The following is a 55984-nucleotide window of genomic DNA, read 5'->3' on the forward strand; positions in this document are numbered from 1 at the left end:
GTCCTGACTGTCCGGCTTGTCTGCCACGGCCAGCCCGTATTGCGCGGCCATCTCGCGGGTGGCGTCCTTCGAGGGCAGGTGACCCAGAGGGAAGCGCAGGAAATCCAACTGCTCTGGCGTGGTCGAAAACAGGAAATAGGATTGGTCCCGGTTCGCGTCCTCGGCGCTATGCAACTCTGGCCCATTGGGACCCATTTTGCGTTGGATATAGTGACCGGTGGCCATGCAGTCGGCCTCAAGATCCTTGGCGGTCTCCAGCAAATCCTTGAATTTGACCCTTTCGTTGCAGCGGATGCAGGGCACCGGAGTAGCACCTGCCAGATAGCTGTCAGCAAACTCGTCGATCACCGCGTCTTTGAAGATGTTCTCGTAATCCAGAACATAGTGGGGAAAGCCGCGTTCCTCGGCCACACGGCGTGCGTCATGGATATCGATCCCGGCACAGCAGGCACCTTTTTTGGCCAGCGCCGCCCCATGATCGTAAAGCTGAAGCGTTACGCCAACCACGTCATAGCCCTGGTCGGCCAGATGGGCCGCCACGACAGAGCTGTCTACGCCACCGGACATGGCAACAACCACCCGCGTTTCCGAGGGCGGTTTGGCAAAGCCAAGCGAATTGAGTTGGGTCTCGGCAGCGAGGGCCATGGTGATTCCAGTGCGGGTTAAGAAAGACCGGCAGAATATAGGAAAATTCTACACACTCTCAAGGGGCGGTTTCACTCAGCATTAAGTAGGGTGGTGTCAGCTTTGTCGCAGCACGAAGAGGGTCATAAAATGTTTTTGCACAAAGTTGAGGGTCCAAGATCCATAACCCTACCGGATGGAACGGTTTTATCGCGCACCGATCTGCCGCCAAAGGATACGACACGCTGGGTCGCATCGCGCAAGGCAATCGTCGTGCGGGGGGTGGTTTATGGGCTGATCACACTGTCAGACGCCAAGAAGCGATACGGCCTCAGTGATGAGGAATTTAACGCATGGGTTACGGCCGTCGCAGAACACGGCACAGACGCTTTAAAGGTGACCGCGTTAAAAAAATATCGACAACCTAAGGATGAAAGGAAATAAACAATTCAACGGTAACGTCAGATTAACCATTTTTGAGCAGGCTCAGTTTGAATTGGTAAATTGACCCGAATTGGAGCAGTAAATGCGTATACTTCTTGTCGAGGATGATCCGACTACGTCCAAAAGCATTGAATTGATGCTGACACACGCAAACCTCAACGTCTATGCAACGGATTTGGGTGAGGAAGGTATCGATCTTGCAAAGCTTTATGACTACGATCTGATCCTGCTGGACTTGAATTTGCCGGACATGAATGGGCATGAAGTCCTGCGTCAATTGCGCATCGCTCGGGTGGAAACACCGATCCTGATCCTGTCAGGCGCAGACGACACGGAAAGCAAAATCAAAGGTTTTGGCTTCGGTGCCGACGATTATATGACCAAGCCCTTCCATCGAGAGGAGTTGGTGGCCCGAATCCATGCCATCATCCGCCGCTCAAAAGGGCATTCGCAATCCATCATCCAGACCGGGCGTGTGGCTGTGAACCTTGATGCCAAAACGGTCGAAGTGGAAGGCAAGGCAGTTCATCTGACCGGTAAGGAATATCAGATGCTTGAGCTGCTGAGCCTACGTAAGGGCACCACGCTGACCAAAGAGATGTTCCTGAACCATCTTTATGGCGGCATGGACGAGCCCGAGCTGAAAATCATCGACGTTTTCATCTGCAAGCTGCGTAAGAAACTCAGCAACGCCACCAGTGGTGAAAATTACATCGAGACAGTTTGGGGCAGGGGCTATGTCCTGCGTGATCCGCAAAGCAACAGTGTTGACGAAACGCGGATGGCGGTTGGGGCCTGATTTGAGCATGGTCGCCCGTGGTCCGGGGCGACCGCTTTCACTCACTGAACAGCACGTCTGGACCTGACCATGACCTCGCCCTATCACTGAAGTTCAAGACTAAGTGACAGGGCGAGGCCATGAGCAAATTGATTCCGGTATCTGACCTGACTGAACAGGCCGCGCGCGCTGAGTTGGCGCAATTGGCCGAACAGTTGGCGCGGGCAAACACGCTGTATTACGGCGAAGACGCCCCCGAGATTTCGGACGCCGAATATGATGCGCTCAAGCGTCGAAATGCTGAAATCGAAACGCGGTTTCCGCAACTAAAGCGCGCCGACAGCCCCTCGGATCAAGTCGGCGCTCGCCCGTCTGACGGTTTTTCGAAAGTCACCCATGCTGTTCGCATGATGTCGCTGGGCAATGCGTTTGACGACGAAGACGTTCAGGATTTTGACCGCTCAATCCGAAAGTACCTCGGGTTGGAAGCATCTAAACCTTTGTCTTACACGGCTGAACCTAAAATTGACGGTCTGTCGCTTTCCTTGCGGTATGAGAAGGGCAAATTGGTTCAGGCGGCCACCCGCGGAGACGGCGAAGTTGGTGAAAATGTCACACCAAATGCCCGGACGATTTCAGATATTCCCCAAACCTTGGAAAATGCGCCCGACATTTTGGAAGTTCGGGGCGAGGTCTACATGTCGCATGAAGACTTCGAAAAGCTGAACGCGCGGCAGGAAGAGGCAGGAGAAAAGCCTTTCGCCAATCCACGAAACGCAGCAGCGGGCTCCTTGCGGCAATTGGATTCGTCCGTCACGCGGGCCCGTCCGTTGCGGTTCTTTGCCTATGCCTGGGGTGAGCTGTCCGAACCGTTGGCAGAAACCCAAATGAAGGCGATCGACCGGTTGCGCGGTCTTGGTTTCGCCACCAATTCCCTGACCCAGCTGTGTGAAACGACAGATCAGATGCTGGCGCATTACCGCGAAATCGAGGCCCAACGATCCACCTTGGGTTATGATATCGACGGCGTCGTCTACAAAGTGAACGATCTGTCCTTGCAGGGGCGTCTGGGGTTTCGCTCCACAACCCCCCGCTGGGCGATTGCGCACAAGTTTCCAGCAGAACTGGCTTGGACCCGACTTGAAGCGATCGACATTCAGGTTGGCCGCACTGGGGCGCTCAGCCCGGTTGCCCGGTTGCACCCGGTCACGGTGGGTGGTGTGGTCGTGTCGAATGCCACTTTGCACAACGAAGATTACATTGCGGGTCGTGACGCCAAAGGTGGTACTATCCGCGACGGCAAGGATATTCGGGTCGGTGATTGGGTGCAGGTATACCGCGCCGGTGATGTGATCCCGAAACTGGCCGATGTCGATATCTCGAAACGACCCGAAGGGGCAGAGCCGTTTCAGTTCCCCAAGACCTGCCCCCAATGCAACAGCGACGCGGTCCGCGAAGAGGGGGACGCAGTGCGCCGCTGTACCGGGGGTGTAATTTGTCCGGCACAGGCGGTTGAAAAGCTGAAGCACTTCGTTTCTCGCAAGGCCTTCGACATCGAAGGTTTGGGCGCCAAGCAGATCGAGATGTTTTACGATGACCCGGATCTGCCAGTCAGAACGCCGGTCGATATTTTCACCCTGCAGACACGCGACGCGGCAAACCTGAACAAACTGGCCAATCGCAAAGGCTGGGGGGCGCAAAGTGCAGGTAACTTGTGGGAGGCCATCGACGAGAAACGCAAAATTCCCTTTGGTCGGCTACTGTTTGCACTGGGCATCCGCCATTTGGGTGAGGCCGCGTCGAACCTGATCGCGACACATTATGGAAACTGGGGTGACTTTGAACGCGCCATTATCTCTGCGGCGGGGTTCGAAGGCCCCGAATGGGACGACTTGTTGGGCGTGGATGGCGTCGGCGAGGTTATGGCCCGCGCCCTCATATCAGCCTTCGCGCAAAAGGCCGAGCGCGCCAGCATTGATGCGCTGGTCGCCCAGCTGGACATACAAGAGGCGAAACGCCCCGACACAGCCGGCAGTCCGGTCGCAGGCAAAACGGTCGTCTTCACGGGCACGCTGGAAAAGATGACTCGCGCTGAGGCCAAGGCCCGCGCCGAGGCATTAGGGGCTAAAGTCTCGGGTTCGGTCAGCAAGAAAACCGACATTCTGGTTGCAGGCCCCGGTGCTGGCTCCAAAGCAAAAAAAGCCGCCGAACTGGGTATTGAAACATTGGATGAGGATGGCTGGTTGCAGCTGATCGGAACCGCATGAGCGGGCGCCCGGAAAGCCTGTTTCCGCTGTTCGCGGGGTTGGAAACATTGGATGGGGTTGGGCCGAAGACAGCTCAGGTCTTGACCCAAGCGGGGACGGAGTCGCCGCGCGATGTGCTGTTCAGCCTGCCATATGCCGTCATTGACCGCCGTCGCCGCGATACGATTCAGGGTGTTGACCTGCCGACCACACTGACAGTTGAAGTGACTGTTGGTACGCACCGGCCCGCCCGCAATAAGGGCGGCGCTTACCGGGTGCATGTCGAGGATAGCCAGGCAGATTTCCAGTTGGTGTTCTTTCACGCGCGCGGTGACTACCTGAAGCGTATTTTGCCGGAAGGTTCACGGCGGGTGATTTCGGGCAAGCTCGAACTGTTCGATGGCATGGCGCAGATGGTCCACCCGGATCATATGGTGCCTGTGGAAGAGGCGCAGGAAATTCCGGATTTTGAACCGGTGTATCATCTGACACAGGGGATCACACAGAAAACGGCCTATAAAGCTGCCCGCAGCGCGTTGGCGCGGGCCCCGGAATTGGCTGAATGGATCGATCCCACCCTGGTGGCTAAGCAAGGGTGGTCAGCCTGGGCCACTGCAATTGCAGCTGCGCATAACCCGCAGGGGGCAGATGATGTGGCGCCTCATGCTCCGGCACGGGAACGTCTGGCCTATGATGAGTTGTTTGCGCATCAATTGACGTTGGCCTTGGCCCGTCAGCGAGAGCGGAAAGCCCGGGGTCTGGTCAGTGTCGGAACGGGGACTTTGCAGGCCAAGGTTTTTGCCAGCCTGCCATATCAACCTACCAAAGCGCAGTTGCGGGCCATTGACGACATCGCTGGCGATATGGCTTCGGACGCGCGTATGAACCGGTTATTGCAGGGCGACGTGGGTGCGGGCAAGACGCTGGTGGCCTTTATGGCCTTGCTCATCGCGGTCGAGGCCAAAGGCCAGGGCGTCATGATGGCGCCTACCGAAATTCTGGCCCGGCAACATCTGGAGGGATTGCGCCCGTTGGCCGAAGAGGCTGGGGTCTTGCTGGAAATCCTCACTGGCCGGGACAAGGGCGCGGAACGACGTGCAAAGCTGGCGGCGCTGAAGAATGGCGAAATTCAAATCCTGGTCGGAACTCACGCGGTTTTTCAAAGCGATGTTGAATTCAGATCGCTCCGGCTGGCGATTGTCGATGAACAGCACCGGTTCGGTGTTCGGCAACGAATGGAGTTGTCGGAAAAAGGGCAGGGCGCGGATGTGCTGGTGATGACTGCCACGCCGATCCCACGCAGCCTGGCCTTGGCGCAATATGGTGATATGGATGTTTCGGTGCTGGACGAAAAACCGCCAGGACGAAAACCTATCAAAACGGCCATCATCAGCACAGATCGTATGGACGATGTCGTTTCGCACCTACGTCGCGCGATTGATGAAGGGCGCCAGTGTTACTGGGTGTGCCCGTTGGTCGACGAATCCGAAGTTTCAGACCTGACGGCGGCCGAAGAGCGTTTCAAACGCTTGCGCGCCATTCTGGGCGAAGGAGTGGTCGGGTTGGTGCATGGCCAGATGCCATCGGTCGATAAAGATGCTGCCATGAAGGCATTTCAGGATGGGCAAACCAAGATACTTGTCGCCACAACCGTGATCGAGGTTGGGGTAAATGTCCCAAACGCCTCGATCATGGTCATAGAGCGCGCTGAGATTTTTGGGCTTGCGCAACTGCACCAGTTGCGCGGACGCGTTGGGCGTGGTGAGGCGGATTCAACCTGCCTGCTGATGTATCAGCCTCCGCTCAGTGAAAGCGGGCGGAAACGATTAGAAGTGCTACGCGAAACCGAAGACGGGTTTCGTATTTCAGAAACTGATCTGCAAATGCGTGGCGCGGGTGATTTGATCGGGACAGCGCAATCCGGGTTGCCGAAATTTCGGATCGCAGACCTGGAACGTCAGGCAGGGTTGATGGCAACGGCGCAGACTGATGCCCGTGCGTTTCTGTCTGCTGATCCCCGTTTGAAATCGGACCGGGGGCAGGCGGCACGTGTTCTGCTGTGGCTTATGAAACAGGATCAGGCAATCCGTTTGATTTCAGTAGGTTAGAAATTTTGTTCCACTACGTTCACAAATGTTCTCAAAAAGTTCTTTACCGACTCATCAAAATATGAGAACAAAAGGTCAACAAAGGATTAAATCTCGACCGGAGGTGAGACCATGCTGACCCAGATCAAGACCGCCCTGAGCCGCTCGCAATCGACGATTTTGCAAGATGCTGTGGGGGCCGTGTCTTTGGTGGTCATGTTGATGGTTGCCCTGCACCTGCCCGGAGCATTCTAAGCCTTTCTGCCTGCGATCTCGTGCCGATCATACCGCGCTGTCATCCCCATTTCAGTCAAGGGTGACCTGCCTGTCCCAATTCCCTTGAGGGGCCTGCCTCGGCCCCGTGCGGCTATCCGGACCCCACGCGAGACACGCACAACCTGCCGCCGCCCTTTCCGCCCGGAAGGTGCGGCGGTTTTTTCTTATAACTGCCCGGTTTTCATGATCTCAAGAAGCGCGGACAGAACGGAATTCACTGCGACCGAAGCCAAGATCATTCCCATGACCCGGCTGATAATCGCAGCACCCGAAGAACGGATGACACGGATTATCGGGTCCGCCAGCAGCATAAGAACAAACGAAATCAGAATAACGGACAGCATGACCAGCGCCGTAATACCCTGATCCGCGGCGCTGTAACGGTTATTGTCGGTGAGAATGACAATCGCCAGCATTGCACCGGGTGACGCCAAGGACGGTACTGCCAACGGGAAAATCGCCGGATTGGGTTTGTTGGCGGAAATCTCCATTTCCTCTTCAGCTTCATGCTGTTCGACGACTTGTTTGCTTTCGCCAAAGATCATTGTCAGCGCAAAAAGGAACAGGATGATACCACCAGCGACCTGAAACGAATTCAGTCCGATATCCAGCGCCTCGATCAGCAATTGGCCGAAAATCAGAAAGAACAGAAGGACACCAGCACTGACCAGCGCGGCGAGCAGGGCAGTTTTGCGACGGGCCGCTGCAGTCAGGCCCGCTGTGACGGCTATGAAAACAGGGATTGTGCCAATCGGGTCAATTACGACCCAGAGTGTAACAAAGTGTTCAAGCAATTTTTCCATCCAATCCCCCCAACATCATGCGGGGTGATTAAACCGGATTGCCCGCAAAAATTCCAATGTTATGCGCAATTTGCCTGTTCAGCTTGCCGCATCGCTTCGGCGGTGGCCTCAAGGGCCAGCAGTATCGATGCGTGGCGGTTCTTATAGTCCCGCGCAGGGATCAGAACTTCGAGCCCATCAAAAGGTGCATCAGGTACGGGCCCGTCTTTCTTCAACATGGCGGCCAATTGATCGCGTGCAGTTTCCACCTGCGCCCGAGTCGCCCCGATGATGGCACTGCCCACGACTGAGGCCGAAGCCTGGCCCAAGGCACAGGCTTTGACGTCCTGCCCGAACTCCGAGATCTTGCCGTCCTGTATTTTCACATCCACGGTCACCGTCGACCCGCACAGGGGTGAGCGTTTTTTCACCGTAGCATCAGGATTCTCAAGCCTGTCCAGATGCGGAATATCCGCAGCCAGCGCCAGAATGCGGCCGGAATAGAGCTTTATCAGGTCATTCTCGCCGGACATGACTTTCCCTCGTTGTCTGTTCCCCATACATAGTGAGCATCTACCGGGATGCAAAAGGTTTTTCTCATGTCTGCCACCGTCGCGTTTGATCCGTCCTCGCTGAAGTTTAATGAGGCCGGGCTGATCCCTGCCATCGCTCAGGATGCAAGCTCGGGTGAGGTGTTGATGATGGCTTGGATGAATATTCAAGCCATTGAGAAGACGTTGGAAACCGGGCGCGTCACATATTGGTCGCGGTCGCGTCAGTCGTTTTGGATCAAGGGCGAAACGTCGGGCCATGTGCAGGAATTGGTGGATTTCCGCTTTGATTGCGACCGCGATTGTTTGCTGGTTCTAGTGCGTCAAACCGGTGCTGCGTGCCATACAAATCGCCGGACCTGTTTCTATACCGCGGTACGAGACGGCGACGAGGTCGAGCTGATGTCACCCATGGAGTAACCGGTTCACAGTCCAACCATCGCCCGGATATCTGCTGGCGACGCCCCCTCGGCCCGGTATTTCGAGATCGCCCGCGCGTCGTCACGCTTGGCCAAACGTTTTCCAACATCGTCGCGGATCAACCGGTGATGAAAGTACTGTGGTGTCGGTAGACCCAGCAACGCTTGCAGCACAACATGAATACGGGTCGCTTCGAACAAGTCCTGGCCGCGTACAACATGGGTAATACCCTGTGCGGCGTCGTCCAAGACCACTGACAAGTGATAAGACGTTCCCATATCGCGTCGCGACAGGACAACGTCGCCGATTGTGTCTGTCAGCTCGCCTAAAGAAAACGGGATGGTGCCCGTCTCTCCATTTGGTCCCGCGCCGGATTCGTGAAATGCGCCGACTTTTGCACCGGGTTGGGCCGAACCCGTAAGCACGCGGCCTGCAGCGGCCATATCCAATCTCAAAGGAATGTCCGTGGGACGTTGTGTGTCTCGACGTTTGCCACGGCACGTCCCAGGGTAGATGATCCCATCAGGCCCGTGCAACGGTGCACCTTCTTGTGGGGCACTGGCCGCAGCGGCGATATCTTTGCGGTTGCAGGTGCAGGGATAAAGCAGGCCCCGCGACCACAAGTCATCCAATGCTCTGTCATATACTGCCAACCGGTCGGACTGACGCATTATGGGTTCAGGCCACCACAGCTCAAGCCACCGCAGGTCATCATAAATTTGTTCTTCCCAGTGGGCGCGCGATCGAGATTGGTCGATATCCTCGATCCGCAGCAGGAATTGACCGTCTTCAGACCCGGCCAGATCATGGGCGAGCATCGCTGAATACGCATGTCCCAGATGCAACGGACCTGTGGGAGATGGCGCAAATCGGGTTTTAAATATCACGCTTTTTCAACGATATATACGTCTGACTTAAGGTCCATTCCTGGTAGGTGAGGACCGTATTCCCGAAACAGCAAACGAGCTGCCCCCATATCAAGCCAATCATTCAAGCGTGAAGTGTAAGAGACGTCCTCAAGCGCATGATCATTAAAGGAAAAGCCAAGCAGGCCACCTTCGGGAAGCGCGCGCATCAGCATATCGAAAACCTCGGGCGGTGCTGCGCCAACCCCAATGACACCGATTGCGGTGATCGCCTTGTAGGCTCCTTGATCCAACGGATCGGGATTGGTGATCTCAAAGGTTGAAAGACTTCTATAGACCCCCTTGGCCAGAGCGCCTTCTAGCATCTTCGGAGTTGGATCAACGCCGTCAATCACTTCGAAACCCGCCGCACGCAAGGCTACACCGGACAATCCGGTGCCACAGCCATAATCCAGGATCGGTGTTTGCGGCTCGGGCAGTCTTGACCATAACGCCTCGGCCACCCGCCCGGGGGTCGCATAGCCATGCGCGCCAACCTCGGCATCATAGGAGGACGCCCATTTTTGATAGTGCGCATGCGTCTCTTGCGGGGTGTCCAGATTATAGACGTCTTTGAGGTACTTATCGCTCATACACGGATACTACGCTGCATGAGCCAACAGCGTCCAGTCAACACTGCTCCAGCCAGTTAGTCCACTCGGCCTTGGCGCGATCGGTATAAGCTTTGTAGCGGTCCTTGCGACCGCGCCGACCGCCTTTTAGCCCGTCGACTGGTCGGAATAAGCCGAAATTGACGTTCATGGGCTGAAAAGTCTTGGCCTCGGCCCCGCCGGTGATGTGGTGGATCAGGGCGCCCATGGCGCTGTCCTGCGGAACCTCGGGCAGGGTCCGGCCCAGAATCTCGGCCGCGGCCAGACGACCGGCCAACAGGCCCATCGCCGCGCTTTCGACATAACCCTCGACCCCGGTGATCTGCCCCGCAAAACGGATATTTGGTTTCGATTTCAACCGCATCTGCGCATCCAAAAGCGTCGGAGAGTTGATAAACGTATTGCGGTGAATACCGCCCAACCGCGCAAAGCTGGCGTTTTCCAGACCGGGGATCATACGGAACACTTCGGTCTGCGCGCCATATTTCATCTTGGTTTGAAAGCCGACGATATTGAACAGCGTGCCAAGGGCATTGTCGCGGCGCAGTTGCACCACCGCATGCGGTTTGACGTCAGGCTGATGAGGATTAGTAAGGCCGACCGGCTTCATCGGGCCGTGGCGCAGCGTTTCGCGACCACGCTCTGACATCACCTCGATCGGAAGGCAGCCGTCGAAATACCCCGCCGTTTCGCCTTCGTGAAACTCAGTTTTGTCAGCGGCCAGCAGAGCGTCGATAAATGCCTCATACTGATCGCGGTCCATTGGGCAGTTCAGATAGGCGGTGCGTTCTTCCTCGGTCTCGCCTTTGTCATAGCGCGATTGCATCCAGGCTTTGCTCATATCGATGCTGTCGGCATAGACAATCGGGGCAATGGCGTCGAAAAATGCCAGGGACTCTGCACCCGTTTCGGTTCGGATGGAGTCACCCAATGTTGCCGAAGTCAAAGGACCAGTGGCAAAGATCCAGTGGCCGTCATCGGGCAGGGCGGTGACTTCTTCCCCTGTAACCTCGATACGCGGATGGGCCTGCAGTTTGGCGGTAACCGCCTCTGCAAAAGGATCGCGGTCTACAGCAAGCGCACCACCCGCGGGCAGCCGGTGCGCGTCCGCCGTTGTCATGATCAGGCCGTTCGCGGCGCGCATTTCCCAATGCAGCAAGCCAACGGCGTTCTGTTCATCATCGTCTGAGCGGAAAGAGTTCGAACACACCATCTCGGCCAGATTGCCTGTTTGGTGCGCAAAGGTGCCAACCTTGGGTCGCATTTCGTGGATCACCACATCTACGCCCATTTCCGCCGCCTGCCAGGCGGCCTCGGACCCGGCCATGCCGCCGCCCACGATATGCAGTTTTTGTGTCATGCGCTGCCACATAGGACAGTGAACCGTGCAACGCAACACAGGCCGCTTAGTTTAAGAATTTAAGGGAATTTTGGGGTCGCCGCTGCGGGAATGTCGACGCCGGTGAGAGAAACCAGCTTGGAGGGACCTTCCGCCCACGGCGACCCAAAAAGTGTATCTAGAGCCATAGCCCTGTCCCAGCATTGCCACAGTGTCGCCCTTTTGGGAAGTGCAAAATTACGAACAATCGTAAAAATTGTTGACAATAATCGCTTTATTGGTGCCAGTTCGGCGGCCTTTTTTCGATAAATGCAGATATGCCTTCTTCGGTATCGCGATGCAGCATATTCTGCGCCATTACGTCTCCGGTATAATCATAGGCCTGCTCCAGAGGCATTTCCAGCTGCTTGTAGAAGGCCTGTTTGCCGATTTTCACAGCCGAACCCAATTTGGCCGCAAGCTGATCGGCAAGCGACACGGTTTCATGCTCCAACAGCATTTCGGGCACGACGCGATTGATCAGACCCAGCTCGGCTGCGGTTTCGGCCGAGATAAAGTCGCCAGTCGTCAGCATCTCGAACGCGCGCTTGCGCGAGATGTTCCGGCTGAGGGCAACCATCGGTGTCGAGCAGAACAAACCGATATTCACACCGTTCACGCCAAACCGCGTACCTTCAGCCGCGACGGCCAGATCGCAGGTGGCAACCAACTGGCATCCCGCAGCGGTGGCGATACCGTGGACCTGTGCGATGACCGGTTGGGGCAGGGACCGGATTGACAGCATCATCTGGGTGCATCTGGCGAACAAGCCTTGGAAATAAGCTTTGCCGCCGTCCTCGGCCTGACGTCCGGCTGTCATCTGTTTCAGATCATGACCCGCACAGAACGCTTTGCCTTTACCGCGCAGGATAACCGCCCGAATCGCGCTGTCATCGCACAGGCTGTCGAACTCGGATTGCAGGGCAGCCAGCATTTCGTCGCTCAGGGCGTTCAGACGATCGGGCGCGTTCATTGTCAGTGTGGCGACTGCACCTGTGTCGTTACGTTCCAAAATTGCCATCTTGCCCTCCGTAGCGATGTTGGGCCAACTCTAGGTCGGCAAGTCGAGGAGGGGAAGCATGTCATTGGCCATGAGCCGGGAAGACCTGATGGAATACCTGCGGCAAATCTTCCCACAGGTACATCGGGATTTCGTCGTGGAAAAGTTGGATGAGGAGTCGATCGAGATGCGATTGGTTGTCGAAGATCGCCATCTGCGCCCTGGCGGTACAGTTTCAGGGCCATCCATGTTCGGGCTGGCGGATGTTAGTGTCTATGCGATGATCTTGGCGCGCAAGGGACGCCAATCCTTGGCCGTTACCACGAACAGCTCCTTAGATTTTCTAAGAAAACCCGAGGGCGGCAAAGATATTATTGCCCGATGTCGACTGCTAAAGCTGGGCCGTAGTCTGGCTGTTGGGGATGTGCTGATGTTTTCAGAAGGGTCGGACAGACCCGTCGCGCGCGCCACGATGACCTATTCATTACCTCCCGAAGGATCGGCCGCGGCGGCCTTCGGATAAAAAAGGCCGGGCGAAGCCCGGCCAGGAAGAGGTCCCATCAAGGGACTGGGGAAAACTCAACCCTGCCAGAATGGGCGGGTGAATTCCTGTCGAGCCTGATATCTTGTCAGACCGACATCCTTAAGAAGCCTGTCATCCAGCTTGGACAGATTGAGCCGGCTACGGCGTTGACGTTCCCATTTCGTGACCGTCGCCGCAAACCGCACGGCCAGCGCGGCGATCAGCGGCAGCCGGGGGCTGTCGTTCAGCAGCAAGAGGGCGGGGTTGTGCATCGAGCGTGTCATCAGGGTATCCTTTCAAATTGTATTGACACAAAGTTAAAGTGTTCGGTATATGTGCTTGATACATTCAGGATTGTGCCAAAATCAAAGGAAGAATTGTAATGGATACAATTTGGCCGGAATCGCTGCCAAAATCCAAGGGGCCGAAATATACTCTGGTCGCTGATACAATCAGAAAAGCGATTGATAACAAGTTGCTGGAGGTCGGGACAAAGCTGCCCCCAGTGCGTGAATTGGCGTATCGGTTACAAATCACGCCGGGCACAGTTGCGCGGGCTTATACGATTCTGACGGATGAGGGATTGTTACACGCCGAGGTCGGACGTGGTACATTTGTCGCCCCGCCCAAATCGCCAATCCTGGATGATGTCTGGGCCCGTCAGCTGCATTTGCAAGACAACAAGTACAATGCCAATGTCAGTCTTTTCAGCCCACGATTGGCGGATGTTGGGCAGGTCTCGCTAATCCGGGAGTGCCTGCAAAAAGTGGCCCAGGCTGATCCGGGCCTGTTTTTGAACTACCCGACCCGCGACGCCTATCAACCCATGCGGCAGGCGGTGGTAGAGTGGCTGTCTGACCTACCTTTGGGTGCATTGTCGCATGACGATATTGTGCTGACGCATGGGGGGCAAAATGGGCTGTGCCTTGTGTTTCAAACAATCCTGCGGGGGCCAAAACCGGTCGTTCTGGTCGAAGACCTTTCCTATGCCGGGTTCCGCCGGGCTGGGGAATTGATGCGCGCTGATGTGGTTGGCGTGAAAATGGATAAGTGGGGCGTAGATCCGTCCGCGATGGAACATGTCCTGCGCCAGACACCAGCACAAGCCATCTGCGTTTCACCAGAGGTACAGAATCCGACCGGCGCGCATACACCGCTTGAACGTCGGAAAGAAATTGTCGACGTGGCCCGGCGCTTTGACCTTCAGATCATCGAGGATGATTGTTATCGCATGGGTGACGCTCGTGAACCCAGCTTTCGTGCTTTGGCACCGGAACGGGGGTGGCATGTATCTTCAATCTCGAAAACTCTGACACCTGCGCTGCGTGTTGGGTTTGCCATTGCCCCGCGTGAGCGGAGCGTCGACCTGCGGCGTTCGGCGGAATACGGGTACTTTGGTTTGGCGCAGCCGTTGGCGGAATTGACCAGGTTGCTGCTGTCTGATCCTCGTACGCTGCAGATTGCAAGGGACGTGCGGGTTCGAATGGGTGAATATGTTCGCGTTGCGGTCAACGCCTTGGGCGGGTTCGATTTGAACTGGGCGCCGGATGTGCCTTTTGTATGGCTGAACCTGCCTTCGGGCTGGCGCGCCGCAGCCTTCAGCCGTGCGGCTGAACGAGAGGGGATACAGCTCCGGTCTGCCGATGAGTTCGCTTTGCGGGACGGACGAGCCCCGAATGCGGTTCGTATCGCCATGAACGGGCATGTGTCCCTGGAGCGGTTTGAGGATGCGATGCACAGGTTGCGGCGTCTGCTGGACAATCCGCCGGAACAGATCAGTGTTTGATCGTTCAATTCAGTGGGGCCGGATCACCAAAGAAACCCGCCAAATCGGATATTTTACCCTCGGCATCCAAACGAACAAAATCGTGACCTGACACAACGATACCGCCATCCGGACCGATCATGTGCCAAGTAAAATGGACAACATCGTGATGGTTGGACGGTTCGCTTGTCAGTTCAACACGTCCACCAGAACTCAGTAGAACTTCGCCAATATGATCGCACAGGTTCACGCGGCCATTCACTTCGGCGGTCGGGTCGACATAGCGACCGTTTTCAGCAAAGCACTTTGTCAAAAGCACTAGGCGCTTATCCGGGTCCGTCTCTTGCCAGGATGCGCCGTAGTCAGCGATGGTTTGTTGCCACTCCATAGTAGTCACGCTCCTTGAATCGATTTGCTTATTCAGTATAGCGGGCGAGGCGGGGCAGGGGTAAATGGGCTTAATTATGGGGTAAAATAATACCTATTTTATAACTCATTGATTTTAAAATATTTAAAAGAGTTTAGTGTTGTTGACCTGCGCTGCGGGGGCCTCTAAATACGCTCCATCGAATTCGGGCCGCTCTGATTTGGGGCGGTCTTTCACATCAAACAGGACTATCCTGCCATGAAAACCTTTTCTGCAACACCTGCAGACATCGACAAGAAATGGATCCTGATCGACGCCGAGGGCGTTGTTCTGGGCCGTCTTGCCTCGATCGTCGCCATGCGCCTGCGTGGCAAGCACAAAGCGTCGTTCACCCCGAATATGGACATGGGCGACAACGTCATCGTTATCAACGCTGACAAAATCCAGATGACCGGCAAGAAGCGCGAAGAAAACTTCTACTGGCACACTGGCCACCCGGGCGGCATCAAGTCGCGCACCAAGCAGCAGATCCTCGAGGGTGCACACCCCGAGCGCGTCGTGACCCAAGCGGTCAAGCGTATGCTGCCGGGCAACCGCCTGTCGCGTCAGGTTATGACCAACCTGCGCGTTTACGCCGGTGCCGAGCATCCCCACGAGGCGCAAGCGCCCGAAGTTCTGGACGTTAAGTCCATGAACAAGAAAAACACCCGGAGCTAATGACCGATGGCTGATCAGATCAATACTCTCGAAGAGCTGAGCGCCGTCGCAGGCGTTGAAACCGTGGCCGAAGAAGTCATCGTGCGCGAACCCGTGCGTGACGAGCTGGGCCGCTCTTACGCCACCGGCAAGCGTAAAGACGCTGTTGCCCGCGTTTGGATCAAGCCGGGTTCCGGCAAGGTCACCGTAAACGGCAAGGATCAGGACAAGTACTTTGCTCGTCCCGTTCTGCAGCTGATCCTACGCCAGCCGTTCCAGGTTGCTGGTGTAGAAGGTGAGTTCGACGTTGTCGCAACCGTCAAAGGCGGTGGCCTGACAGGTCAGGCCGGTGCGGTCAAGCACGGCATCTCGAAAGCGCTGCAACTGTACGATCCGTCGCTGCGTGGCGCACTGAAAGCCGCTGGCTTCCTGACCCGCGACAGTCGCGTTGTGGAACGTAAGAAATACGGTAAGCGCAAGGCGCGTCGTTCGTTCCAGTTCTCCAAGCGTTAATCGCTGCAAAATACAAATTTCAAACGGTCGCAAGAAATTGCGGCCGTTTTCTTTTGGGCAATCAATATTTGACCGATACCCAGTGAGTATTTTCTTTGGCCAAAGAGAGGTTTGTTGACTAACGCTCTGACTTGGTGAGCAAAGCGTTCTCGGCAACGGTCGTAAATTTCTCTCTGATCTGATTGATCTTGCGCCGGTTCAAAGACCGAAACCAGCGGCGAACGGGGATGATCTGCTTGCTACCAAAACTGTCTATCCACACCCAGCGGCCAGACCCGTCAGAAAACGTTTGATAGACAATATTGCCGGTATTCTTGTTGCTGATAAGGACCTGTTCTTCGATCAACATATCGAAGTGTTTGTGCAGGGAAGCCAAATGTTCTTGCGTCAAGCCCCCGCTTTTCGCCAATTCCTTCAGACTGGGCGACAACTGCCCATCGGGTTCGGAAATTCGTTCATAGACGAGGGCAAGGCCGATATCGGTTTGCACAACACCCCGGACCTCACAAACAGGAATAGCCTCATCCCTGTGCTGGTAACGCACCATAAGGTCAAAGGATTCGTGAAACTCGCGCAGGAAACCTTTGAATACAGTAGATCGCCGAAACGTTCGATCGAACCAAGTGTCACCCAAAAGACCGTCCTGGCCATCCGTCGTGTCCGGTTGCGGGACTTTTAGAAGCGCGTCGGACGCATCAGGGTGTTGGTAAACAAACTGCCGATTACCCTGAGCTATCACCTCAGAGTTTTTGAGCCTTACCAAGTTTTCGATTCGAGCGGTTGCCATGCCGCCAAATTATAACAGTTTCGTGAAGGTGCAAGCCGAGGTCGTGCCTCAGAACATCCCCCCGAAAAACACAGGTGATCGGATGAATTTCTGTAGTTGAAATAAGTCACATAATACGTTGTTAAGTAAGTATTAACAGTAATTTTGTTCGAATTTAGGCGAAGTCGGAGTACGAGCTTCGGCCCGCCGATCATCAGCAACGCGCTGACCGGTCAAACCCTCTGGCACAGCGAGAACAACACTCTAAACGCGCCGAGCATACCCCCCTCAACCAGAGCGTCTTTTTGCTAAGGCGAGATGATCACCTTTCCATCGCTCTTTTTCGAAGCACTGGTCAAGCTTGAGACCACATCTTTCAAAGCAAGCCGTTCTGAAACGTCGGTTTGCCGGCGTCCATCGGTGAAACGGGTTTGGACCTTGGCCGCAACCCGCGCCTGATTTTCGTGCCGGTGGCCTCAGCGGAATGTCCGTCTTGTGTCAGATCGGTTCCGAACATGGTCGGGGGCAGGGTGGTCATAGTCGCTCTTTCCGATTGAGCGGCACAGCGGCAATGGACTTGGTGTGCGTTCCGCTAGTTCGCAACCAATCAAATGCGGTGTGGAAGACCAATCGACACGCAAGATGACGTGATTGGAATAATGATCACGCCAAAAGAGGACGGGCTGCCCCGAATGGCAGCCCGCCGAGTTTCACTGTCCTGACAGCAGATTGCTGAGTTCTTGGATCTTTGTCGCGATCGTTTCAGGCGATGCTTTGATATCGTCCAGAATTTGGATGGCTTGTGTTTTAAGGTTCTGCGCCAGATCGCTTTCCTGAACCGAGGCAACCAACGTGTCATAGTCAAAATTATCAAGGGTCAGTGTGCCGTCTTCAATCCATGAATTTAGCAGATCCTGGCCCTGAGTTGCCAAGGCGGCAACTTGATCACCGGCCTGATCAGCCAGATCCGTGGCTGTTTGCCCTGCTTGTTCAGCCGCGTCTGAGGCCTGTTCCGAGATGGAGGACGCGGCCTCACTGGCTTGCTCGGTCACAGAGCTTGCCGCTTCGCTAACAGCCTCAGAAGCGTCCTCTGCCGCCGATTGCAATTGTTCGGCGGGTGTGGGGTCTGGTTGGGTAGTGTAAAAATAAATTCCTGCGCCAGCGGCAATGATGACCACGGCCAATATGATAGTACGCGACATGTGTCTCTCCTTTGGAAAATGTGTCGCCGAGATGGGTCAAAATTACCCGAGTTCAAAGGGGAAATCCCGGAAATTCTTTTCAAATCCGTGGATTGAGCCATGCTATGCCTATCCGCGAAGAGCGAGCGGCAATAACACGCCGCCATACATTAAGATGCGCGGTTTCACGGCTCAGCATACGGATTCGTCCGTTTTAAAGGGCGATTGGAAGCTCAAGCGTGATGCTTGCTCCTTTTTCGACTTGGTTGATCGACACCGATCCCCCATGCCGTTGAGCCACGGCTGAAACGATTGACAAACCCAACCCGCTGCCTTCGGAATAGTCCAGCTGCGAAAACCGACTGAAGGCCGCTTCGCTTTGATCGGGCGAAAGGCCCGCTCCGTCATCCGCTACGGTTACACTGACCGCGCCTTCGTCACGCTGCAGCACAACAGAAATTCGGCTCAACTTGGTGCCGCCGTGCTTTACTGCGTTGTCCAAAAGGTTCTTCAGGGCCTCAGTTAAAAACACCCGATCACCGGACACCATGATCGCCGCCTCGGGCATCGTAACGTCAAACTCGATACCCTTCGCCAGGATGTGAACACCCATCTCGGCACAGGCTTCTTCCACAACCAAGCGGAAATCAATCTCATCCATTTGATCCTGGTGCGTCGGTTGCCTGAGCCTTTCAAGTGACAACAGTTGTTCGGCCACCGTTGCCGAGTTCTTTGCGGCCGCCACAAGCTCGTGGATGCGTTTTTCTCGGTCATCATCCGTTTTCGCATCCCGAAGCGCCTCGGCCATCGACTGGACTGCGGCCGCCGGATTCCGCAACTGATGAGCTGCTTCGGATATGAAAACCTGGTGGGCGTTGATGCTGTGTTCGACCTGCCCAAAGAGCCGGTTCAAAGTCTTTACAACACCTTGCACTTCGTCCGGGACAGGACGCTTAATCTCACTTAAATCATCTGGCGAACGAAGGTCGATCGCGTCCTGCAAATCCAGCAATGGTCTCAGGCCACGCGCTACGCCGAACCATACCACAACAGCCAAGGTGGCCAGCAGGATGCCCATGACAATTCCGGCGCGAATGGACAGTTCATTGGCAAATGCGTTGCGATCCGCCATCCGTTGCCAAACCGTGACCGTCGCATCACCTACAAGATTTTCCAAGGTCACACGTTCTGTCATCTTTAAAACGCGCACTGGTTCATCGCGGTAGATCGCTTCGAAAAACTGTGGCTTGTACACCTCTTGCACCGACGAGTTCGCGGATGCCGGAGGGTAGGCATAACCCGTCACGTAAATGCCGCCGGGGCCAGTCACATGATAGAAGATCTCACCGCCCGATGCGTCGCGGATCAGACTGCGTGTGGTGGGCGACAACGCATCACCGCCCGAAATCGCCACATCCCGAGAAATTGCCAGGCCAGCTGAGAGTAGACTGTCGTCAAAAAGCTCCTGAGCGGTCTTCTGGGCAACCATAAAACGCCAAAACCCAAGCAGCACTGCAAGCAGCACCAAAGGTGTCAGGATAAGAATGAACAGCCTTAGCCTGAGCGAGCCGTGGTTGATCACTTCTGCACCTCAAGCAAATACCCCAGACCGCGGGCTGTCTTAATCTTTATACCCAGGTTTTGAAGGCGCTTTCGCAGTCGCGACACATGAGGTTCAACAGCCGAAACCTCGACATCCGCCCCTACACCATAGACGTAATCAGTTAGTTGGCTTTTGGGAACGATCCTGCCCCGACGCTCCAACAGGCATTCCAGCACCGCTATTTCCCGTCGCGGAATATCCATCACCTCACCCTTAACGCTGACCTGACGAGCAGTGCGGTCGAACTCTAGGCTGCCGATGCTTTCCCGCGCTCCGTAATCAAGCTGTTTGCGGCGTGAAAGCGCCCGGATGCGTGCCTCCAACTCGTCCATTTCGAAGGGTTTGACCAGATAATCATCGGCCCCCATGTCCAAACCAGACACCCGGTCGCTTGTCTCAGTGCGTGCTGTCAGCAGAATTACGGGCGCACTGTCTCCACGGTTGCGCAGCGATTTCAGGATTTCCAACCCGGACCGACCTGGCAGGTTGATGTCCAGAACGATCAAGTCCGCGCTTTCCTGTTCAAGATACAGGTCCGCTGCGTCGCCGTCGGTCAGTACATCTGCTGCATGTCCGCGGTCTCGCAGACGATAGGCAATTGCGTTGGCAAGGGGTTCATTATCCTCGACGATGACGATCCGCATCGGGTCTCCTGCAAGTTTCGCGCAAGGTTGGCACTCCATGATTGCCAGATGGGAGGGGGAATCAACCCCACAGTTCTATTTACGATCATGGTGGCGCGACAGTCGCTGGCGTGGTTGTCTGGTCAACAGGGAGGAACCAATGGCCATTACCAAATTCACCCGTCGCGCCGTCGTGGGGCTGATTGCCGCCGCCGGTCTCACGGCACCCGCCGCAGCCGAGGTCGACTTCTCAGGCAAGACTATCGAATGGGTCATCCCGTTCTCGGAAACGGGCGGTTCGGCCAAATGGGCCAATTTCTTTGCACCACTTCTGTCCGAGGCTCTGCCAGGACAGCCAACCGTGGTTGTTAAGTTCATGCCCGGCGCAGGTTCGACCAAAGGTGCCAACTGGTTCCAGGAACAGGCGCACGATGATGGAACTTTGCTGTTCGGCACCTCGGGTTCTACACAGTTCCCGTATCTGCTGAGCGATCCGCGCGTCCGCTATGAATACAATGACTGGATTCCGGTGATGGCGTCCGGCACCGGCGGTGTCGCTTATCTGAACGCCGAGGACGGCGCCAAGTTTGATGGTTCCGCAAATGCACTGAAAGACACCAACTTCATTTACGGTTCGCAGGGTGCGACCCGGCTGGACCTCGTGCCGCTTTTGGCATGGCAAATGTTGGGTATGAATGTTGAGCCGGTATTCGGCATCAAGGGTCGTGGCGACGGCCGACTGATGTTTGAGCGCGGTGAAGCCAATATCGACTACCAGACTTCGTCCGGGTATCTGGGCGGTTCGGCACCGCTGGTCGAGGCCGGTCAGGCCGTGCCAATGATGACGTGGGGCGCACTGGACGCTGACGGTAACATCGTCCGCGACCCGACCTTCCCGGACATTCCGACCTTCAAAGAGGTTTGCGAGGCCACTGATGGTTGTGAAACCAGCGGCGAGGCCTGGGACGCATGGAAAGCCTTCTTCGTTGCGGGTTTCCCGGTGCAGAAACTGGCCTTTCTACCCGGCGACACACCGCAGGAAGTGGTCGATGCTTATACCGCAGCATTTCTGGCTGTGACCGAGCGCGGGGATTTTGCCGATATCTCGTCCAAGCGCGTTGGGAAATATCCGGTTTTTGTCGGTGACGGTTCAAAGTCGGCGCTGCAGACGGCAACCAATGTCGACGACAATGCCAAGGAATATGTCCTGAATTGGCTGAAAGAGTCCTATGGCGTCGAGCTGAACTAAGCCGATAAGCCGCAGCGCGCGCCTGTAACGAAGGGCGCGCGCTTTTCCATACACAATACAATTTATGAAAGGCGGCCGCTATGGAGGTTTTCGCCACCGCTCTTCCTGCGCTTGGAGAGGCGTGGGGTCTGATCCTGCAACCCATCGTTCTGGGTTACCTTGTTCTGGGTGTTGTCATGGGGCTGGCCGTCGGAGTTTTTCCTGGCCTCGGTGGAATAGCCGGTCTTTCCCTGTTGCTGCCATTCATGTTCGGCATGGACCCGATCCTGGGGCTGGCGCTGATGATCGGGATGGTCGCAGTTGTGCCCACTTCGGACACGTTCGCATCTGTCTTGATGGGTATTCCCGGCAGCTCTGCTTCGCAGGCCACGGTGCTGGACGGGTTCCCCATGGCGAAAAAGGGCGAGGCTGCGCGGGCCTTGTCAGCAGCCTTTTCGTCTTCGTTGTTTGGCGGGCTAGTTGGCGCGACCTTCCTGACCATGTTCATTCTGATCGCGCGACCAATCGTGCTGGCCTTTGGCCTGCCCGAGATGCTGATGATCACCATTCTCGGCCTGTCGATGGTCGCTATTTTGGCGGGGCGCATTCCGCTGAAAGGCGTCGCCGCTGCGGGTTTGGGCCTGATGGTCGGCACCATCGGTGAGGCCGATGCGGGCGGGTCGCTGCGGATGGCGACTTACGACATTCCTTATCTGACAGACGGGCTGAAACTGGTCATCGTGGGCTTGGGTATTTTTGCCGTCCCTGAAATCGTCTCTTTGCTGCGACAGGATCGATCTATCGCCAAGGGGGCCTCGCTGGGGGCTGGATGGCTGGATGGTGTAAAGGATTGGGCTGCGAATATCTGGCTGTCGGTCCGGTGTTCGATCATCGGTGTGGTTGTCGGTGTCATCCCCGGCCTCGGAGGTTCCGTCGTCGACTGGATCGCCTATGGACACTCGGTGCAAACCACCAAAGACAAGAGCAACTTTGGCAAGGGCGAAGTGCGCGGGGTCATTGGCCCGGAAAGCTCGAACAACGCGAAAGAGGGTGGTGGGCTTGTTCCTACTCTGCTGTTTGGTATTCCCGGTTCGGGATCGATGGCGATTTTCATCGGTGCAGTTGCATTGTTGGGGTCTGGCGACATTGAGGTTGGCCCGAGCATGCTCAAGGACAATCTCAACATTACCTATTCCATCGTCTGGCTGTTGGCCTTGGCCAACGTCGTTGGAACCATTCTGTGTATCGCCGCTTCGGGCGGTATCGCCAAGCTGACAACCATCCGCTTCACCTATCTGGCGCCGTTCCTGTTCATGCTGATCAGCTTTGCGGCCTTTCAGTCTGGTCAGAATTTCGAAGATCTTCTGGCCTTGTTTGTCATCGGTCTGATTGGCATCTTCCTGCGCCGTTTCGACTGGTCGCGCCCGGCTTTCCTGATCGGTTTTGTCCTGTCAAACCCGGTTGAGAAGTTCACCAATCAGGCGTTCCAGATCGCCTCTTTCCGGTTCCGCAAAAGCTTTGGTGAGGGGATGGAGTACGTGTTCAGCCCAATCGTCATCGTGCTGATCGTGGTTACGGTTGTTTCGATCATTCTAGGTATTCGACAAGCCAAGATGATCATGGCCGAGGGTGAGGTTCAAGCAGGCACCAAACGTGCGCCGCTTATCTTCCTGCTGGTGATCATGGCCTATCTGATCATCGCTTTGGTGAACGCCAATATGATCCCCAACTACAACATGACCGACAAGATCATCCCGCTGGTGATCGGCAGCGTGTCTTTGTTCTGTTGTGTCATTTTGTTGGTCCAGATGATGAGGCGGCCAGAAGGTGATCCAATCTTTGCCGACAAAGAGATTGCCGGCGAGGACGCGAGCGCGCCTCACGGCCTCTGGTCTACCTTGGCATGGTTCGCCAGTTTGATCGCGGCCACTTGGGTTGTGGGTTTCATCCTCGCCTTGCTTGGGTTCCTGATCGCCTTCTTTCGCATTCGTTCCGGGGCGGACTGGCGGTTAACTCTGATCCTGACCGCCTGCGGCATTGGCTTCATGTGCTTCATGGCAGGTGCTCTGAACCGGGACTTCCCGCCGGGTCTACTGCAAGACATGGTCAGCTTGCCATGGCCACTGAAGTAAGCGGTCCAATGATGCCCGACCTGATGAACAGCACGCAGCACGGGGCTGAATTCACAAAAAACCTCACACGGTTTGTAAAGGACGGTTCGCTATGACCCAGACAGCAATCCCGTATATTTTCATGCGTGGCGGCACTTCGCGGGGGCCTTATTTCCGCCGCTCTGATCTGCCCGAAGATCGGGACAGGTTGGCTGACGTTCTGGTCGCGGCCCTTGGGGCAGGGCAATCAATCAACATCGACGGGATCGGTGGTGGCACAGCGGTGACCACAAAGGTTGCAATGCTGTCTGTCAGCGATGATGACTGGGCCGATATCGACTATTTCTTCGCGCAGGTTTCGGTTGAAGAGAAGTTTGTCGATTTCAAACCCACCTGCGGCAACATCCTGTCCGGCGTCGCTCCGGCTGCAATCGAAATGGGTTTGTTCCAACCAAAAGGTGATGTGACGGAGGTTCGCATTCGCGCAGTCAACACAGGTGCCCGTGTTGTAGCCAAAGTGCAGACGCCGGGGGGTGAGCTGGTCTATGAAGGCGATGCAGAAATCGCCGGAGTACCCGGGCAATCAGCGCCGATACAACTTAGTTTCATGGGGGTTGTAGGATCAGCCACTGGTGCATTTTTGCCCACCGGAAACCTGCGCGATGCAGTGCAGGGGATTGAGGTGACCTGTATGGATGTTGCCATGCCAATGGCCATCGCGCGGGCCTCAGATTTCGGCCTGACAGGGTATGAAAGCGCTGATGAGTTGGATGCCAACCGCGGTTTCTTTGACCGGATGGAGGCGGTTCGGATCGAAGCCGGAAAATTGATGGGCATGGGGGACGTGTCAAAATCAGTGACACCCAAATTCGGCCTTGTCGCGCCCGCCAAGAAAGGTGGAACCCTAGCAATTCGGTATTTCATGCCGTGGAGGACTCATCCGACCATGGCCGTTACCGGCGCACAATGTATGGCGTCTTGCGCTTTGACACCCGGAACAGTCGCCGACAGTCTGTTGGATCGACCCGAGGCAAGCCCGGCTGATGTTGTGCTGGAACATGCATCAGGCAACATCGACGTGTTGGTGGACTTTTCAAATGGCCAGGAGTTCAAAGTCAACTCAGCAGGTCTGGTGCGGACCGCGCGGAAGTTGGCGGATGGACATGTCTATGTGCCGGAATCTGTATGGAACGGGAGTTGAAATAGGGATCATAAGTTGGTATACTTCGGTATACAATTTAGGGATGCCGCGATGGATGACTATTCTGAATGCCTTGATATTGCGCGTCAGGAACTCAGGTTGGCGCAGGCGGCCCTAAGGCGGGACATGTCGGAATACCCAACACCGATCGCCGGATGCGATGAGCAGTTCAACCATTTACTTGATCAAAGCGAACGCGTTCGAAATGCGCTTGCCGCACTCGACGCACAGCATTTTGTGCCGACACCAAGAAAGCTGACAACAGGGCAGGGTATAGAAAGCCGATGAAGGTTCACATTCTGGATGATTGGTTTGATACGCTGCAGGGTCTGCCCTGTTTTGGGAAGCTTTCCAAACATGACGTGAAGGTCTGGACCGATCATGTCGAAGACACCGACGAACTGGCCGCGCGCTTGCATCAGGCTCAGGCGCTGGTGCTGTTTCGCGAACGCACCAAAATCAGTCGCGCCTTGATTGAAAAACTGCCCGACCTGAAACTTATCAGCCAGCGCAGCGTGTACCCCCATGTCGATGTGCAGGCATGCTCGGACCACGGCGTACTGCTGTGTTCGAACATGCATGGCGGGACGCCCTCATATGCCGCTGCCGAACTCACCTGGGCGCTGATCATGGCCGGAATGCGCGATTTACCTGCACAGATAGCCTCGGCCAAGGCGGGGCATTGGCAGGCCGGAGTAGGCAAAACACTTAGGGGGCGGCAGCTGGGCCTTTATGGCTATGGCCGTATTGCCCGCGCCGTCGCTGGTTATGCCGAGGCGTTCGGTATGAACGTCGTCTGGTGGTCTTCGGGCGAAGGCCGGGCACGGGCACAAGCAGATGGAGTACAGGTCGCGCCCGACCGCGACGCGTTCTTTGCCAAAAGTGACGTCGTCTCGATCCATGTGCGCCTGAAACCAGACACGCATGGGATAGTCACGGCGTCAGATTTCGCGCAGATGCAATCAGACGCGCTGTTTGTGAATACATCCCGTGCAGGGCTAATTGTTCCCGGTGCGTTGCTTGACGCGTTAAACGCGGGTCGTCCTGGCAAGGCCGCAATTGATGTCTTTGATACAGAGCCCCTTACAGATCCGAATGATCCGTTGCTGTCGCATCCCAACCTGATTGCAACCCCGCATATCGGATTCGTCACCGAAGATGAGTTCGACCTGCAATTTGCCGACATCTTCGATCAGGTGAACGCCTATGCCGAGAAAGCTCCGATTCACATGATCAATCCCGAGATTTGGACCAACGCAAGATAAGATTGGCCACGATGGGCGCGCCGATGATGACCAGAACGATCCGCGTCAGGTGGTGGGTGATCACAAAGCCAAGATCTGCCCCCGAAACGATGGCTAGAACCGTCATTTCGGCCTGCCCGCCGGGGGCGAAGGCAAGGAATGCCTCAACCGGCTGACCGAAGCCCAGTGTGGTGACGACAGCAGTAAAGGCGGCCGCAAGTATGGCTAGCACGACGACATAGGCAATGCCTGCTGCCACAACCCTGCGCAATTCAACCCATGTGACGCCAACAAATTTCACACCGATCCCGCAGCCGATAAAGAACTGCGCTGCAAGGATGGCCTCGCGCGGCGGGCGGGTATGAATGAAGTCCCCCAGAGACAACGCCGCAGTCAGTATCATTGGTCCCAGTATGGACGCGCCGAACAGGCCGATCCGTTCACCACCTTTCCAGCCGACAATGGCCGCCAGAACCATAAGCGCCAGTTCATGCAAGGGCAGGTCGCGGGCGGGCTCTCCGATTGGGTTGGTGAGTTGTGCGTCGTAAAACACGGTTAAAAACAAAGGGGCCAACGTCACGATGATCAGCACACGCGTACCATGGATCAGGGATAGGGTACGCGGGTTTGCCCCGGCCTCGGAACCGAAGATGATCATGTCCTGCAATCCACCGGGCATAGCCGCGTAGAAAGCGGTTGTGGTGTCAAAGCCCCAGACTTTTCGAAAGAATGGCACCCCAACCAGCGCGATCAAAAGGATGAAGAACGGGATCAGCGCGATCGATGCTGCCATCTTTGGCAATTCAACAAACAGGGCCGGTGTAATAGACGCCCCAACCGCCACACCCAATATTGTGCGAGCCGCGACTGAGACCTGACCGAAACCCGCCATGGGGGCATGAGCCAAGGCAGCAATCAGACAAGCGCTCATTGGGCCGAATAGAAAGGGCAAAGGCAAGCTCAATGCCCAGAATACTCCCGTTCCCAATACTGCAAGGCCGAGTGTTACGGCCCGTCTTAACAACAGAGAAGATGTCTTTAACTGGTCGGACAAGGGAAGAATTCCGGCGTTGTTGACTCACAATGTATCCATTTGTATACATCAGGACACACAATGACAAGAGAGCCCGCAATGACAATTCAGGACGACCCTTTCCAGCCCGGTCCGCAAGGAAATTCCGCGTATAAGCGTTTGCTGGAAGAAATTCGCGAAGGCACGCTTTTGCCCGGCGAACGCCTGCGCGAGGTCGAGTTGTCCGAACGGTTAGGCGTCAGCCGTACCCCTGTACGTGAGGCGATCCGGCACCTAGAGGCCGATGGTCTTGTCACCCATGTTCCCCGGCAGGGCGCGACCGTTCGAAGTCTTGATTACGCCGAGATCATGGAGCTCTATGAAATGCGCGCGGTGTTGGAAGGTACCGCGGCCCGGCTGGCAGCACGCGCGGCGTCAGAAGTCGAGCTGGATGAGCTGGACGTGCTGACAGACCGGCTGGCCGAAGCGGGCACCGGCACAGATACGGCACGGATTAACAGAGTTTTTCACGCCACTTTGCTTGATGCGGCCAAGAACCGGTTTATGACGAAATCCATGCTGTCGCTTCAAAAGGCGCTGTTGATCCTTGGGCCATCGCAACTGTTGGATGGTGACAGGGCTGAGGCGGCAGTGGCCGAGCATCGACGCATCATGATCGCGTTGAAGGCCCGTGATGGTGCTGCGGCCGAGACGGAAATGCGTGCGCATATTCAGGCGGCGCAACGGATGCGGATACGTGCGTTGCAGGAACGCGACCGCACAATTGACGAAAGCCAGTAGGTAGTCAGGACATGCCTCCCCAAAATGAAGCTTACGATATCGTTGTGATTGGCGGCGGCAATGCTGCCCTCTGTGCCGCGATGACCGCTGCCGAGGCAGGCGCCCGAGTTCTGATCCTTGAAACGGCACCAAAACCGTATCGCGGAGGAAACTCTCGCCACACGCGTAATTTCCGCTGCATGCACAGATCTCCTCTTGGTCCACTTATCGAAGAATACAGCGAAGACGAATATCTCTCGGATTTGATGAAAGTCACCGGCGGAAAGACCGATGAGCATCTGGCCCGGCTGGCAATCCGTTATTCAGAAGAGTGCCTAACGTGGATGCAGGAACATGGGGTTCGCTTTCAGCCATCATTGTCAGGAACGCTGTCTTTGGCACGGACCAACGCATTCTTCATGGGGGGTGGCAAGTCGTTGGTGAATGCCTATTACCGCACGGCGGCTAGTCTGGGCGTTAATGTGCTTTATGAGGCTGCGGTTACGCATCTGGAACTGAGCGGTGACCAAATCGAGTGGGTCGATTACACCTTTGAAGGCCAGTCGCATCGCATCACACCCAAAGCAGTGATTGTCGCCTCGGGCGGGTTTCAGGCCGATACCGATTGGCTTACGCGTGCCTGGGGAGAGCCAGCAAAGAACTTTTTGATCCGGGGAACGCCCTATAACCGGGGTGTGGTGTTGGCAGACCTTCTGGATCAAGGCGTCGAGAGCGTTGGAGATCCGACTCAATGTCACGCCGTTGCCATCGACGGACGCGCGCCGAAATTCGATGGCGGGATTGTCACTCGTCTTGATTGCGTGCCGTTTTCCATCGTTGTGAACAAAGATGCCGAACGATTTTATGACGAGGGTGAGGACGTCTGGCCAAAGCGCTATGCGATCTGGGGACGACTTGTAGCAGCCCAACCGGATCAGGTGGGCTATGTGATTATCGATGCCAAATCGCTGAATTTGTTTATGCCGTCAGTGTTCCCGCCGTATGAGGCGGATACGTTGGAAGAATTGGCCGGGATGATGGACCTGCCAGCCGACAAGCTGACCGGGACTGTCAGCAAATTCAACGCAGCTTGTGGTGACACAACGGGCTTTCACCCAACTGAATTGGACGGTGTTACAACCTCTGGCCTGACACCGCCCAAGACCAACTGGGCCCGCCCGATCACCGAGCCACCGTTCTATGGTTATTCGCTACGCACCGGCGTGACCTTCACCTATCTGGGGTTCAAGGTAGACGATACCGCTCAGTGTTCGACCCCTGACGGAAAGATAAAAAACCTTTGGGCCGCCGGAGAAACCATGGCCGGGTCGATCCTTGGACAGGGTTATCTGGCAGGCTTTGGCATGACCATAGGCACCGTTTTTGGACGCATCGCAGGACGTGAGGCCGCCGCTTATGCAAACTGAACTGATTCATGAGGCCCGCCGTCAGGCCGAAATTTGCAACGCCTGCCGGTATTGCGAAGGCTATTGCTCGGTTTTTCCTTCTTTGCATGCCGAACGCGCGTTTTCCGATGGGGATATCACGCAGTTGGCTAACCTGTGCCACAACTGCCGGGGTTGTTATTACGCTTGTCAGTATACAGCTCCGCATGAGTTCGACCTAAACCTGCCCAAAGCTTTGGCCGAAGTGCGGCGGAACAGCTGGGAATGCTTCGCCTGGCCGCAACCTCTGGCGCGTCGGTTCCACACCCATGGTGGCACCATAGCCCTGGCGCTTGTAATTGGATTTGCCATGCTGTTCTTGGCCATTCTCGCCATTGGATCGAGCGGAGGCGAGGGGTTCTATGCTGTCCTGTCGCATAATGCGATGGTCGCGATCTTTGCACCTGCCTTCCTGCTGCCGCTCTTTAGTTTAGCCATAAGCCTAAGGCGCTATTGGGTCGAAGTCGGCGGCAAACCTGTTCAAATTGCGGACGTGACAGCTGCTTTCAAGCGCGCAGGAAAGATGCAGGATCTTGCTGCTGGGCACGCAGAGGGCTGCAATTTTGAGGACGAAGACCGCTTCAGCCAAGCGCGGCGACACATTCACCAAGCTATAATGTATGGCTTCCTGTTGTGCTTTGCGTCAACTTCGGTCGCAACTGTGATGCACTACGGCTTTGGCATGCATGCGCCCTATGGGTTCTGGTCATTGCCTAAACTGCTTGGGATTCCCGGTGGTGTTTTGCTGACAGTGGGGTGTGGTGCTATGGTGTATCTCAAACAAAAATCCGACCGCGATCTCGGTGACCCTATGGCGTGGGGAGGGGATATCGCCTTTACCCTTTTGCTTGGATTTGTTGGGTTGAGTGGACTTGGTCTTTACGCCCTCGGTTCAACAGCCATGATGCCAGCGCTGCTTGCCGTCCATCTTGGATCGGTCCTGACGTTCTTTGTTTTGATGCCGTATACCAAGATGGCGCACGGTTTCTATCGGGTTGCAGCTCTTATCAGGGATGCGCAAAGGAAAAGAGATTTGATTTCAGCCGGTAAAAAACCAGTCTCTGCCGGGCGCAGGGAGGGCCGTTTCGCATCATTGGTCCGAAAGTATCGTAGCCAAGGGACATAATGCCGGAGAGACAGGGATTCGAACCCTGGGTGGGCTTGCACTCACAAAAGTTTGCGATTCCGATTTCGACATCAAACGGAAGTCCTTGGATCAATACAACAAGGGCTTTGTGACGGCAAAAATAGTCAAGCACGGCGCTGAGGGCAGTCATTCGCGGCCATTGCATACGGCTATCAATTCTAAAGATAAAGCGGGCAAACAGGCTATTACGAGTTTGAGAAAAACAGCGAGTAATTTGCCACTGACCGGAGAAGGCGAGAATTTGGGGCGCACTGAATACGGTTGTATCCGTTGAAGCAACGCAGATGGCAGTTGGCGTTCAAATGTGACGGGCGGCGGAGTAAGCACTTTACCGCCCGTTACGCGGTCACGACCTCAGTCCACCGCAAGCTCTGTGATTTCGCGGCGGAATGGCAAGTCGTCACCAATATCTTTACCGTCAAGCTCACGCGCATAGCGGTGGCCGGCATAGGTTGCCCAGGCGATTGGGCCCGGTGCGTTGGCATCCCCAATCAACTTGACCGACTTGATACCTGCGTCCGCCCATTCGACCTCGCGGGCTTTCAGGTCATTGAAAACGGTGTTGTTTTCAAGACGTGACGCCACCACCACAACCGCATCCGCCTCGATCTTCCAGGTTCGGTCGGTGTAGACGCAGTTCGAGACCACGTGATCCGGGTGGATTTCGGTGACACCCTGGTTGAGGACGATTTCGACACCTGCATCCACCAGCCGCGGGTGGATTGCGATTTGCTCGAGCGTGTTGTTCGTCCAGTCACTGACATAAGCCGACGGAGTGATCAGTGTCACCTGCGCACCGTTTTTGGCCAGAAGTTCGGCAAGAACGCCGCCCATGTAATAGTGGTCATCGTCATACACCACCACGCGGCCCGATGGGATTGTGCCATCCATCAGATCGTCCGGTGTATAGACCTTGGCGCCTTCGGCAATCGGCATTGGCACGACGTGCTGACGCGAGACCCCGTCGTTGCGCCATGTAGATCCCGTGGCGATGCAGACATTTTCAAAACCGAACTCCAGAATGCTCTCGGCACCCAACTCGCTTTCGCGATAGATTTCCACGTTCGGACGTTGGCTAAGTTGATAGTCGCGATAGTCCACGACACGGCCCCAGGCCGACAGCCCCGGAAGCAGACGTTCGCGGGCCACGCGACCGCCGATCACATCACGCGCCTCGGCCACGGCGACGTCATACCCCCGGCGACAAAGAGCCCAGGCAGCCTCAAGCCCGGCGGGGCCAGATCCTACGACAAGCACGTTCGAGCTATCCCCCTTGTCGTTCATCTTCTCCGGGTGCCAGCCTTTGCGCCATTCTTCCATGAAGGTCGGGTTTTGGGTGCAGCGGCTGATTGACATGGTCATATCGCCAGTGATGCAGATGTTACACCCGATACACTCTCGGATGTCCTCGATCCGGCCCTCTTCGATCTTTTTCGGCAGAAACGGGTCAGCGATCGACGGTCGGGCGCAGCCGACGAAATCCAGTGTGCCAGACTTGATCATCTTGGCCATAACATCGGGCGAAGTGAACCGACCGACCCCAACGATCGGTTTTTCGGTCAATTCATGAATGCCACGCACCAGTTGTTCCTGGGCAGCCTCTTCTTTGAACCGCGAAGGGCCAGAGCAATCCTCCCAAGTACCCTGCGCAAGATCCCAGAGGTCGGGCAGGTCTTTGTTCATTTCGATGTAGTCACGCACCTCGGCATTCGAGAAACCCAGATCGCCAATGGTCTCGTCCAACGACACCCGAAGCGTGATCGCCATCGTATCGCCCACGGCGTCGCGCATATCGGCGATAACCTCCTGGCTGAATCGGGCGCGGTTTTCCAGTGAGCCACCATATTCGTCGCTGCGCTGGTTGGTTGCCCTGCTGAGGAAGTGTTGGAAGATACCAAACCCATGCGCGCCATACAGGCAGATCAGGTCGAAACCTGCTTCTTTCGAGCGTTTTGCGGCATTCACGAACCACCGGCGCAAATCCTTGATGTCCTGCTTGTCCAAGGCGCGCGCCTGCACCGGATCATTGGTAAAGGTCCGGATCGGCATGGCAGAAGGGGCCAGTGGCACCTCTTTGGTATAAAGGTTGGGACCGTTGATGCCTGAATAGGCAAGCTGAATGCCAGCCAGGGCACCATGGGTTTTCATGCGCTCGGACATCTTGCGCAATTGGGGGATGTCTTTGTCTTCCCAAAGGCGAAGCTCGATAAATGGGGTGATTTCAGACGTATGGTGCATTTCGCACTGTTCGGTAAAGATCACGCCCCAGCCACCCTCAGCCTTGATGCCTCGCATCGCAGCCGCCGCCGATGGGTCGCGATATCCACCACCGTTGCAGTGAGGCACCTGATAGAACCGGTTCTTGGCTGTTAGGGGACCGATTTTCGTCGGTTCAAACAGGATGTCATAGCGTGGATCGCGCATAGCTGGCTCCTTATGGATGGCTAAGATGATGAAGGGGCCGTGCCGCCCCAAATGCGGGATTACAGACCAGCGGCGACTTCGGTGATGGCGTCGCGCAGGATGGCTTCGATACGGTCGATCATCGGCTCGTCCATGATCAGCGTCGGAGACAAGATGAGAACGTTGCCGAGCTGACGAGCAATCAGACCGCGTTTCTGACAAGCGCGTGCGACTTTCAGACCAACTTGCGCCTCTGCCGGATGGCCTTCCTTTGTGTCGCGATCCTTGACGAATTCGACCCCCATCATGAAATGGCTGCCACGCACTTCGCCGACCATTTCGATATCGGTCAGGCCGCGCAGGTTGTTTTCAAACTGCTTCCCGGTTGTCTGCACACGCTTAGGAATTTCTTCACGCTCCATAATTGCGATATTGGTCAGACCCGCTGCCGCAGCAGCTGGATGGCCCGAATAGGTCATGCCGTGCAGGAACATACCGTCGGGGCCTGAGATGACCTCGTGAATATCGTCAGAAACGATCGTAGCAGACAGCGGCTGATAGCCTGAGGTCAGACCTTTGGCCGTGGTGATGACGTCGGGCACCATGTCAAACACGTCTTCTGATGCAAAGAAATGCCCAAGGCGCCCAAAGGCGGTAACGACCTCATCAGCAACGTATTTGATGTCGTTGGCTTGACAGACCTGCCACGCGCGCTTGTGGTAACCAGCTGGCGCGGTCACGACACCACCCGCGCCTTGGATCGGTTCGGCGATGAAAGCACAGATGTTCTCGGCACCAATACGCTCAATGCTTTGCGTCAGATCGTCGATCAGCGCGTCGAGGAACTCGGCCTCGGTCATATCACCGCCTTCGCGCCAGTAATGCGGCGAGCGCAGATGATGCACCAATTCACTGGCCGCGTGCCAGCCTTCGGAATAACCGGGCGTGGTCATCGCCATCGCCAGATGGGTCGAGCCGTGATAGGCCCCGTGTCTTGACAGAACCAGTTTCTTTTCCGGCTTCCCTTTGCGGATATTGTAGTGATGCAGCATCCGAATGGCACTGTCATTGGCGACGGAACCGGAATTGCCAAAATACACGGCATTCAAATGACCCGGTGCAAGTTGCGCAATCTTATCAGCCAGTGCTGCCGCTGCCGGGTGCGTGAAATTGTAAAAGGTCGAATAATAGTCCAGCGTTTTCAGCTGATTGGAAATCGCCTCAATCATTTCATCATTGCCGTGGCCGATATTGACACACCACAAACCGCCGATGCCGTCGATCAGTTCATTGCCATCGCTGTCGTAAACATATGCGCCCTTTGCGCGCGAGATCACGGTGCGCGCGCCTTGTTGCTTAAGTGCGTTTAGATCAGCGAAGGACTGAATCAGGTGTTCGTCCTGTGCAAGAATGTCGAGTGTATCTTTGGCCATGATCAACCCCTTTGTTTTCGCGATGCAATTCCGCTGATCCGGTGAGGCTTGTTAGGAACCACCAACGTGTTGGCGACTGCATACCACCTATATTCATATCAAAGGTTACTTAGGCTCATTTGAGGGGTATATACCCCCAAGGGGGTATTCGAAATGTCAACTGTAGAAGCACCAGACGCTCTATCAGCCGCAATAACGGCAATCGGATCAGAAGGGTTCGGTGATGCGCTCTACAGGTGGCTGGATGCAACCTGTTCCTTCGACAACTTCGCAATCATCGCATTTTTTCGGCGCAGCAGCCCGGTGGTACTAATGACTCATGCCCGCGACAGCCGCGTTTTTGAACGGATCGACAGCCACTATGTCAAAGGCGCTTATCTGCTGGATCCGTTTTATGGCCTGCATCAAAGCCGCGCGGCGGACGGTCTTTACAGATTGACCGATGTTGCCCCGGATCAGTTTCAACGGAACGAGTACTTTAAATCCTATTACACAAACACGACGCTGACGGACGAGCTGGCCTTTTACGCCGGTCTCAACCCCATGAGTTCGATCACTGTTTGTCTCGGCAGGGACGCAACCACCGCGTCGCGTTTTTCCAGCAAGGATTTTGCCATCGCAAAAAATGTCGCGCCGATCGTCAATGCGCTGGTGAGAAGGAATTGGCCTGATCTGAAGCCCTCGAATGAAAAAAAGCCGGAAGATATCGTCGCGCAACTGCGTCAGCGTTTGTCTGTTGAACAAGATATCGGTTTAAGTCCGAGGCAGGCGCAGGTGGCGTTGTTAATCCTGCAGGGTCATTCATCGATTTCTATTGGACTGACACTGGGTATCAGCCCTCAGACCGTCAAGGTTTTGCGTAAGCAACTCTACCGGAAATGTCATATCTCTTCGCAGGGTGAACTATACTATCTGATCGCGCCGTATCTGTCGGAAAGCGGACAACCGGCTGGGAAACAAGGGCAATTCCCGGCGGGTTAGTCAAAGCCTAATTAAGAGTAAGTTAGACAGTAATTTCGTCTGTTCCCAACTTGTGAAACCTTTACCCGGAAACGTGCAAAACGTGCTGGAGTGGCACAGGAAACGGAACGCCAAAGCGGCCCTTGTTCGGTGTTGGTCGATGCGATGGCTCCGCTCTGATGTCTTCTGTTTTGAAAGTGCAAGGTCTTCGGCCCGTTGTGGTCGTTCGTCCGTCCAGGCAGCGCAAGATGCACGCGCACAACGACCATTTCAGGTCAATTCGAGACGCAGTAATAGGGAACCGACACATGTCCATTGAGAAAACGGATACGCTGGTTGTTGGCGGCGGGCAGGCGGGTATCGCGCTAAGCGAGCACCTTGGAAACAACGATGTGCCCCATATCATTCTGGAAAAGAACCGAACTGCCGAGGCGTGGCGCACCGGCCGTTGGGATGCATTGGTTGCGAATGGACCATGCTGGCATGACCGTTTTCCCAGCCTCCAGTTTAACGGGGATGACCCGGATGCGTTTGTGCCAAAGGACCGTGTCGCCGAATACCTGGTTGAATACGCGGAAATGGTGAACGCCCCAATCCGCGAGGGTGTTGAGGCGCTGAACGCCGAACGGTTGCCCGGCGAAGGTGGGTTCCGTGTTAAGACGACCGCCGGTGAAATCCATGCCAAGCGCATTGTCGCCGCAACAGGCGCTTTCCAGCACCCGGTTATTCCGCCCATTGTGCCGGAAACGGCCGGCGTCGAGCAACTTCATTCCTTTTACTACAAAAACCCCGAGCAACTGCCCGAAGGGGCGGTGATGGTTGTGGGCGCCGGCTCGTCCGGTGCTCAGATTGCGGATGAGTTAAATCGCGCCGGTCGCAAGGTGTTCCTGTCTGTTGGTCCGCATGACCGGCCCCCGCGTCGCTATCGTAGCCGCGATAATGTTTGGTGGCTGGGCGTTCTGGGACTCTGGGATATGGCTGCACAGAAACCAGGTACTGAACACGTCACGATCTCGGTCAGCGGCGCGAATGGCGGCCACACGATGGATTTCCGCCGCTTGGGAAATGAAGGGGTGACCCTTACCGGGATGACCAAAAGCTTCGAGAACGGTATTCTCAGCTTTGCCGATGATCTCCAACGCAACGTCGCTGCGGGCGATGCCAACTACCTTGAAATGCTGGACATGGCGGACGCCTATATCGCTCGTACTGGTATTGATTTGCCCGAAGAGCCAGAGGCACGAGAGCGGTTTGCTGATCCCGATAGCCTAACCAATCCCCTGACTTCAGTCGATTTTGCTAAGGAAGACATCACGACAATTATCTGGGCGACAGGCTTCCGTCAGGATTTCAGTTGGATCAAGGCCGACGCCTTTGACGCCAAAGGCGCACCGATCCATCAGCGAGGCGTGTCTGTCGAGCCCGACATCTATTTTCTGGGCCTGCCTTGGCAATCGCGACGCGGTTCAACCTTCATTTGGGGCGTCTGGCACGACGCGAAATACATCGCCGATCAGATCGCTATTCAACGCGCTTATGCCGAATACGACGGCGAAGCTGCGATCATCGCCCCCGCCGCGGCGGAATAAGTAGTCAGGACTTCGAAATGGCCCATACACGCATTCGCAAATTCAACACCAAGGAAACCTATCCTGAGCAAAACCTGGACAACGATCTGTGTCAGGCCGTTGTGACACAGGGCGGCAAAACGGTTTACTTGCGCGGTCAGTGCCCGCAAAATCTGGATGATGCGGTAAATATCGACAGTCATGATCCGGTCGAACAGACCCACAAAGTGATGCAGAACATCAAACAGTTGATCGAAGAGGCCGGCGGCTCGATGGAGCATCTGGTCAAGGTGGTCGTCTACATAACCGATGTGCGCCACCGTGAGGCTGTTTACCGCACTATGGGCGAGTACATCAAAGGTGTTCATCCTGTTTCGACAGGGCTGGTCGTTCAGGCGCTGGCGCGTCCCGACTGGTTGGTTGAAATCGACGGAACCGCCGTTATTCCCGATTGATCCACCAGATCAGCCACCTTAGCCGGACCGCGCCACTTGTTCTCCTCCAAACAGGCGCGGTCCGGACTTTCTATTTTCAGGAGATCCGAATGACTTTTTCACTGGTCGCCCGCTGCGCTGAAACCGGAATGTTCGGTCTGGCGATTTCGTCATCGTCACCCGCCGTGGCTGCGCGCTGTTCTTTTGCGCGGGCAGGTGTTGGCGCGGTTGCATCGCAGAACGTTACAGACCCGAGCCTCGGTCCGTTGACGCTGGACCTGATGGAGCAGGGCAAGACAGCACCTCAAGCAATCGAGGCCATGACCGCAAAGGCAAAATTCATCGAATACCGGCAGGTTCTGGCGGTGGATACCGCCGGGCGCACGGCGATCCATTCCGGTCCCAACAGCCTTGGTATCTGGACGCAAGCACAGGCTGAAAATGTTGCCTCGGGCGGCAACCTTTTGGCCAATAACGGGGTCCCGCAGGCCATCGTCGATGGCTTTCTGTCGGCCTCGGGCCATATCGGCGACCGTCTGATCGCCGCCATGCGCGCCGGATTGGCTGCAGGGGGCGAGGCTGGCCCGGTGCATTCCGCAGGCATGAAGATTGTCGACAAAGTCAGTTGGCCTGTCGCCGATCTTCGCTGTGACTGGACCGAGGATTGCCCCATTGAGGCCATCGCGACCACCTGGGACATCTATAAGCCGCAACTTGACGCCTATGTCCAGCGTGCGCTCGACCCGCGCGAGGCACCGTCTTATGGCGTCCCCGGCGACGAATAATCAGGGAGAAACAGAATGTTGGACAATACCCACGCGGATTGGAAAAGCCTCGCCGCCGGTCTGTCGTTTCGGGGGCAAGCCTTTATCGACGGTAAATTCACCGATGCTGCGTCAGGCAAGACCTTTGACAGTATAAACCCGGCAACAGGTGCGGTTCTGACACCGGTCGCCGAATGTGACGAAGAAGACGTCAATCGTGCCGTTGCCGCAGGACGTGTTGCCTTTGAGGATGGCCGCTGGTCGCGTATGGCTCCGGGTGACCGTAAGGCAGTGATGCTAAAGCTGGCTGACTTGATCCGAGAAAGTCTGGAGGAGATGGCGCTGCTGGACAGCCTTGATATGGGCAAGCTGGTAACTGATGCGGCGACTATCGACGCGCCGGGCTCGGCACATTTCTTTCAGTGGTACGCCGAGGCCATCGACAAGGTCTATGATGAGGTGGCCCCAACTGGCCCTGGCGATCTGGCGCTGGTCAGTCGTGTGCCGCTGGGCGTTGTTGGTGCCGTGACCCCTTGGAATTTTCCACTGGACATGGCGACTTGGAAAGCCGCCGCAGCGCTGGCTGCGGGAAACTCGGTTGTGCTTAAACCCGCAGAACAATCGCCCCTGTCAGCACTTCGCCTGGCAGAGCTGGCGGCTGAAGCCGGTGTTCCGGATGGCGTATTCAACGTTGTTCCCGGTTTTGGGGTGACTGCGGGCAGGGCACTTGGCCTGCATATGGATGTCGACTGCCTGGCCTTCACTGGTTCTACCGCAATTGGTAAAATGTTCATGCAATATTCGGGCCAGTCGAACCTGAAACAGGTCTGGCCGGAAACGGGCGGCAAAAGCCCCAATCTGGTCTTCGCCGACTGCGAGGATCTGGACGCCGCCGCGGACATGGCTGCCTTTGGCATCTTTTTCAATCAGGGCGAAGTGTGTTCGGCCAACTCTCGGCTTTATGTGGAGCGCTCGATCAAGGATGCGTTTGTCGAAAAGCTGATAGCCCGCGCGCAAGCAATGCAGCCTGGCGACCCGCTAGACCCGGCATCGAAGATGGGAGCGATCGTCGATGAGAAGCAAACACAAGGCATCATGCGCTTTGTGGACGAAGGTAGGAACACGGCCAATCTGGTGACAGGGGGTGAACGTGTTACCGTGGACGGTAAAGGTTGTTTTGTTCAACCGACCATCTTTGACGACGTGACCCATGACAACCCATTGGCGCGGGATGAGATTTTCGGCCCCGTCTTGTCGGTGATCCCGTTTGACACCGAAGAGCAGGCGGTCACGATGGCAAATGACTCGATCTATGGATTGGCCGCGTCAGTCTGGACTGACAACCTGTCACGCGCTTGCCGGGTGTCTGACAAGCTGATGGCGGGAACCGTCTCGGTCAACACGGTGGACGCATTGTCAGCCATGACACCATTCGGAGGCATGAAACAGTCAGGTTTTGGACGCGATTTGTCATTGCACTCACTTGAAAAGTATACTGCTTTGAAGACCACGTGGATCAAGTACAAGGCTTAATCCACGGCCAAGCGGAGATGTACCATTGCCTTTCAGATACACGCTGCGACAGCTTGAGTATTTTGTTGCGGTCGGGAAGGCGGGCAGTATCGCTGCGGCCAGCGACAAGCTGAACGTGTCGTCGCCGTCGATTTCGGCGGCGATAACTCAGCTTGAGGTCGAATTCGGCGTTACGTTGTTTGTGCGCGAACATGCGCGCGGTCTGTCGCTGACGAAGGCGGGACACAAGATCATGGAACGAACCGAATTTGTTCTGCGTGAAGCCGAACTGCTGGCCACGCTTGCTGGGGAAATCACGGGTAAGGTTCAGGGCATTCTGTCCGTAGGGTGTCTTGTGACTTTCGCGCAGATCGTCTTGCCGGGCTTGCGGCGCGAATTCGAGGACAGCTACCCTAATGTACATATCGAACAACGTGAATTGAATCAGGCTGACATCTTCAGCCAATTGCGCCGGGCCGAGCTGGACATTGCACTGACATACGATCTGGACATTCCCACTGATCTTGAATTCCAACCTCTGCACGCGCTCCCGCCCTATGTGGTTTTGGGAGAAGACCATCCCTTGGCGAAGCAGGTCGAATTAACGATTCCAGACCTGCAGGACAGCCCGATGGTTCTGTTGGACCTTCCATTCAGCGGTGAGTACTTCTTGTCGTTTTTCCGCGAGGCCAACATAAAGCCCAATATCGCGGAAAGAACCGCAGATATGTCGGTGATGCGTTCACTGGTTGCCAACGGATTCGGCTTTTCCATTGCGAATATTCGCCCCTTGAACAGCTTGTCACCGGACGGAAAGAAACTGATTTTTGTGCCTTTGGCTGGAGAGGTGCGCCCCATGCGCCTTGGTCTGCTGCGCGCCCGGGCCGAGAATGAAACAAACACTCTGAAAACCTTTGTCGATCATTGTGCGCACGCCGTGAAATCGGGAACCCTCCCGGGTTTGTGCATTCCAGAGAACGAGTGATCGCAGGTCCTTAGAATTCTCCTAACCTCTGCTTCGTCATTCCCAGATTTAAGTATTCTGCCTGTCGTATAGGCTAATCTACAATCCCGAACGCAGAGGGGATCAAACCGGTCGGCAATCCGAAAAGCAGGTTCAAGTCGCATGACGTCTACACTGGGTATTCTCGATAAACTGGTTGGCTTCGATACTGTCAGCAAGAACTCGAACCTCGAACTTGCCGCTTATGTCGAAGAGTTTCTAGAGGCGCGCGGCTTTGCGGTTCATCGCATCACCGATCCCGGCGGCGACAAAACTGGGCTCTACGCGGAAAAAGGCCCTGACGGTGACGGAGTTCTGCTGTCTGCGCACACGGATGTTGTCCCAGTCGAAGGCCAAAGCTGGACCAAAGACCCGTTTTGCCTGACGCAAGAAGGTAACCGTGTTTACGGTCGTGGCACCACAGATATGAAGGGTTATGTGGCGTCGGTTATGGCTTTGGCAGACCGGACTGCCGGGGTTGACCTGCGAGAACCGCTTAAGATCGCGTTGTCCTATGACGAAGAGGTGGGATGCGTCGGTATTCAACACATGCTGGATCGGCTCGCCCCAATGCTGGGTCAGCCCCGCGCGTGTTTCGTCGGCGAACCGACAGAAATGCAGGTCGCTATCGGGCACAAAGGCAAAGCTGCGCTGCGCGCTGTTTGCCACGGTCAAAGCGGGCATTCCGCGCTGGCCCCTAAATTTGTCAATGCACTGCATCTTGCAACCGATTTTGTGGCCGAGTTGCGTGCGCTACAAGACGTTTACGCCAAGAGTGGTAACAGCGACCCGGCTTACTCGGTGCCCTATACGACCTTCCACGTGGGTATACTGTCGGGCGGCAGAGCCCTGAATATTGTGCCCGACCGCGCTGAGTTGACCTTTGAATACCGTCATCTTGCTTTGGATCATGGCAAGGATATTCTGTCACAGATACAAGACGCAGCGGTCAGGGTAGGGGCCCGGTATCAGGCCCTATGCTCGGAGGCGCGCATTGAGGTCGAACAGTATAACGCCTATCCCGGACTGGATGTTGATAAGACCGAGGGTGTCATCGCTTACGCCCAGAAACTTGCGCAAAGTAACGCCACCACCAAAGTCGCCTTTGGCACCGAGGCCGGGTTTTTCAGCGAGTTGGGGATTCCAACTGTTGTCTGCGGGCCGGGTTCCATGGAACGTCAGGGACACAAGCCGGATGAATACCTTGAAATCGAACAGCTGAACGCGTGCGACGCGATGATGGATCGCATCCTCGAAGACATCAGCCGCTAAAAAACAGACACTTACTGAAACCGAAAAAGCCCCCGGAAAAACCGGGGGCTTTCGCGTCAGGAATAGGGCCTGAATTACTTCTTCAAGTTGGTCCAGATTTGGTCATAGACCGCCTGTGTTTCCTCATCACATACTTCGATGAACACGCCCGAGCCTGCATTGGCATGAGGGTTCTTTTCGGGTTGTTCAGCCAGCTTCGGGTCTAGGAATTCACCCACACCGTTCACACCGGCGTTGTACTGCGCAAAATTGGACACGGCTGCGATATTCTCGGGCTCCAGCAGAAAATCCATGAATATCAGCGCGTTCTCGCGGTTGGGGGCGTCTTTTAGCAGAACGACATTGTCCATCCAGGCGATATAACCTTGTGTCGGAAAGGCGTATTCCACATTGGCGCCTTCCTCGCGCGCTTTGGCAGAGAACCCGTCATAGATCTGGCCTACGGCTGCGTCACCGGAAACCAGAACCTCTTTCGCGGTATCCGAATTGAACGACGCCCAGTGCTGCTTAGCTTCTTGCAGCATGGCATTCAGCGCCTTCAACTGCTCGCGGTCAGTGGAACATTGCGGGATACCCATATGCAACGCGGCCATGGCCATCACTTCTCCCTGGCTGTCCAACATGTTGATACGACCTTGCAGTTCAGCTGGCGGATTGAACAGAATATCGGTGGTTTGAATATCGCCGTCAAACGCATCACGGCTGACTGCAAAACTGGTCGAGCCCCACTGATACGGGATCGAGGACTGCCGACCGGGATCAAAACCGGGATCGGCCCATTCCTCGGCGATGTTGCCTTTGTTCTTCAATTCACCGTCGGCGATTGTGTCCAACATGCCTTCGCTGGCCATGATCGACACCATATAGTCGCCCGGAACCGATACGTCATAGGTCCCGATACCACCGGCCTTGAGCGAAGCCAGCATCGCCTCGTTCGAGTCGTAGGTGTCCATGGTGACATTGATGCCGGTTTCTTCGGTGAACTTGTCCAGCAGCTCTTGCGGGATGTACTCAAACCAATGGTACAGAACCAGTTCACCATCGGCGGCGGCAGCGTTCGCGCCAATAGCCAAAGCAATGGCAGCAACGCCGCTTCTCATCATATGTTTCATGTGTCTCTCCATCTGTTGGTTATTTTGTGTTGTCAGACTTGCTGACGAAATAGCTGATCGTGACCATGAGGATGGACACACTCAGCAACATGGTCGAAATCGCCATGATATTCGGTTTGATCCCTTGTTTGACCGAGCCAAAGATCGCCGTTGGCAAAGTCTCGACCCCGGCACCTTTCACAAAGTTGGTGATGATGAAGTCATCCAGGCTGACGATGAAGGCCAGCAGAAAACCTGATATAATGCCGGGCATCATCAGCGGGAGGAGGATCTTAGTGAATGCTTGCCGTTTAGTAGCATAGAGATCCAGTGCGGCCTGCTCATAACTGTCCTCGATCCCCTGCATACGGGCCGAGATCGGCAGATAGGCAAACGGAATACAAAAGGCGATATGGGCAAGTAGGATGGTAAGTAGCCCGCGTTCGAATCCGATCGAATTGAAGAAGATCAGGGTCGCGACGGCCAGAACGATCTCGGGCACCATCAGCGGCAGGCTGATCAACCCAAAGGACAATGTGCGAAAGCGGAACTTGCCACCTCGAACCATGCCAGTTGCGGCCAACGTTGCAATTGCGGTTGCCGTGGTTGAGGCAATGATCGCAATGATAAAGCTGTTCCTGGCAGCCGTCTTGAACTTACCGCTTTCAGGCCCGGTAAAAACATCCGCATACCAACGGAGCGAAACGCCTTCCCAGTTGGTCAGTGATTGGGATGCGTTGAAGCTGTAGATCGTGACCACAACCAGCGGCGCATAGAGAATGACCAGACACAGCAGGGTGATCCCCTTGAAGCCAGTGTAAGACTTGATGTCGAATTGCTTGCTTGCCATGGATCAGCCCCCCGCCTTGTCGGCTTTGGCCTGCTGACGGGCCGAGAACATCAGGATGATCAAAACCATTGTCAGCAGGATCATCGACGCGGCCGCGCCAAACGGCCAGTTGCCGGCGTTGCCTTTGAACTGCTCCTCAATCAGCGAGCCGATCATAAAGTTTTTGGCGCCACCCAGAAGGTCGGGTGCAAGAAACGACCCCATCGACGGAACAAACACCAAAATACAACCCGCAAATACTCCGGGTTTGACCGCGGGAAGAAGCACGCGGTGCAGTGTGGTCCATTTCGACGCGTAGAGGTCGGCCGCGGCTTCGGAAAGGGCAAAGTTGTACCGTTCAACCGCTGCATAGATCGGCAACACCATGAAGGGCAGATATGAATAGAACAGGCCGAGCTGCACCGCAAAATTGGTGTTAACGATATGCAGGGGGCTGTCGATCAGGCCGATATTCATCAGAAAGTCGTTCAACGGCCCCTGATCGCGCAGAAGGAATTTCATCGACACGGTCCTGATCAACAGGTTCACCCAATAGGGGATGGTAATCAGGAACACCCAAACCGGACGCATGCTTTCGGATCGGGTGGCGATGAAATAGGCCGTTGGAAAGCCGATCACGAGGCTGAGCAATGTAGCAGCACCTGCCTGCCAGATCGAGCGCCAGAAAATCGTGATATAGGTCCATTCTATCTTAGGGGGGTCGTCACCGAACAATCCTCGATCAAAGAAGAATTGATCATAAGCCGCCAGCGAGAATTCCCAAATGACGCCGCCCCGGAACTCTTTTGTCAGGAAAGAGTAGATCAGCATCATGATGACCGGCGCCAGAACCAGAATGGCCAATGTCACCCATGCGGGCAGCAGAAGCCATGTTCGCGCCTCTTTATAGGTATCTGTCGTTGCGCTGCCGCCGCTTGCCGCACCCGCCGCCATTAGTCGACCAGGAGGCGACCAGCCCCCAGCTCCATGTTGACATACATTTCGGTGCCCGGCTCAAAAATCCGCTTGTTGCCGCGGTCTGAGTTTGAGGTGCGTACGACAAAATCTGGGCCATCCTGCAAGTCCACGATGGTTGTGATATCTGTGCCGACAAAGATGTTTTCCTTGATCCGCCCTTTCAGGCTTTCGGTTTCGGCGGGGCTGTCCGACATAAACAACCGCTCTGGTCGGATTGACATGTGAACCTTGGAGCCAACGCCAACCCCCTCAACCGAGTTGCAGGTCAACTCATGCCCACCGCCAAGGTGGCAGATTGCACGGCCATTCGAGATATCGTCAACGGAAACCTCCAATAGGTTGGTCTCGCCAATAAAATCAGCCACGAACATATTGTGCGGACGCTCGTAAATGTCCGTCGGAGACCCCAGCTGCTGCAGCTCGCCAGCGGACATAACCGCGATGCGATCGGACATGGTCAACGCTTCTTCTTGGTCGTGGGTCACGAAGATAAAGGTGATCCCGGTTTCACGTTGCAGATGCTTCAGCTCAAGCTGCATTGCTTTGCGGAGCTTCAAGTCCAGTGCAGACAGGGGTTCGTCCAATAACAAAACCTTGGGCTGAGGCGCCAGGGCACGTGCCAGCGCAACACGCTGTTGCTGGCCACCCGACAACTGGCTGGGCTTGCGGGCCGAGAACTGAGAGAGCTGTACCAATTCCAGCATCTCACCCGCTTTCTTACGCGCTTCGGATTTCGAGGCCCCCCGCATTTCCAACCCGAATGCAACATTGTCCAAAATGGTCATGTGCGGAAACAAAGCATAGTTTTGGAAAACTGTGTTCACCGGGCGCTTGTTAGGAGGCAGGTTCTCGATTTCATCTCCGTATAGGTAGATCGCACCTTCGGTTACGGCCTCGAACCCGGCGATCATTCTAAGGAGAGTTGTCTTGCCGCAGCCAGACGGACCTAGAAGGGTAAAGAACTCATTGTCCATGATCGACAGCGAGATCTTCTTGAGCGCCGTAAAATCGCCATAACGTTTTACCGCGTCCCGCACGTCAATCGCGATATTTTCTTTGTCAGACAATTGCGCCTCCCCTGAGCATCGCGAAATTCCATTCAGGTATATACGGGCTGCGTTGCCGTCCTAAGAATTGACTTCCTCACTAAACATTAGGATTTGCCTAATCATTTCTATTATCGTTTATAAATCAATGCGCTATCCTGGGTCATCAGTTTTTCAGCAAAAAGAAAAACCCAGTGAACATATGTGAAGTGTCGCATTTTTCCCTGCGGTGATCTCGCCAACAATGGGAGCAACCGCTATTTAACGCGATAGATTTTCAGTGTCCTAAATTTCGGAGCTTTTGTTCTCCACCTTCAATTTCGCGTCTGATGGCTGAAAGAAGTTTGTCTGATTGGTGCGTATCCTGCGGCTTGGGGCAGAGCGTTTCACGCACCTAAACGTAGTTTTATGAACTGTCTGGCAAATTAGCTTTCAGAACATTTCTGGCGGTTGCCAAGGTTCCCTTAACTAATATTGGTCGGGAAGGGGAGTTCAATAAGTAACGCCCGCCATGCGCCGTCGATCACACCGGTCTACGCGCCCATACGTATTGGTGACATCGCAAAGATCTGTGCGGACGTTAGCGCTCTTAAACTAGCCACGGGATGGGAGCCCGTTCACAGCGAGCTTGACAGGATTATGGTTTCTATATCGGATCCTTCGTAAAGAGTAACAACTCAGACCGCTCTACGCGAGGCATGTCTTACTGCAGCGGTCACAAACGAATTGCCACAGGCCGTTACTACCTGAGATACCTGACACAGGAAGAAATCGCTCAGGTTAGGGCAGAACAGCGACAACGGCTTTCGCTGAAGCCTTTAACCCCGCAACATTTAACAGGGATCCCGCAGACGCAGGATCCCTATTTCGTTTGCCTGATTGCAGCTTGGAAGGGTGTCAATGTGTCATAGTCTGCGCCAAAGGGCCGTAATTGGCATAGCCGGAAGTCCTAAAATGGGGCGCAGTAGGACACCAATGGCCGTACCTGTCGACTAGGGCAGAAAGCACACTACACCCTGAATTTCTATTACTAGCTTTCAATTTCAAGAAGATAGTGGCGGAGAGACAGGGATTCGAACCCTGGGTGGGCTTGCACCCACAACGGTTTTCGAGACCGTTTTGACATCAAATCGGAAGTCGTGACATCAATAAAACAAGGGCTTTATGGCAACAAGATAAGCAGTTTCGGCACAGAAAGCGGGTAGGGGTGTCATAGGAAAGCGTCATACTGATTTGAACTGTGAACTCAACGCTCAGTCATAAAGGACAGTCCAGAAACGAGTTGTCTCAACCCAAGCGCCGCACCGGCGAAGATGGCAGCGAATGTTACAGGCGCGCTGTAGGCCAAAAGTGAGAAGGCAGATATACCTTGTCCGACGCTGCAACCGACTGCGATGATCGCGCCTGGCCCCATAATTGCCGCGCCAAGCATTTGACGCTTGAGTTCACGTGGATCTTCGCATGCTTCCCATCGAAAATGACCCTTGGACCAGGATCCCAAAAATGCGCCAATGAGAACGCCGGAGACTGATCCGACCGCAAAGGACAAAGTGTTTCCGGAGGCTGTCATAAGATAGAATATTGTGTCGCCAAGGGGTGCAGCGAAGGTATGGGTTTGAACTGGCTCACCATCGAAACCATGCGTCGCAACCCAATTCGTGCCGAGCCACCCTGATACGATCGCCAGTCCTACTACAGATCCCCAGAACACCTGTGCGGGATTGCGGCGGAAGCGCCGGTTTGCCAAGGCGAAAATCATCAACGCAACCCCAATAACAGAGCCAATGAGCCAGGCTGGGATAGAGGTCAGTTGTTCGGCAAGGAAGCTAATGCTCTGGGGGCCATTAAGATCCATTTCCTCGGGGAAGACCCAAACGCGCAAATATGCAAGGGGCCCGGACATGACAACGTAAGCAGATAGACCCATAATCAATACGATGACAAATGATCGAAGGTCGCCTCCTCCAAGCCTGGCCAGCGCGCCATAGCCACAGTTTCCGCTGATGGCCATTCCGTAACCGAACATGAGACCACCTATAATCGACCCAAGTGGGTTCCAGGTCTGCGCAAGATACCTTGTTCCAAGAGGGTCGAGCCACCCTAAAGCCATACCTAAGTGGCTGCCGACAATTGCTACGCCGATCGCAATTGCCCACATCCGCAGCCGCCGGTCATCGCCTGCGTAAAGGTAGTCTTCGATTGCACCTAACGTGCAAAAACGGCCAATGCGAGCGGCCAAGCCCAACACAATACCACCGATCAACCCGATCAGGGCAACGGTGTTGGCGTCTCCCAATGCTTCAAACATTGCCAGTCTCCTCCCAAAGCTGGCGGGTATTTTTGGCGGCTTCTACTTCTCCCTGCAAAATAGATCGTAAACGACTTCCAGGATCTGTGTCGATCGATCATCCGCCAATCTGTAGTAGATCGTTTTCCCCTCGCGTCGCGTTTTGACCAAGCCCTCAAAGCGTAGGCGAGATAGTTGCTGAGAAACGGCGGCCTGGCGCGCCGAGAGCATTTCTTCCATCTGCGTGACAGATTTTTCACCCGAGGACAAATAGCACAAGATCATCAAGCGCCCTTCATGGCTGATTGCCTTAAGGAAACTTGACGCCGTCTGAGCATTTTCCATCATTCTGTCTATGTCTTCGGCGCACATGTCCGGGTCGAACACGGGCAGTTTCGAAGATTTGTTCAACAAGATCGCCTCGCTTTCATAGCTTCACGCATTCATAACAGTTTATGTAATGCGCCACAGTTTATCCAGAGGTCTCAATCGGCACCCCCGCGTCACGCAGCAAAACGCCCAGCAACCCCCAGAAAAAATCTTCGCCGGGATAGCCTTCGATCCGTCCAACCTCTTGTCCATCGTCCAGCAGAACAAAGGTTGGCGTGTAGTGGAGAGGCCGCTCCAACGCGATGCCTTCAGGCATAGCTGCATGGATATCGACGCGGTGAAGTGGAGCGGCATGTCCTTCAGGTGTCTTGGGGTAGATCTCCGAGATTTCACTGTCCCAACGGGCGCACCAAATACACCCATCTTCCTCGGCCATCAGAAGCGTCATTTCTGCCCGTGAAATCACCGGAGAAACAAGCAGCGTGATTGCAAGCAAATGCAGAAGTAGGTGGCGCATTTTAAGCTCCGATTGACCACAGCGACATATCTTTATTATTTTGAATATGTGAATGATAGCGTGCCAGAACAGGTTTGACCATGCTCGACATTACATTTGCGGGAGCTTTAGTCGCAGGGCTATTGTCGTTCCTATCGCCCTGCATCCTACCTATCGTGCCGTTTTATCTTAGCTATCTGGCCGGCGTCGGGATTGATCAGATATCTGCGGGGTCAACACTATCCGCCGGCGTTCGTCGCAGGGCAGCGCTTTCTGCGATAGCATTTGCAGCCGGGATCATTACGATCTTCATGGCGCTGGGTGCGACGGCTTCGATCTTCGGGCAACTGGTACGAGAGTATTTCGACATACTACGCTGGATTGCAGCGGCCATCATCATTGCGATGGGGCTGCATTTCCTGGGGTTCTTTCGCATCGCGTTCCTGTATCGTCAATTTCGTGCGGACGTCGGTGAGACATCAAGCGTTAGCCTGATTGGGGCTTACGTTCTGGGCTTGGCATTTGCTTTTGGTTGGACACCTTGCGTCGGGCCTGTGCTCGCTGCGATCTTGTTTACAGCGGCCGGAACCGAGACGGCTTGGCGTGGAGCAGTGCTTCTATTCGTCTACGGGGTTGGAATGACCGCGCCGTTTGTTCTGGCGGCCTTTTTGGTCCGCCCTTTCATGCAATGGATGGCGCAGTTCAGAAAGCACTTGCCCCTCATCGAAAAGGCCATGGGTGGCTTTCTGGTGCTCTTCGGCATCCTCATCGCAACCAATTCCATCAATTACATCGCACAATGGATGCTCGACTATATGCCTTGGCTCGCAGCCATTGGGTAATTCGGGAGGAAGACATGAAACGAGTTTTGTCAGTATTGATCGCGTGCCTGATCGGCGGGGCAGTTTTCGCCGCTGAACTGGGCGACGACGGTCTGCATAAAACACCGTGGATGCGCGACACGTTCAAAGATCTCCGCGAGGATCTTGAAGAGGCCTCAAGCGAAGACAAGCGGTTAGTTTTATTTATTGAGCAACAAGGCTGTATCTACTGCAAAAAGATGCATGAAGAGGTGTTCCCTCAGCCTGACCTTGCAGCTTTCATCGAAGAGAATTTCTTTGTCGTCCAACTGGACCTGCATGGTAGCACCACAGCTACCGACTTTGACGGGGAAGAAAATGAGCAAAGAGCGCTGATGCGAAAATGGGGGATTCTGTTCACCCCGACGCTCGTATTTCTGCCGGAAGAGGTGCCGGAGGATGCCACAGCCATTGACGCTGCGGTCGCTGTGATGCCGGGAGCTTTCTCTAAGGGGACAACCTTGGATCTTTTCACCTGGGTCGACGAGAAGCGATACGAACTTGATAATGGCGAAGATTTTCAACGGTATCATGCCCGGCGCATTCAGGAGCGAAATAATATTTCTCAAGATTGAGCTCCATCATTACAAATAAAAAAATTCATTATGATGAATTTAATGTTGCGACAGGCGGCACTCGTCGACTACGGTACACAAATGCTTTGGGTCGCAAGGCGCCGCCGGCGTGTTAGCAAATGGGAGGGATCATGAAGCTGAGACTCTTAACATTGGTCTGCGCAATGACGGGCGTCGCCGCATTTGCGGCAGATACAGACCCGAAAGACGTAACCTATGACGACTATGGCGCTATCGAAGTCTCTTTGACTGGCGCTAATGGTGATGCGGCAAATGGCGCGCTTATCGTTGGCGACAAATCAAAAGGCAATTGCGTGGCATGCCACGCGGTCTCGGCTTTGGCCGAAATACCGTTCCATGGCGAAGTTGGTCCGATGCTGGATGGCGCTGGCGATCGTTGGACCGAAGCGGAACTTCGCGGATTGGTCGCAAATGCAAAGATGACATTCGAAGGCACGGTGATGCCTGCGTTCTACAAGGATGACGGATATATCCGCCCGGGCGACGCCTATACCGGAAAAGCCCCGACCGCGCCTTTGACGTCGATCCTGACAGCGCAAGAAATCGAGGATGTGGTCGCGTTTCTTGCGACCCTGAAAGAGGAATAGTCGCGCTTTAAAGCGTGAATTTTCGAAGTTTCAAAGGAGATTGAAAATGGAACTCTCTCGCCGCGAGACACTGGCCCTTGGGCTGGGCGCCGCGTTCCTGACAATTATGCCGCTTCGGGCAAATGCAGCTGCTGAAGATGCCATCGCGGCATTTACAGGCGGCGCAGATGTGGCTGACGGCGGTGTTACATTGACTGCACCGGAAATTGCTGAAAACGGCAATACTGTGCCAATCGAAGTCCGTGCTCCGGGCGCAGCTGCAATTCTAATCGTGGCTGCAGGTAACCCCGAACCTGGCGTTGCAACATTCAATTTCGGTCCGTTGGCGGCTGAACAAGCCGCATCAACCCGCATCCGTCTTGCCGGAACGCAGGACGTCATTGCCGTGGCGAAGATGGCAGATGGCAGCTTCGCCAAAGCGTCCGCGACCGTAAAAGTGACAATCGGCGGCTGCGGCGGCTGATCGCCACGCGCCCTGAAGAACAGGAGATTAGCCAATGGCATCCGGTGTAAAACCACGCGTCAAGGTTCCAAAGACAGCCGCTGCTGGTGAAACCATAACGATCAAGACACTGATCAGCCACAAGATGGAAAGCGGCCAGCGTAAGGATAAAGAAGGAAACGTCATCCCGCGTTCGATCATCAATCGGTTCACCTGCGAGTTTAATGGGGAAATGGTGGTTGACGTTACCATGGAGCCGGCGATTTCGACCAATCCGTACTTCCAGTTTGAAGCAACAGTGCCAGAAGCCGGTGAGTTTGTTTTCACCTGGTACGACGACGATGGCTCTGTCTACGACGAGAAGAAAACGATCGAGATTGCTTAACGGCTCGACCACTAAGGAAGGTCAGCGCTGGTTGCGAATTCTGGCGCTGGTCCACTAAGGGAGGAACGCAATGAATACCAAGGCACTAACGGCGATCGCGGCAGTTCTGGTTTTCCCAGTGGCAGCAATGGCTGGTCCTGACGAAGAGAATCTTGTGATCAATGATGAGCTGGACATGACCTCGGTCACTGAAGCTCCGGCACATCTGGAAAATTTGGACACGATCTACTCGGGTTGGCATTTTCGCACGGATGAAACGCAAGCGCTTCAAATTGATGACTTCGACAACCCTGCAATGATCTTCGTCGATCAGGCCGCCGATCTCTTCGAGACCGTCGATGGTGCCGCGGGCGAGAGCTGTGCCTCATGTCATGATGGGGTGGAGAGCTTCAAAGGATTGCAGGCGTCCATGCCGAAGGTGGATGCCGAAACTGGTAAGCTGGTCGTCATGGAAGATCTGATCAACAATTGCCGTACGGACCGCATGGAAGCCGATGCCTGGAAATGGTCCGGGGGTGATATGCAGGGCATGGTCGCTTTGATCGGTCTGCAATCACGCGGCATGCCAATGAATGTCGCGATTGATGGCGATGCCGCCCCGTATTGGGAGCAGGGCAAAGAGATGTATTATACCCGCTATGGTCAGCTGGAGCTTAGCTGTGCCAATTGTCATGAAGACAACTGGGGCAACATGATCCGTGCCGACCACCTGAGCCAGGGTATGATCAACGGGTTCCCAACATATCGTCTGAAACAAGCAAAGCTGATTTCGCGCCACAACCGTTTCCGCGGCTGTATTCGCGATACGCGGGCGGAAACTTTTGCCGAAGGATCGGACGAGTTTCGCGCGCTTGAGCTTTATGTGGCCTCGCGTGGCAACGGGCTTTCAGTCGAAACTCCTGCAGTACGGCAATAGTGAACGACCCGCGTGGACAGTGTCCTGCGCGGGTTTTTCCAGGAAAATTACATTCACACATTTATATGTGTTATAGGAAAGCTGATAGATGATTTCTCGACGTGACTTCTTGCAGGTTTCAATGGCTGCATCGGCTTTGTACGGGGCGTCCGGGTTCGGAAACTGGGCCAGACTTGCCGCGCAGCAAAGCCTAACGCAGGATCAATTGCTGGAGTTCGAGACCTTCGGAAATATCAGCCTGATCCATGTCACCGACATCCACGCGCAACTCAAGCCGATCTATTTCCGCGAACCCGAGATAAACCTTGGTATTGGCGATGCACGAGGGCAGATGCCGCATGTCACAGGGGCGGCGTTCCGCAAGGCCTACGGGATCGAAGAGGGAAGCCCGTTGGCCTATGGGCTGACCTACAACGATTTCTCTGCGCTGGCAAAGACCTACGGTCGGGTTGGTGGATTGGACCGGGTCTCAACTGTCATCAACGCCATTCGTGCTGACCGCCCTGATGCCCTTTTATTGGATGGGGGCGATACCTGGCACGGTTCATACACCTGCTATCAGACGGCCGGTCAGGACATGGTCAATGTCATGAACGCGCTGAAACCCGATGCAATGACCTTCCATTGGGAGTTCACGTTGGGCAGCGACAGGGTTAACGAAATCGTCGAAGGTTTGCCCTTTGCGGCCCTTGGGCAGAATATCTTTGATGCTGAATGGGACGAACCCGCTGAACTATTCCAACCCTACAAGTTTTTTGATCGGGGCGGTGCAAAGGTTGCTGTTATCGGGCAAGCGTTTCCTTACATGCCCATCGCGAACCCAGGCTGGATGTTCCCAGAATACTCTTTCGGTATTCGAGATGAAAACATGCAGGCAATGGTGGACGAGGTTCGTGATGCCGGTGCCGATGTCGTTGTCGTCCTCAGCCACAACGGCTTTGACGTGGACAAGAAGATGGCGGGTCGGGTGCAAGGGATCGACGTGATACTCAGCGGTCACACCCATGACGCGCTTCCCGAGCCGGTTCTGGTCGGAAAAACGCATATCATCGCGTCTGGCTCGAACGGCAAATTTGTCAGCCGCGTAGATCTCGACGTGAGGGACGGGCAGATGATGGGGCTGAAGCATAAGCTGATCCCGATCTTCTCTGACGTCATCGCTCCTGATCCTGCGATCACCGCTCTGATAAATGATCAGCGCGCGCCGTACGAGGCTGCGCTGAGTGAGGTAATTGGCAAAACGGAATCGTTGCTTTACCGCCGCGGCAACTTTAACGGCACGTGGGATGACCTGATTTGCGATGCCCTGATCAATGAGCGTGAGGCTGACATCGCGATGTCGCCCGGCGTCCGTTGGGGGCCGTCGATCCTGCCGGGGCAGGAAATTACGCGCGAGGACATTTGGAACGTCACATCGATGTCGTATCCCAATGCCTATCGCACAGAAATGACAGGCGAATTCATCCATGTGATCCTCGAGGATGTCGGTGACAACCTGTTCAACCCCGATCCTTATTACCAGCAGGGCGGCGATATGGTCCGCGTCGGTGGGCTTGGCTACCGCATCGATGTGACCAAACCACAAGGTCAGCGGATCAGCGAAATGACTTTGCTCAAAACGGGTGAAGTAATTGATCCATCAAAAACCTACGTCGTGGCTGGTTGGGCCAGCGTAAACGAAGGTACTGAGGGCCCGCCGATCTGGGATGTTGTCGAAAACCATGTTCGCAACCTTGGCACCGTCACGGTGCAAGAGAACACCAGTGTTGATGTTGTCGGCGCTTAAGAAACCGATGGAGACCTAAGAGATATGGATGACGCGTTCAAACCGTCCCGCCGGGCCTTCCTGAAAGGCAGTGCTGCGGTCGCCGCAGGGTCAGTTGCGGGTGCGGCAGCGGCAGATACGCCCGACCCACTGATAACAGAGCTTCAGGAATGGGCGTCTTACACGGGTGCCGGTGTCGATGAGTCACCTTATGGCATGCCGATCAGCTTCGAATCTCATGTCGTTCGGCGCAACGTGGAATGGCTGACCGCCTCTCCGATTTCGTCGATCAACTTCACACCAATCCACGCGCTTGATGGCACAATCACTCCGCAAGGATGCGCCTTTGAGCGTCACCATTCGGGTGCGATCGAGCTGCGCAAGGAGGATTATCGCCTGATGATCAATGGGCTGGTCGATCGCCCGCTTGTGTTTACTTATGAAGATATTGAGCGTTTCCCGCGCGAAAATCATGTGTATTTCTGCGAATGCGCTGCGAACACCGGTATGGAGTGGGCGGGGGCGCAACTTAACGGCGTCCAATTTACCCACGGCATGATTCACAATATGGAATACACCGGTGTTCCGCTGCGCACGCTGTTGCAGGAAGCAGGTGCGGATGTCTCATCGGACAAATGGGTCTATGTTGAAGGCGCAGACGCCTCATCCAATGGCCGCTCCATCCCGATGGAAAAAGCACTGGATGACGTGCTGGTGGCTTTCAAGGCAAATGGTGAAGCACTACGCATGGAACATGGATACCCCGTGCGACTGGTTGTTCCGGGTTGGGAAGGCAACATGTGGGTCAAGTGGCTGCGCCGCGTCGAAGTCGTCGATATGGCGGTCGAAAGCCGAGAAGAAACATCGAAGTACACCGATGTCTATGCCGATGGCACAGCCCAGAAATGGACGTGGGTGATGGATGCAAAGTCCGTCATTACGTCACCCAGCCCGCAAATGCCCATCAAACACGGACCGGGACCCTTGGTCATTTCCGGGCTTGCCTGGTCAGGCCACGGGCAAATTACGCGGGTCGATGTGTCCAAGGACGGTGGGATCACCTGGGAGACGGCGCGTCTTGGCAAGCAGGGCGACAGCAAGGCTTTGACGCGTTTCTATCTCGATACGAATTGGGACGGAGCACCAATGTTGTTACAGGCCCGAGCGATAGACGAGACTGGCTATGTGCAGCCAACCAAAGACCAGCTACGCGAAAAGCGCGGAGAAAACGCGGTCTACCACAACAACTGTATCCAAACTTGGTTTGTGAGCGCAGAAGGGATCGCTGAGAATGTCGAAGTCTCTTAGTCATGTTTTCCTGCCCGTATTTGGTGGCATAGCCTTGGTGCTTGCGGCTGCGTTGGTATTTGCCAATCGGAACTACGGCCAGTCGAAGATAGACACTTTGGAAACCCGGATAGGTCAGGTTGAAGCGCATGCAGCATCAGCTCTGGAAAATGCGCAAGCGGAGGCCAGGCGAGCAGCTGAACTTGAGACCAAAGTCGAGGAAATCCAAGCGGCCGCTGCTGAACGGGTTGCAAATGGTGCGAAACTAACTGCACCGGCGCCCAGTCGCGACGGTACTTTTGGGCTTGGACGTCCTGCACTGGAGGAAGAGATCGCGGCCTGGGACGTTGACATCTTGCCCGACGGGCGTGGCTTGCCGGTTGGATCAGGCGATGTCTGGACTGGAGAAGAAGTGTTTGTCGACCGGTGTGCG

At 55.4% G+C, this 55984-nt stretch carries 59 protein-coding genes (2 of these 59 cut by a window edge); 35 read left to right on the forward strand and 24 right to left on the reverse strand.

The window, feature by feature from the left end; genetic code table 11:
• Positions 1-645, reverse strand: the 5' portion of a protein-coding gene (gene mnmA / locus ACR0JB_RS04790; protein WP_170348649.1) for a tRNA 2-thiouridine(34) synthase MnmA. Its footprint begins 501 nt before the window's first position; 645 of the gene's 1146 nt are visible here — the first part of the coding sequence; its start codon is at positions 643-645; its stop codon lies off the left edge, out of view.
• A gap of 129 nt (positions 646-774) precedes the next feature.
• Here mnmA and sciP point away from each other — a divergent pair, with 129 nt between their 5' ends.
• The 5 genes from sciP to ACR0JB_RS04815 all read left to right on the forward strand — a co-directional run bounded on the left by sciP (position 775) and on the right by ACR0JB_RS04815 (position 6434).
• A complete protein-coding gene (gene sciP / locus ACR0JB_RS04795; RefSeq protein ID WP_170393992.1) occupies positions 775-1068 on the forward strand; it encodes a CtrA inhibitor SciP in 294 nt (97 codons plus the stop codon).
• An 82-nt stretch (positions 1069-1150) separates the two neighbouring features.
• Positions 1151-1867, forward strand: coding sequence for a response regulator transcription factor CtrA (ctrA, locus tag ACR0JB_RS04800; RefSeq protein ID WP_170348651.1), 717 nt, complete (start codon positions 1151-1153; stop codon positions 1865-1867).
• 119 nt (positions 1868-1986) lie between these two features.
• Positions 1987-4113, forward strand: coding sequence for an NAD-dependent DNA ligase LigA (gene ligA / locus ACR0JB_RS04805; protein WP_480789720.1), 2127 nt, complete (start codon positions 1987-1989; stop codon positions 4111-4113).
• Complete coding sequence (gene recG, locus ACR0JB_RS04810; protein WP_480789721.1) at positions 4110-6200, forward strand: ATP-dependent DNA helicase RecG; 2091 nt, start codon at positions 4110-4112, stop codon at positions 6198-6200. The genes ligA and recG overlap by 4 nt, the downstream gene beginning before the upstream one ends.
• Before the next feature lie 111 nt (positions 6201-6311).
• Entirely contained in the window at positions 6312-6434 is a 123-nt protein-coding gene (locus ACR0JB_RS04815) for a hypothetical protein (RefSeq protein ID WP_264187059.1), read from the forward strand.
• Positions 6435-6619: 185 nt separating this feature from the next.
• On the opposite strand, the gene ACR0JB_RS04820 is transcribed toward ACR0JB_RS04815, so the two are convergent.
• Both ACR0JB_RS04820 and ACR0JB_RS04825 read right to left on the reverse strand, forming a co-directional pair.
• Positions 6620-7258, reverse strand: a complete 639-nt coding sequence (locus tag ACR0JB_RS04820; RefSeq protein WP_170348654.1) for a MarC family protein — start codon at positions 7256-7258, stop codon at positions 6620-6622.
• Between the two features lie 59 nt (positions 7259-7317).
• Positions 7318-7770, reverse strand: a complete 453-nt coding sequence (locus tag ACR0JB_RS04825) for an iron-sulfur cluster assembly scaffold protein (protein WP_170393997.1) — start codon at positions 7768-7770, stop codon at positions 7318-7320.
• A gap of 48 nt (positions 7771-7818) precedes the next feature.
• Here ACR0JB_RS04825 and hisI point away from each other — a divergent pair, with 48 nt between their 5' ends.
• Positions 7819-8208, forward strand: coding sequence for a phosphoribosyl-AMP cyclohydrolase (hisI, locus tag ACR0JB_RS04830; RefSeq protein WP_170358401.1), 390 nt, complete (start codon positions 7819-7821; stop codon positions 8206-8208).
• 5 nt (positions 8209-8213) lie between these two features.
• On the opposite strand, the gene gluQRS is transcribed toward hisI, so the two are convergent.
• The 4 genes from gluQRS to ACR0JB_RS04850 form a co-directional block, all read right to left on the reverse strand.
• Entirely contained in the window at positions 8214-9095 is an 882-nt protein-coding gene (gene gluQRS, locus ACR0JB_RS04835; RefSeq protein ID WP_170505233.1) for a tRNA glutamyl-Q(34) synthetase GluQRS, read from the reverse strand.
• Positions 9092-9706, reverse strand: a complete 615-nt coding sequence (locus ACR0JB_RS04840) for a class I SAM-dependent DNA methyltransferase (RefSeq protein WP_170348658.1) — start codon at positions 9704-9706, stop codon at positions 9092-9094. The genes gluQRS and ACR0JB_RS04840 overlap by 4 nt, the downstream gene beginning before the upstream one ends.
• Before the next feature lie 37 nt (positions 9707-9743).
• A complete protein-coding gene (trmFO, locus tag ACR0JB_RS04845; protein WP_170348659.1) occupies positions 9744-11084 on the reverse strand; it encodes a methylenetetrahydrofolate--tRNA-(uracil(54)-C(5))-methyltransferase (FADH(2)-oxidizing) TrmFO in 1341 nt (446 codons plus the stop codon).
• Positions 11085-11337: 253 nt separating this feature from the next.
• Positions 11338-12123, reverse strand: coding sequence for an enoyl-CoA hydratase (locus ACR0JB_RS04850; RefSeq protein WP_170393999.1), 786 nt, complete (start codon positions 12121-12123; stop codon positions 11338-11340).
• Positions 12124-12181: 58 nt separating this feature from the next.
• On the opposite strand from ACR0JB_RS04850, the gene ACR0JB_RS04855 reads away from it, so the two are divergent.
• The gene (locus ACR0JB_RS04855; RefSeq protein WP_170394001.1) at positions 12182-12625 is read left to right on the forward strand and encodes a PaaI family thioesterase; all 444 of its coding nucleotides are present in this window, start codon (positions 12182-12184) and stop codon (positions 12623-12625) included.
• A 56-nt stretch (positions 12626-12681) separates the two neighbouring features.
• Here ACR0JB_RS04855 and ACR0JB_RS04860 read toward each other — a convergent pair whose 3' ends face one another.
• Positions 12682-12909, reverse strand: coding sequence for a DUF1127 domain-containing protein (locus ACR0JB_RS04860; protein WP_170348662.1), 228 nt, complete (start codon positions 12907-12909; stop codon positions 12682-12684).
• 98 nt (positions 12910-13007) lie between these two features.
• Between ACR0JB_RS04860 and ACR0JB_RS04865 the strand changes: the two genes are divergently transcribed.
• Positions 13008-14411 (forward strand): aminotransferase-like domain-containing protein, encoded by a 1404-nt coding sequence (locus ACR0JB_RS04865; RefSeq protein WP_170394003.1) that lies wholly within the window; start codon positions 13008-13010, stop codon positions 14409-14411.
• A gap of 4 nt (positions 14412-14415) precedes the next feature.
• Here ACR0JB_RS04865 and ACR0JB_RS04870 read toward each other — a convergent pair whose 3' ends face one another.
• A complete protein-coding gene (locus tag ACR0JB_RS04870; RefSeq protein ID WP_170394005.1) occupies positions 14416-14778 on the reverse strand; it encodes a nuclear transport factor 2 family protein in 363 nt (120 codons plus the stop codon).
• 237 nt (positions 14779-15015) lie between these two features.
• Between ACR0JB_RS04870 and rplM the strand changes: the two genes are divergently transcribed.
• Both rplM and rpsI read left to right on the forward strand, forming a co-directional pair.
• Complete coding sequence (rplM, locus tag ACR0JB_RS04875) at positions 15016-15474, forward strand: 50S ribosomal protein L13 (protein ID WP_170348665.1); 459 nt, start codon at positions 15016-15018, stop codon at positions 15472-15474.
• A 6-nt stretch (positions 15475-15480) separates the two neighbouring features.
• Positions 15481-15966, forward strand: a complete 486-nt coding sequence (rpsI, locus tag ACR0JB_RS04880) for a 30S ribosomal protein S9 (RefSeq protein WP_039535473.1) — start codon at positions 15481-15483, stop codon at positions 15964-15966.
• Between the two features lie 118 nt (positions 15967-16084).
• Here rpsI and ACR0JB_RS04885 read toward each other — a convergent pair whose 3' ends face one another.
• The 5 genes from ACR0JB_RS04885 to ACR0JB_RS04905 all read right to left on the reverse strand — a co-directional run bounded on the left by ACR0JB_RS04885 (position 16085) and on the right by ACR0JB_RS04905 (position 20160).
• On the reverse strand, positions 16085-16753 hold the full coding sequence (locus ACR0JB_RS04885) for a YrbL family protein (RefSeq protein WP_170358413.1): 669 nt from the start codon (positions 16751-16753) through the stop codon (positions 16085-16087).
• 355 nt (positions 16754-17108) lie between these two features.
• Positions 17109-17270 carry a hypothetical protein gene (locus ACR0JB_RS04890; protein WP_170505242.1) on the reverse strand — a complete coding sequence of 54 codons (162 nt, stop codon included), beginning with the start codon at positions 17268-17270 and terminating at the stop codon, positions 17109-17111.
• A 172-nt stretch (positions 17271-17442) separates the two neighbouring features.
• On the reverse strand, positions 17443-17934 hold the full coding sequence (locus tag ACR0JB_RS04895) for a hypothetical protein (RefSeq protein WP_170375278.1): 492 nt from the start codon (positions 17932-17934) through the stop codon (positions 17443-17445).
• A 193-nt stretch (positions 17935-18127) separates the two neighbouring features.
• The gene (locus ACR0JB_RS04900; RefSeq protein ID WP_367648486.1) at positions 18128-19495 is read right to left on the reverse strand and encodes a sensor histidine kinase; all 1368 of its coding nucleotides are present in this window, start codon (positions 19493-19495) and stop codon (positions 18128-18130) included.
• Positions 19492-20160, reverse strand: coding sequence for a response regulator transcription factor (locus ACR0JB_RS04905; protein WP_170348669.1), 669 nt, complete (start codon positions 20158-20160; stop codon positions 19492-19494). The genes ACR0JB_RS04900 and ACR0JB_RS04905 overlap by 4 nt, the downstream gene beginning before the upstream one ends.
• Positions 20161-20299: 139 nt before the next feature.
• Here ACR0JB_RS04905 and ACR0JB_RS04910 point away from each other — a divergent pair, with 139 nt between their 5' ends.
• The 5 genes from ACR0JB_RS04910 (at position 20300) to ACR0JB_RS04930 (ending at position 25944) form a co-directional block, all read left to right on the forward strand.
• Positions 20300-21388 (forward strand): type 2 periplasmic-binding domain-containing protein, encoded by a 1089-nt coding sequence (locus ACR0JB_RS04910; protein ID WP_170394007.1) that lies wholly within the window; start codon positions 20300-20302, stop codon positions 21386-21388.
• 80 nt (positions 21389-21468) lie between these two features.
• Entirely contained in the window at positions 21469-23499 is a 2031-nt protein-coding gene (locus ACR0JB_RS04915; RefSeq protein ID WP_170394009.1) for a tripartite tricarboxylate transporter permease, read from the forward strand.
• Positions 23500-23590: 91 nt separating this feature from the next.
• Positions 23591-24679: a 4-oxalomesaconate tautomerase gene (locus ACR0JB_RS04920; RefSeq protein WP_170394011.1), complete on the forward strand. Its 1089-nt coding sequence runs from the start codon at positions 23591-23593 to the stop codon at positions 24677-24679.
• Positions 24680-24730: 51 nt separating this feature from the next.
• On the forward strand, positions 24731-24967 hold the full coding sequence (locus ACR0JB_RS04925; protein ID WP_170394013.1) for a hypothetical protein: 237 nt from the start codon (positions 24731-24733) through the stop codon (positions 24965-24967).
• On the forward strand, positions 24964-25944 hold the full coding sequence (locus ACR0JB_RS04930) for a D-2-hydroxyacid dehydrogenase family protein (protein ID WP_480789722.1): 981 nt from the start codon (positions 24964-24966) through the stop codon (positions 25942-25944). The genes ACR0JB_RS04925 and ACR0JB_RS04930 overlap by 4 nt, the downstream gene beginning before the upstream one ends.
• On the opposite strand, the gene ACR0JB_RS04935 is transcribed toward ACR0JB_RS04930, so the two are convergent.
• Positions 25913-26830: an AbrB family transcriptional regulator gene (locus tag ACR0JB_RS04935; protein WP_480789723.1), complete on the reverse strand. Its 918-nt coding sequence runs from the start codon at positions 26828-26830 to the stop codon at positions 25913-25915. The two genes, ACR0JB_RS04930 and ACR0JB_RS04935, sit on opposite strands and share 32 nt — an antisense overlap.
• A 225-nt stretch (positions 26831-27055) precedes the next feature.
• Here ACR0JB_RS04935 and ACR0JB_RS04940 point away from each other — a divergent pair, with 225 nt between their 5' ends.
• From ACR0JB_RS04940 to ACR0JB_RS04955, 4 genes are all read left to right on the forward strand, one after another.
• Entirely contained in the window at positions 27056-27736 is a 681-nt protein-coding gene (locus ACR0JB_RS04940) for a GntR family transcriptional regulator (RefSeq protein ID WP_480789724.1), read from the forward strand.
• 11 nt (positions 27737-27747) lie between these two features.
• Positions 27748-29142 carry an FAD-dependent tricarballylate dehydrogenase TcuA gene (gene tcuA / locus ACR0JB_RS04945; protein WP_480789725.1) on the forward strand — a complete coding sequence of 465 codons (1395 nt, stop codon included), beginning with the start codon at positions 27748-27750 and terminating at the stop codon, positions 29140-29142.
• Complete coding sequence (gene tcuB / locus ACR0JB_RS04950) at positions 29132-30286, forward strand: tricarballylate utilization 4Fe-4S protein TcuB (protein ID WP_170394021.1); 1155 nt, start codon at positions 29132-29134, stop codon at positions 30284-30286. The genes tcuA and tcuB overlap by 11 nt, the downstream gene beginning before the upstream one ends.
• Positions 30287-30371: 85 nt before the next feature.
• Positions 30372-30581: a hypothetical protein gene (locus ACR0JB_RS04955; RefSeq protein WP_170424686.1), complete on the forward strand. Its 210-nt coding sequence runs from the start codon at positions 30372-30374 to the stop codon at positions 30579-30581.
• 80 nt (positions 30582-30661) lie between these two features.
• On the opposite strand, the gene ACR0JB_RS04960 is transcribed toward ACR0JB_RS04955, so the two are convergent.
• On the reverse strand, positions 30662-32731 hold the full coding sequence (locus ACR0JB_RS04960) for an oxidoreductase (RefSeq protein WP_170394023.1): 2070 nt from the start codon (positions 32729-32731) through the stop codon (positions 30662-30664).
• A gap of 59 nt (positions 32732-32790) precedes the next feature.
• Positions 32791-34143: an aminotransferase class III-fold pyridoxal phosphate-dependent enzyme gene (locus ACR0JB_RS04965; protein ID WP_170394024.1), complete on the reverse strand. Its 1353-nt coding sequence runs from the start codon at positions 34141-34143 to the stop codon at positions 32791-32793.
• Between the two features lie 153 nt (positions 34144-34296).
• Here ACR0JB_RS04965 and ACR0JB_RS04970 point away from each other — a divergent pair, with 153 nt between their 5' ends.
• From ACR0JB_RS04970 to argE, 7 genes are all read left to right on the forward strand, one after another.
• The gene (locus tag ACR0JB_RS04970) at positions 34297-35124 is read left to right on the forward strand and encodes a helix-turn-helix transcriptional regulator (RefSeq protein WP_170394026.1); all 828 of its coding nucleotides are present in this window, start codon (positions 34297-34299) and stop codon (positions 35122-35124) included.
• 287 nt (positions 35125-35411) lie between these two features.
• Positions 35412-36692, forward strand: a complete 1281-nt coding sequence (locus ACR0JB_RS04975; protein ID WP_170394028.1) for a flavin-containing monooxygenase — start codon at positions 35412-35414, stop codon at positions 36690-36692.
• Between the two features lie 17 nt (positions 36693-36709).
• On the forward strand, positions 36710-37126 hold the full coding sequence (locus ACR0JB_RS04980) for a RidA family protein (RefSeq protein ID WP_170330089.1): 417 nt from the start codon (positions 36710-36712) through the stop codon (positions 37124-37126).
• An 89-nt stretch (positions 37127-37215) separates the two neighbouring features.
• A complete protein-coding gene (locus ACR0JB_RS04985; protein WP_170394030.1) occupies positions 37216-37890 on the forward strand; it encodes a DUF1028 domain-containing protein in 675 nt (224 codons plus the stop codon).
• A gap of 15 nt (positions 37891-37905) precedes the next feature.
• Positions 37906-39402: an aldehyde dehydrogenase gene (locus ACR0JB_RS04990; protein WP_480789726.1), complete on the forward strand. Its 1497-nt coding sequence runs from the start codon at positions 37906-37908 to the stop codon at positions 39400-39402.
• A gap of 25 nt (positions 39403-39427) precedes the next feature.
• The gene (locus tag ACR0JB_RS04995; protein ID WP_480789727.1) at positions 39428-40366 is read left to right on the forward strand and encodes a LysR substrate-binding domain-containing protein; all 939 of its coding nucleotides are present in this window, start codon (positions 39428-39430) and stop codon (positions 40364-40366) included.
• A 141-nt stretch (positions 40367-40507) separates the two neighbouring features.
• A complete protein-coding gene (argE, locus tag ACR0JB_RS05000; protein WP_480789728.1) occupies positions 40508-41656 on the forward strand; it encodes an acetylornithine deacetylase in 1149 nt (382 codons plus the stop codon).
• Between the two features lie 74 nt (positions 41657-41730).
• Here argE and ACR0JB_RS05005 read toward each other — a convergent pair whose 3' ends face one another.
• The 7 genes from ACR0JB_RS05005 to ACR0JB_RS05035 form a co-directional block, all read right to left on the reverse strand.
• Positions 41731-42768 carry an extracellular solute-binding protein gene (locus ACR0JB_RS05005; RefSeq protein WP_480789729.1) on the reverse strand — a complete coding sequence of 346 codons (1038 nt, stop codon included), beginning with the start codon at positions 42766-42768 and terminating at the stop codon, positions 41731-41733.
• Between the two features lie 19 nt (positions 42769-42787).
• A complete protein-coding gene (locus ACR0JB_RS05010) occupies positions 42788-43597 on the reverse strand; it encodes an ABC transporter permease (protein ID WP_170348688.1) in 810 nt (269 codons plus the stop codon).
• Between the two features lie 3 nt (positions 43598-43600).
• Positions 43601-44530 carry an ABC transporter permease gene (locus ACR0JB_RS05015; protein WP_170394038.1) on the reverse strand — a complete coding sequence of 310 codons (930 nt, stop codon included), beginning with the start codon at positions 44528-44530 and terminating at the stop codon, positions 43601-43603.
• Positions 44530-45621 (reverse strand): ABC transporter ATP-binding protein, encoded by a 1092-nt coding sequence (locus ACR0JB_RS05020; RefSeq protein ID WP_170394040.1) that lies wholly within the window; start codon positions 45619-45621, stop codon positions 44530-44532. The genes ACR0JB_RS05015 and ACR0JB_RS05020 overlap by 1 nt, the downstream gene beginning before the upstream one ends.
• 1225 nt (positions 45622-46846) lie before the next feature.
• Entirely contained in the window at positions 46847-47908 is a 1062-nt protein-coding gene (locus ACR0JB_RS05025) for a YeeE/YedE family protein (protein WP_170394042.1), read from the reverse strand.
• Between the two features lie 42 nt (positions 47909-47950).
• Entirely contained in the window at positions 47951-48259 is a 309-nt protein-coding gene (locus ACR0JB_RS05030) for an ArsR/SmtB family transcription factor (RefSeq protein WP_170394345.1), read from the reverse strand.
• Positions 48260-48359: 100 nt separating this feature from the next.
• Positions 48360-48734: a thioredoxin domain-containing protein gene (locus ACR0JB_RS05035; RefSeq protein ID WP_170505259.1), complete on the reverse strand. Its 375-nt coding sequence runs from the start codon at positions 48732-48734 to the stop codon at positions 48360-48362.
• Positions 48735-48814: 80 nt separating this feature from the next.
• On the opposite strand from ACR0JB_RS05035, the gene ACR0JB_RS05040 reads away from it, so the two are divergent.
• The 9 genes from ACR0JB_RS05040 to ACR0JB_RS05080 all read left to right on the forward strand — a co-directional run.
• Entirely contained in the window at positions 48815-49555 is a 741-nt protein-coding gene (locus ACR0JB_RS05040; protein ID WP_170394046.1) for a cytochrome c biogenesis CcdA family protein, read from the forward strand.
• A gap of 14 nt (positions 49556-49569) precedes the next feature.
• The gene (locus ACR0JB_RS05045) at positions 49570-50148 is read left to right on the forward strand and encodes a thioredoxin family protein (protein ID WP_170394048.1); all 579 of its coding nucleotides are present in this window, start codon (positions 49570-49572) and stop codon (positions 50146-50148) included.
• Positions 50149-50279: 131 nt separating this feature from the next.
• Entirely contained in the window at positions 50280-50756 is a 477-nt protein-coding gene (gene soxX, locus ACR0JB_RS05050) for a sulfur oxidation c-type cytochrome SoxX (RefSeq protein ID WP_170394050.1), read from the forward strand.
• A 46-nt stretch (positions 50757-50802) separates the two neighbouring features.
• Positions 50803-51219 (forward strand): thiosulfate oxidation carrier protein SoxY, encoded by a 417-nt coding sequence (gene soxY / locus ACR0JB_RS05055; protein WP_170394052.1) that lies wholly within the window; start codon positions 50803-50805, stop codon positions 51217-51219.
• A gap of 34 nt (positions 51220-51253) precedes the next feature.
• Positions 51254-51583: a thiosulfate oxidation carrier complex protein SoxZ gene (gene soxZ, locus ACR0JB_RS05060; protein ID WP_170394054.1), complete on the forward strand. Its 330-nt coding sequence runs from the start codon at positions 51254-51256 to the stop codon at positions 51581-51583.
• Positions 51584-51653: 70 nt separating this feature from the next.
• Positions 51654-52499, forward strand: coding sequence for a sulfur oxidation c-type cytochrome SoxA (gene soxA / locus ACR0JB_RS05065; protein WP_170505262.1), 846 nt, complete (start codon positions 51654-51656; stop codon positions 52497-52499).
• A gap of 88 nt (positions 52500-52587) precedes the next feature.
• Positions 52588-54285 carry a thiosulfohydrolase SoxB gene (soxB, locus tag ACR0JB_RS05070; protein ID WP_170394058.1) on the forward strand — a complete coding sequence of 566 codons (1698 nt, stop codon included), beginning with the start codon at positions 52588-52590 and terminating at the stop codon, positions 54283-54285.
• Between the two features lie 24 nt (positions 54286-54309).
• A complete protein-coding gene (gene soxC, locus ACR0JB_RS05075) occupies positions 54310-55572 on the forward strand; it encodes a sulfite dehydrogenase (RefSeq protein ID WP_170394060.1) in 1263 nt (420 codons plus the stop codon).
• On the forward strand, positions 55556-55984 hold the beginning of the coding sequence (locus tag ACR0JB_RS05080) for a c-type cytochrome (protein ID WP_480789730.1). 897 nt of this gene lie beyond the right edge of the window; only the first 429 of its 1326 coding nucleotides appear in the window; its start codon is at positions 55556-55558; its stop codon lies off the right edge, out of view. Before soxC ends, ACR0JB_RS05080 begins: the two co-directional genes overlap by 17 nt.

It is taken from the genome of Ruegeria sp. BI7, from assembly GCF_056537925.1.

Bases quoted from the DNA above. Each gene is read 5' to 3' on its own strand.
- sciP (WP_170393992.1), top strand. From the start codon at position 775: ATGTTTTTGCACAAAGTTGAGGGTCCAAGATCCATAACCCTACCGGAT.
- ctrA (WP_170348651.1), top strand. From the start codon at position 1,151: ATGCGTATACTTCTTGTCGAGGATGATCCGACTACGTCCAAAAGCATT.
- ligA (WP_480789720.1), top strand. From the start codon at position 1,987: ATGAGCAAATTGATTCCGGTATCTGACCTGACTGAACAGGCCGCGCGC.
- recG (WP_480789721.1), top strand. From the start codon at position 4,110: ATGAGCGGGCGCCCGGAAAGCCTGTTTCCGCTGTTCGCGGGGTTGGAA.
- ACR0JB_RS04815 (WP_264187059.1), top strand. From the start codon at position 6,312: ATGCTGACCCAGATCAAGACCGCCCTGAGCCGCTCGCAATCGACGATT.
- ACR0JB_RS04820 (WP_170348654.1), bottom strand. From the start codon at position 7,258: ATGGAAAAATTGCTTGAACACTTTGTTACACTCTGGGTCGTAATTGAC.
- ACR0JB_RS04825 (WP_170393997.1), bottom strand. From the start codon at position 7,770: ATGTCCGGCGAGAATGACCTGATAAAGCTCTATTCCGGCCGCATTCTG.
- hisI (WP_170358401.1), top strand. From the start codon at position 7,819: ATGCAAAAGGTTTTTCTCATGTCTGCCACCGTCGCGTTTGATCCGTCC.
- ACR0JB_RS04840 (WP_170348658.1), bottom strand. From the start codon at position 9,706: ATGAGCGATAAGTACCTCAAAGACGTCTATAATCTGGACACCCCGCAA.
- trmFO (WP_170348659.1), bottom strand. From the start codon at position 11,084: ATGACACAAAAACTGCATATCGTGGGCGGCGGCATGGCCGGGTCCGAG.
- ACR0JB_RS04850 (WP_170393999.1), bottom strand. From the start codon at position 12,123: ATGGCAATTTTGGAACGTAACGACACAGGTGCAGTCGCCACACTGACA.
- ACR0JB_RS04855 (WP_170394001.1), top strand. From the start codon at position 12,182: ATGTCATTGGCCATGAGCCGGGAAGACCTGATGGAATACCTGCGGCAA.
- ACR0JB_RS04860 (WP_170348662.1), bottom strand. From the start codon at position 12,909: ATGACACGCTCGATGCACAACCCCGCCCTCTTGCTGCTGAACGACAGC.
- ACR0JB_RS04865 (WP_170394003.1), top strand. From the start codon at position 13,008: ATGGATACAATTTGGCCGGAATCGCTGCCAAAATCCAAGGGGCCGAAA.
- ACR0JB_RS04870 (WP_170394005.1), bottom strand. From the start codon at position 14,778: ATGGAGTGGCAACAAACCATCGCTGACTACGGCGCATCCTGGCAAGAG.
- rplM (WP_170348665.1), top strand. From the start codon at position 15,016: ATGAAAACCTTTTCTGCAACACCTGCAGACATCGACAAGAAATGGATC.
- rpsI (WP_039535473.1), top strand. From the start codon at position 15,481: ATGGCTGATCAGATCAATACTCTCGAAGAGCTGAGCGCCGTCGCAGGC.
- ACR0JB_RS04885 (WP_170358413.1), bottom strand. From the start codon at position 16,753: ATGGCAACCGCTCGAATCGAAAACTTGGTAAGGCTCAAAAACTCTGAG.
- ACR0JB_RS04890 (WP_170505242.1), bottom strand. From the start codon at position 17,270: ATGACCACCCTGCCCCCGACCATGTTCGGAACCGATCTGACACAAGAC.
- ACR0JB_RS04895 (WP_170375278.1), bottom strand. From the start codon at position 17,934: ATGTCGCGTACTATCATATTGGCCGTGGTCATCATTGCCGCTGGCGCA.
- ACR0JB_RS04905 (WP_170348669.1), bottom strand. From the start codon at position 20,160: ATGCGGATCGTCATCGTCGAGGATAATGAACCCCTTGCCAACGCAATT.
- ACR0JB_RS04910 (WP_170394007.1), top strand. From the start codon at position 20,300: ATGGCCATTACCAAATTCACCCGTCGCGCCGTCGTGGGGCTGATTGCC.
- ACR0JB_RS04915 (WP_170394009.1), top strand. From the start codon at position 21,469: ATGGAGGTTTTCGCCACCGCTCTTCCTGCGCTTGGAGAGGCGTGGGGT.
- ACR0JB_RS04920 (WP_170394011.1), top strand. From the start codon at position 23,591: ATGACCCAGACAGCAATCCCGTATATTTTCATGCGTGGCGGCACTTCG.
- ACR0JB_RS04925 (WP_170394013.1), top strand. From the start codon at position 24,731: ATGGATGACTATTCTGAATGCCTTGATATTGCGCGTCAGGAACTCAGG.
- ACR0JB_RS04930 (WP_480789722.1), top strand. From the start codon at position 24,964: ATGAAGGTTCACATTCTGGATGATTGGTTTGATACGCTGCAGGGTCTG.
- ACR0JB_RS04940 (WP_480789724.1), top strand. From the start codon at position 27,056: ATGACAATTCAGGACGACCCTTTCCAGCCCGGTCCGCAAGGAAATTCC.
- tcuA (WP_480789725.1), top strand. From the start codon at position 27,748: ATGCCTCCCCAAAATGAAGCTTACGATATCGTTGTGATTGGCGGCGGC.
- tcuB (WP_170394021.1), top strand. From the start codon at position 29,132: ATGCAAACTGAACTGATTCATGAGGCCCGCCGTCAGGCCGAAATTTGC.
- ACR0JB_RS04960 (WP_170394023.1), bottom strand. From the start codon at position 32,731: ATGCGCGATCCACGCTATGACATCCTGTTTGAACCGACGAAAATCGGT.
- ACR0JB_RS04965 (WP_170394024.1), bottom strand. From the start codon at position 34,143: ATGGCCAAAGATACACTCGACATTCTTGCACAGGACGAACACCTGATT.
- ACR0JB_RS04970 (WP_170394026.1), top strand. From the start codon at position 34,297: ATGTCAACTGTAGAAGCACCAGACGCTCTATCAGCCGCAATAACGGCA.
- ACR0JB_RS04975 (WP_170394028.1), top strand. From the start codon at position 35,412: ATGTCCATTGAGAAAACGGATACGCTGGTTGTTGGCGGCGGGCAGGCG.
- ACR0JB_RS04980 (WP_170330089.1), top strand. From the start codon at position 36,710: ATGGCCCATACACGCATTCGCAAATTCAACACCAAGGAAACCTATCCT.
- ACR0JB_RS04985 (WP_170394030.1), top strand. From the start codon at position 37,216: ATGACTTTTTCACTGGTCGCCCGCTGCGCTGAAACCGGAATGTTCGGT.
- ACR0JB_RS04990 (WP_480789726.1), top strand. From the start codon at position 37,906: ATGTTGGACAATACCCACGCGGATTGGAAAAGCCTCGCCGCCGGTCTG.
- argE (WP_480789728.1), top strand. From the start codon at position 40,508: ATGACGTCTACACTGGGTATTCTCGATAAACTGGTTGGCTTCGATACT.
- ACR0JB_RS05005 (WP_480789729.1), bottom strand. From the start codon at position 42,768: ATGAAACATATGATGAGAAGCGGCGTTGCTGCCATTGCTTTGGCTATT.
- ACR0JB_RS05010 (WP_170348688.1), bottom strand. From the start codon at position 43,597: ATGGCAAGCAAGCAATTCGACATCAAGTCTTACACTGGCTTCAAGGGG.
- ACR0JB_RS05015 (WP_170394038.1), bottom strand. From the start codon at position 44,530: ATGGCGGCGGGTGCGGCAAGCGGCGGCAGCGCAACGACAGATACCTAT.
- ACR0JB_RS05025 (WP_170394042.1), bottom strand. From the start codon at position 47,908: ATGTTTGAAGCATTGGGAGACGCCAACACCGTTGCCCTGATCGGGTTG.
- ACR0JB_RS05030 (WP_170394345.1), bottom strand. From the start codon at position 48,259: ATGTGCGCCGAAGACATAGACAGAATGATGGAAAATGCTCAGACGGCG.
- ACR0JB_RS05035 (WP_170505259.1), bottom strand. From the start codon at position 48,734: ATGCGCCACCTACTTCTGCATTTGCTTGCAATCACGCTGCTTGTTTCT.
- ACR0JB_RS05040 (WP_170394046.1), top strand. From the start codon at position 48,815: ATGCTCGACATTACATTTGCGGGAGCTTTAGTCGCAGGGCTATTGTCG.
- ACR0JB_RS05045 (WP_170394048.1), top strand. From the start codon at position 49,570: ATGAAACGAGTTTTGTCAGTATTGATCGCGTGCCTGATCGGCGGGGCA.
- soxX (WP_170394050.1), top strand. From the start codon at position 50,280: ATGAAGCTGAGACTCTTAACATTGGTCTGCGCAATGACGGGCGTCGCC.
- soxY (WP_170394052.1), top strand. From the start codon at position 50,803: ATGGAACTCTCTCGCCGCGAGACACTGGCCCTTGGGCTGGGCGCCGCG.
- soxZ (WP_170394054.1), top strand. From the start codon at position 51,254: ATGGCATCCGGTGTAAAACCACGCGTCAAGGTTCCAAAGACAGCCGCT.
- soxA (WP_170505262.1), top strand. From the start codon at position 51,654: ATGAATACCAAGGCACTAACGGCGATCGCGGCAGTTCTGGTTTTCCCA.
- soxB (WP_170394058.1), top strand. From the start codon at position 52,588: ATGATTTCTCGACGTGACTTCTTGCAGGTTTCAATGGCTGCATCGGCT.
- soxC (WP_170394060.1), top strand. From the start codon at position 54,310: ATGGATGACGCGTTCAAACCGTCCCGCCGGGCCTTCCTGAAAGGCAGT.